Below are 56,651 nucleotides of genomic sequence, written 5' to 3'. Positions count from 1 at the left end.
CGGCCTCGGCGAGAAGAAGCTGAACTACCTCGGCGTCTCCTACGGCACCTACCTGGGCGGGGTCTACGCGACCCTCTTCCCGACCCACGTGCGCCGCATGATCGTCGACAGCGTGGTGGACCCGTCGCAGGACAACATCTGGTACGAGGCCAACCTCGGCCAGGACGTCGCCTTCCAGATGCGCTGGAACGACTGGCAGGACTGGGTCGCCAAGAACGACGCCGTCTTCCACCTCGGCGACACCCGCGCCAAGGTCGAGGCCCGCTACCAGAAGCTGCGCGCCAAGGCCAAGGCCAACCCGCTCGGCGGGATCGTCGGCCCGGCCGAACTCATCGGCTTCTTCCAGGGCGCCCCGTACTACGACTCCTCCTGGGTGCCGGTCGCCCAGACCTGGGCCGCGTACGAGGCGGGTGACGAGCAGGCGCTCGTCGACGCCATCGCCCCGGACATGACGGACACCAAGGGCAACGCGGCGTCGGAGAACGGCAACGCCGTCTACACCGCCGTCGAGTGCGCCGACGCGAAGTGGCCCACCAGCTGGTCCAAGTGGGACCGGGACAACAGCAAGCTGCACGAGAAGTACCCGTTCCTGACCTGGTCCAACGCGTGGATGAACCTCCCCTGCGCGACCTGGAAGGCCAAGCAGAGCACCCCGATCGCGGTCGGCGCCAAGCACGGGCTGCCGCCCGTACTGATCGTCCAGTCCGAGCGCGACGCCGCCACCCCGTACAAGGGCGCGGTCGAGCTGCACCGCCGCCTCGCCGGCTCGCGGCTGATCACCGAGAAGAGCGCGGGCTCGCACGGCGTCACCAGCCTGCTGAACCCCTGCATCAACACCCGGGTGGACAGCTACCTGCTCACCGGCAAGGTCGACGCCAAGGACGTGACGTGCGCCCCGCACGCCACCCCCGTGGCTCCGGCCCCGGCCGCGGCGAAGTCCCTGTCGTCCGACGCCCCGGCCGAGTCCTCGGTCCTCCCGGCGCCGGAGGAGCTCCCCGCCGTCCGTTAAGGACGGGCGGGACCGGCCAGGACGAGCGGGAGAAGGCTCAGCGCGCGGTGCGCCGGGCCTTCTTCCGCTGTTCCTCCTCCTCGGCCTTGACCTCGGCCGCGTACCGGTCGACGTACTCCTGGCCGGACAGTCCGAGGATCGCGTACATGATCTCGTCGGTGACCGCCCGCAGGACCGCCCGCTCGCCCTCCATCCCGGCGTACCGGGAGAACTCCAGCGGCTCGCCGAAGCGGATCGTCACCCGCCGGATCTTCGGGATCTTCTTCCCGGGCGGCTGGATCTCGAAGGTGCCGACCATCGCGCAGGGCACCACGGGCACCCCGGCGCCCAGGGCCATCGCCGCCACACCCACCTTGCCCTTGTAGAGCCGGCCGTCGTGCGAGCGCGTCCCCTCCGGGTAGATGCCCAGCAGCTCGTCCTTGGCCAGGACCGCCAGCCCCTCGCGCAGGGCGGCCTGCCCGGCGTCCTTGCCCGACCGGTCCACGGGGATCTGCCCTGCGCTGCGGAAGAAGGCGGCCGTGAGCCGGCCCTTGACCCCGGGACCGGTGAAGTACTCGGCCTTCGCCAGGAAGGTGATCCGCCGCTTGAGGATGGCGGGCATCAGGAAGTGGTCGGAGAAGGACAGGTGATTGCCCGCGACGATCGCGGCACCCTCCGCGGGGATGTTCTCCAGACCCTCGATCCGAGGTCTGAACAGCAGCCGCAGCAGGGGGCCGAGCAACACGTGCTTGAGCAAGTGGTAGAACACCAGGCCGCTCCTGTCGATATCCCGTTGTCACAGCCATTTTACGGACGGTGAGCCACGGGATGCAGGGGGCGGAGGGGACCTTACTCAGACATTGCGTGTGGCGGCCATCCCGGCGGTCAGCAGCCCCAGCACCACCCAGCCGAACCACAGCCAGCCGTTGCTGCCCAGGGCCACGGAATACGTGGCGACGGCCACCAGAGCGGCGAAGGTCATGACAGCCATCGCCTTAACGGATCCGGTCATGCCCCATGGTCGCGCGCGAAGGCGGTGTCGCGCTACTGGCCACGCGCTTGGAGCGAGGCGAGATACGCGTTGTACGCCGCCAGCTCCTTGTCACCACTGCGGTCCTCGGCCCGGTCGGAACGCCGCGCGGCCCGCTGCTCGGAGTGGTACCACTGGTAGACGAGGGCGATCAGGACCAGCACCGAGGGGATCTCGCTGAAGGCCCAGGCGATGCCGCCGCCCCACTGCTGGTCGAGCAGGGGGTCGATGCCGAGGGACGCCGGCGGGTTCGCGTACGTCTTGATCATCGGCTGGCTCGCCATCATCAGGGCGATGCCGAAGAAGGCGTGGAAGGGCATGCCCGCGAACAGTTCCAGCATCCGCATCACGTAGCCCGGCCGGTGCGGACCCGGGTCGATGCCCATGATCGGCCAGAAGAAGATGAGGCCGACCGCGAGGAAGTGGACCATCATCGCGATGTGCCCGGTCCGGCTCTCCATCAGGAAGTCGAAGAGCGGGGTGAAGTACAGGGCGTAGAGGCTCGCGATGAACATCGGGATCGTGAAGGCCGGGTGGGTGATGACCTTCATGTACCGGCTGTGCAGCAGCATCAGCAGCAGCTCGCGCGGCCCCTTGTGACCGCGGGCGGCGGGCGGCAGCGCACGCAGCGCCAGCGTCACCGGGGCGCCCAGCAGCACCAGGATCGGGGTGACCATGCTGATCACCATGTGCTGGACCATGTGCACGCTGAACATGACCATGCCGTAGTCGTTCAGCTTGGTGCACATCACGAGGATCACGGTCAGCACGCCCACGGTGAAGGCGATGGTCCGGCCCAGCGGCCAGGAGTCCCCGCGCCGGCGCAGCCGCAGCACGCCCCACCCGTACAGGGCGAGCCCGACCAGCGAGCCGATCAGGAAGAAGGCGTCGAAGGAGAACTCCAGTCCGCGCCCGAGAGTGAACGGCGGCAGGTCCATGTCCATGTGCATGTCCATGCCGTGCCCGCTGTGATCCATCTGTTCACTCCCTTGACTGTGGTGCCCCACCACAGTAGTGCCGCCCCCGCACGCTCTTGCGCGCGGGGGCGGCCCAGGATAGAGAGGCGCACAAAAGGGACGTCAGAGAACGGTCTGCGCCTCGTCGTACCGGTCGGCCGGAACCGTCTTGAGGGTCGAGGTCGCCTCGGAGAGCGGCACCATCACGATGTCCGTCCCGCGCAGCGCGGTCAGCATGCCGAACTCGCCCCGGTGCGCCGCCTCCACCGCGTGCCAGCCGAAGCGGGTGGCGAGGACCCGGTCGTACGCGGTCGGCGTGCCGCCGCGCTGGACGTGGCCCAGGATCACCGGCCGGGCCTCCTTGCCCAGGCGGTGCTCCAGCTCCACGGCGAGCCGGTTGCCGATGCCGGCGAACCGCTCGTGCCCGTACATGTCGGTGCCGCCCTCCTCGAAGTCCATCGAGCCCGGCTTCGGCTTGGCACCCTCGGCGACCACGACGATCGCGAACCGCTTGCCCGCGGAGAAGCGCTCGCCGACGATCTCCGTCAGCTGCTCGATGTCGAAGGGGCGCTCCGGCACCACGATCGCGTGCGCGCCGGCCGCCATGCCGGAGTGCAGGGCGATCCAGCCCGTGTGGCGGCCCATGACCTCCACGACCATCACGCGCTGGTGGGACTCGGCGGTGGTCTTCAGCCGGTCCAGCGCCTCCGTGGCCACCCCGACGGCGGTGTCGAAGCCGAAGGTGACGTCCGTCGAGGCGATGTCGTTGTCGATGGTCTTCGGGACACCGACGATGGGCAGACCGGCCTGCGAGAGCAGGTTCGCGGCCTTCAGCGTGCCCTCGCCGCCGATCGGGATGATCGCGTCGATGCCGAGGTCCGCGACGTGGCCGCGGGCGCGCTCCACGCCGTCGCGCAGGTGCGCGGGCTGGACCCGGGAGGAGCCGAGGATGGTGCCGCCGCGGGCGAGGATGCCGCCGACGGCGTCGAGGTCGAGCTTGCGGTAGTCCGCCTCCAGCAGGCCCTTCCAGCCGTCGAGGAAGCCGATCACCTCATCGCCGTGGTCGACCACGGCACGGTGCACGACGGAGCGGATGACGGCGTTGAGACCGGGGCAGTCGCCACCGGAAGTGAGCACACCTATGCGCATGGCAGGAACGGACCTTTGCAACGTGGGCCGACGACCGGACCACGTCGTCCGGTTGGAACTACGGCCACCCTACAAGCGGTGGAGAGGTGGACTGAACCATCCTCCACATGCTGGTCGTACTCGTCGTACGAAACGACGTCGGCCCGGTTCCCCCTAGGGAAAACCGGGCCGAACACATGATGGAGGGGCCGCCCCGATGAGCGGTCCGCAGGGCGCTACGCAGGCTGCGTCGCGGCGGCGATGCGCTCCGCGCGCAGCGCCTCGTACCACCGGTCGTCTATGGCCGGCAGCGCGTTCACATCGAGGGCCAGCTTCAGCAGCAGGTCCGCGATCTGCGGGTTGCGGGCCATCACGGGACCGTGCATGTACGTGCCGAACACCGTGTCGTTGTACGCGCCTTCGGTGCCGTCACCGGTGCCGTTGCCGCGGCCCATGGTCACCCGGGCGAACGCCTTGGCCGTCGGGCCGAGGTGGGTCACGCCCTGGTGGTTCTCGAAGCCCGTCAGCTGCGGCAGGCCCAGGCGCGGGTCGATGTCCGCGAGGACGTCGCCGACGCACCGCTCGCCCTCACCGCGCAGGGTGACGACGTCCAGCAGGCCGAGGCCCTCCTGACGCTGCCCCTGGTCGTTGACGAATTCCTTGCCGAGGATCTGGTACCCGGCGCAGACGGAGAAGACGATCGCCCCGTTCGAGACGGCCCGCTCCAGGCCGCCGTCGCGCAGCAGGCGCTCCGCGGCCAGACGCTGCGGCCGGTCCTCGCCACCGCCGATCAGGTAGATGTCGCCCGAGGTGGGGATCGGCTGGTCGCTGCGCACGTCCACGCGCTGCACGTCCAGGCCGCGCTGGCGCGCCCGGCGCTCCACCACGAGGGCGTTGCCCTGGTCTCCGTACGTGCTCAGCAGGTCCGGGTAGACCCACACCAGACGCAGGCTGTTGTCGCTCATGCTCTTGTCCTTTATGGGTACTAGTTGCCGACGCGGCGGCGCACGTCCTGGAAGGCGGTGTAGTTGGCGATCAGCTCGATCTGTCCGGGCGGCGCGAGCTGCACGGCCTCGTCGAGGGTGTCGCACACCCGGAAGTCCAGGCCCGCGACCTCCAGGCGGACCGCGAGGTCCAGCTTGCGGTCACCGATCACGAAGATCGGGTGACCGGCCAGCCGCGGGTAGTCCACGTCCCACAGCCAGGAGGTGTCGGTGCCGTCGGCACCGCGCGCGTTCACCGAGAGGATCACCGGGGTCGGCGGGGGATCGATCAGGGAAAACGTTTCGAGCCAGCCCGCCGGGTTCTTCGCGAGCAGCAGCCGCAGCTCACGGCCCTGGAAGCTCACCACGTCGTAGCGGCCGGCGACGGCCTGCACCTGGTACATCCGCTCCAGCGCGACCTGCGGCGGGACGCCGAAGACGGCGGCCACGGCCGCCGAGGTGGCGGCGTTGGCCTTGTTGGCGCGGCCGGGCAGCTGGAGGTGGATCGGCCAGGCCGAGCCGTGCGGGTCCAGGACGTGATCGCCGGAGAGCACCCAGGTCGGGATCGGGCGCCGGAATCCGCACTCGCCGCAGAACCAGTCGTCGCCCGGGCGCTGCATGACACCGCCGCAGGAGGGGCACGACCAGGCGTCGTCCTTCCACTCCTGCCCGGCCGCGACCCACACCACGTTCTGGGAGGAGGAGGCGGACCACACGATCAGCGGGTCGTCGCAGTTGGCGACGATGACCGCCTTGGAGCCCTGGAGGCCCTCGCGCCACTTCTCCGCCAGCATGCGGGTCTCGGCGGCGCGGTCCAGCTGGTCGCGGGAGAGGTTGAGCAGGGCGATCACCTTGGGGGTGACGTCCCGGGCCACTCCGGCCAGGTACTTCTCGTCGACCTCGATGACGCCGTACTTGGCGTCCGAGCCGCCTGCCAGCGCGGAGGTGATGCCCGCCGGCATGTTGGCGCCGAGGGCGTTGGACACGACCGGACCGCTGGCCCGCAGGGCCTCCGCGATCAGTCGGGTCGTCGTGGTCTTGCCGTTCGTCGCGGAGACGAGGACGACATCGAGATGTTGCGCCAGCGCGCCGAGAAGATCGGGGTCGAGCCTGAGTGCGACCTTGCCACCGATTACCGATCCGCTTCCGCGTCCCGCGGCCCGCGACACCGCCGCCGCGGCCTTGCCCGCCGTCACGGCCAGCTTGGCCCGCGGCGAAAGCGGCTCCGTGTTGCCTGCCATCGTCCCTTGTCCTCCTTGCGTCGGTCGGCCCCAGCCTATCCAGTACCGGCCGGAGCCTTGACCGCGGCGCCCCCACCCCGCCGCGGATCTCCTCATATAGTCGCCCGTCGTAGGCTTACGGCCATGCGACAGCGCCCCATCCCCGGTACCTCCGGCCTCGTCCGCACCATGAGCCTGCTGGGTGATCCGGTGCTCCACTCCGCGTGCGCGGAAGTCACCGAATTCGGCCCGGAACTCGACCGGCTCATCGAGGACATGTTCGCCACGATGTACGCCGCCGAGGGCGTCGGGCTCGCGGCGAACCAGATCGGCGTCGGACAGCGGGTGTTCGTCTACGACTGCCCCGACGACGAGGACGTCCGCCACGTCGGGCACATCGTCAACCCGCGGCTGGTGACGGCCGACGGGGACGAGTTCCTGGGGCCGGAGGGATGCCTGTCCCTGCCGGGGCTGGAGGCGGGGACGGTCCGCTTCGACCACGCGGTGGTGGAGGGCGTCACGTCGGACGGGGCGGCTGTCCGGATCTCCGGGACGGGGTTCTTCGCGCGGTGCCTGCAGCATGAGTGCGACCACCTCGACGGGACCGTGTACGCGGACCGCGTGACCGGGCTTCGAGGTCGTCGCCTGCGGCGCGCCATCCGCAAGGCCCCCTGGTCCACCGCTTCGCCGCGCGGCTAGCAAGTTCAGCCCTGCCGGACCAACCTCGGCCTTGGCGGGCCCAACCCCACCGCGCCCCTCTTTTTCGGCTTCGCCCGGGCTGTTCCAGCCCCTCCGGCGTTTGAGGAGCGGGGTCTGGGGCGGAGCCTCAGGAAACCCGGCTCCGCCGGGCACCGGGCTCCGCCCGGACCTGCGCCTCAAACGCCGGCGAGGCTGAATCGGGCTAGAAGCCCGGGCCGTCTTTGCGGTTGCCGGCGGTGGCCAGGCGGCCCCAGAGGAGGTCGGTGAGGCCCGCGACCAGGTCCGCGCGCTCGCAGGGCCGTTCGCCCAGCCACCAGTCGCCGGCCGCGTGCATCATGCCCACGATGCCGTGGCCCCAGATCCGGGCGAGGCGTTCGCCCCCCGGGCCGAGGTCCACGCGTTCGCCGATCACCTCGGCCAGCTCCTCGCCGAGCCGGCGCAGCAGCGGGGCCGAGTGCAGGCCGACGTCGAAGCCGCGTTCGGCACTGTGGGAGTCCTCGGCCGGGTGCATGAGGAAGCGGTAGACCTGCGGGCGGGCCTCGATGGCGGCAAGGTAGGTGTCGAGGGTCGCCTCCACCCGGCGGCGCCGCTCGGCGGGGGCGTCGAGCGCGGCCCGCAGCGAGTCGAGCAGGGCGTCGGTGTGCCGGACGGCGAGGGCCTGGTAGAGGCCCGCCTTGTCCCCGAAGTGCCGGTAGAGGATGGGCTTGGTGATGCCGGCCTCCGCCGCGATCGCGTTCATGGAGGCTTTGGGGCCGTCCCTGAGCACGACCCGGTCGGCGGCTTCGAGCAGCTCCCGCCGGCGGCGTTCGGCCGCTCCCGGCTCGCCGGCCTGCTGAGTGGTCTCCATGACGTGTTTCTCTCCCCGCCCTTGCGATGTGCGTGACGCCCACGCAACGTAACACCCCGCACACCCCGTCGATCGAATCGGAGGTCACCCCGTCCGGCGTCGTGGCCGCTGCGGACGGTGCTTGACAGTGCTTACTCGCCGGTAACAGACTGTGGTCTTCGCGTAGGTTACCGCTAGTAACTTCCGCAGGGACGAGTACAGACAGGTGGAGGGGACATGGCGGAGTTCACCATGGAGCTGAACGACGACCAGAAGCAGGTGCGGGACTGGATCCACGGCTTCGCCGCCGATGTGATGCGCCCCGCCGCCGCGGAATGGGACGAGCGCGAAGAGACTCCCTGGCCCGTCATCCAGGAGGCCGCCAAGGTCGGCATCTACTCGCTGGACTTCTACGCCCAGCAGTTCTTCGACCCGACCGGCCTCGGCATTCCGATGGCGATGGAGGAGCTCTTCTGGGGCGACGCCGGCATCGCGCTGTCCATCGTCGGCACCGGACTCGCGGCCATCGGCGTCGTCGCCAACGGCACCGAGGAGCAGATCGGCACCTGGATCCCGCAGATGTACGGGACCCCGGACGACGTGAAGGTCGCCGCCTTCTGCTCCTCCGAGCCGGACGCCGGCTCCGACGTCGGCTCGATGCGCACCCGGGCCGTCTACGACCAGGCCAAGGACGAGTGGGTGCTCAACGGCACCAAGACCTGGGCGACGAACGGCGGTATCGCCAACGTCCACATCGTCGTCGCGGTCGTCGATGCCGCGCTGGGGACCAAGGGGCACGCCTCCTTCATCGTCCCGCCGAACACCCCCGGCCTGTCCCAGGGGCAGAAGTTCAAGAAGCACGGCATCCGCGCCTCGCACACCGCCGAGGTGGTGCTGGAAGACGTACGGATCCCCGGCTCCTGCCTGCTCGGCGGCAAGGAGAAGCTGGACGAGCGCCTCGCGCGGGCCCACGAGCGCGCCCGCAGCGGCGGCGGCGAGCGAGTGAAGAACGCGGCCATGGCCACCTTCGAGGCATCCCGTCCGGCGGTCGGCGCGATGGCCGTCGGCACCGCGCGCGCGGCCTACGAGGTGGCCCTCGACTACGCGAAGACCCGTACCCAGTTCGGCCGCCCGATTATCGACAACCAGGGCGTGGCCTTCCAGCTCGCCGACATGCGGACGCAGATCGACGCGGCCCGGCTGCTGGTGTGGCGCGCGTCCTGGATGGCGGTGGCGGGCCGGCCGTTCGAGTCGGCGGAGGGCTCGATGTCGAAGCTCTTCGCGAGCGAGGTCGCCAAGAAGGTCACCGCCCAGGCGGTCCAGATCCTCGGCGGCAACGGCTTCACCCGTGAGTACCCGGTGGAGCGCATGCACCGGGACAGCGCCATCTACACGATCTTCGAGGGCACCAGCGAGATCCAGCGCCTGGTGATCGCCCGCACGATCTCCGGCATGCCGATCCGCTGACGCGTGGCCGCGGACGAGAGCTCCCGGACGCCTCACGGTGTCCGGGAGCTCTCGCTTCACCTGGGCAGGGGAGTGAGGCAGGTGAGCGTGGAGCCGTCCGGGCCGTACTCGGGGCCGGCGACCCGGTCGAGCGGGGCGCACTGGTCACCGGACGTCTCCAGTCGCTTGCTGACGCGGTACTCGGCGCGCGGCGAACCGCAGTCCCGCACGTGCAGCCTCAGCCTGTCCCCGTCCCACTCGTTGCCGACGCACTGGCCCACCGACAGGGTCGGCGTGCTGTCACCGACGAGCAGGGCGACCCCGATCAGCGCGGGGATCCCCAGCAGGACGAGCAGCACCGGTGCGAGGAACAGCAGGACCGGGCCCCGGCGCCACATCGGCTTGCCCGGGTCGAGCGCGGGCCGGTGGCCGCCCGCCGGGGGAGCGAGCTTGCGGAAGGCCGACCGCGGGCCGAGGTTCATCAGCAGGGTCACGGGCGTGACGAAGGCGGACAGCGGCCCCCACCAGCCCTGCCACAGGGTGTCCGAGGACATCCGGCGGTAGGTGGCGAGCCCGCAGTCGCGGCAGAACGGTCCCCGCAGGCTCAGGAACCGCATCAGCACGATCAGGCCCTGGTGGCCGCGTACGGTCGCGTGCGCGGCGGGCCAGGCCCCGCACAGCCGGCAGCCGTACCGGCCCGGCTCCGGGTGCGCGCCGTACGCGCCGTACGCACCGTAGGGCTGCGGTCCCGCGTACCCGGGGCCGGCCGGGCCGCCCTGCTGCGGGACGGGCGCGGCGTAGGGGTTGTACGGGCCGGCGCCCTGCTGCTGTGGCTGTGGCTGTGGCGGAGTGGCCACGGAGATCTCCTCGGTCGCTTCGTGATCACCGGCGCGGTGATCACGAAACCCTAAGGCCGAAGCAGCCGTGCGAGGGCCCGGCCGAAGAGGAGACGGCCCGCCGCCGCGACCACGGGGTCCAGGGCGCGGGGGAGGCCGCGCAGGCGCAGCTCCTCCCGCCAGTGGACCTCCGCGCCGCCCGTGACGAGGGGGCGGATCTCGATCTCCGCCCAGCCCGACACCGACCGGCCGCGCTTCTCCAGCCGGACCAATCCCGGTAAACCCTCCGCAGGGGGTCGCCACACGACGACCTCCATGCGATCGTCGAATGTGATCCTGCTCACGCCGGTCCGAGCCGTGAAGATCGTTCCGACGTGGGTCGGGGGAGCCGTCTCGATGATCGTCCGGGTGAGCGGGACCTGCTCGCCGTGGCGCTCCCAGTCCGTGAGCATCGGCCACGCCTCGACCGGCGGCAAAGACGTGCGGTGAACGATCCGGATAGCGGGCATGAGCGCATGGTAATCGGGCATACACACCGTGAACTGGACGGCGGATATGGGTTCCGTCCGGGGGTGGCGATCAGTAATACTCACCGCCACCGTGGATCGCGGATTCGACCGGGTGACCACCGGCGCTCCCGCCCCACTTCGCGAGGAGGTGCGCCATGTGCTCCCACCAGCCACCCTGCCCTACTGCCGACAGCGCCGATCACGACGCCGCCCGCATTGTGGCCTCCCATCCTGAACAGGGCTGGAGCCTGCTGTGCAACGGAGTCGTGGTGTTCGACGACACCGGTGAACTGCTCCCCGACAGCCGCACGGTGGAACCCCGCCGCCCGGCCCTGGTCTGAGCGAGGAGGCAGCATGCGCCAGCAGCTGATCCGTAAGCCCGTCCCGAAGCCCGCCCCCCGAGACCTGGACCTGCGCACACCGTCGGGCAGACCCCTCCCGTACTGACGGGAGCCCAGGATTTAGGCCGTACTCCAGACCCACCGGCCGAGACTCAGCCGGTGGGCGCCGCCGCGCCGCCCAGGAACGCCGCCTCGTAGGCGGCGTCCCCGATCGCCGCGCGGGCCTGCCGCTCGCCCTGGTCCCGCAGGGCCGTCAGCGAGGGTGAGCCCATCTGCGGCCGGCCCACCGTGCGCCACCAGGCGTGCCCGGTGCCGAGCAGCCGCGCCGCGAGTTCCCCGTCGCCCAGCCCGGCCACCGCCGCGGCCAGCAGGTCCAGGCCGAGCGCGATGCCGAAGCGGTCGCCGAGCAGCCGTTTCCCCGAGAGCATCGCCCGTACGTGCCGGGCGGCCTCCCCGTGGTCGCCCAGGCCCAGGGCCGCCACCGCCAGGATGTAGTCCGCGTACGCCCGCAGCCAGCGCTCGCCGAGCTCGGCGCAGGCCTCCCGCAGGGACCGCGCCTCCTCGGTGGCCTCCTCGAAGCGCCGCAGGTCGCACAGGGCGTAGCCGGTGGCCAGCTTGCACAGGAGCCAGCCCGTGCCGCTGGTGCGCCCGCCGTGGCCCGCCCGGGCCCGGGGGCCGGCCAGCCGCAGGGCCCGTACGGGGTCGCCGGGCATGAGGACCGACACCGCGTGCAGATATCCCGCGCGCAGCTCCCGCTCGGGGTCCGCCAGCCGGGCCGCGTCGCGCGTGCACTCGTCGCCGAGCTGCCGCGCCGCGTCCATGTCGCCTTGGAGCAGCGCGGTGAGTCCGAGGGCCCACACGGCCTGGTTGTACGCGGCCCCCGTGCGCGGAGCGGCCTGCAGGGCCCGTTCCAGGAAGCCGCGGCCCTCGTGCACGTGCCCGCACGCGAACCAGTAGAACCACAGGGCCCCGGCCATCTCCAGCGCCGCCGTCGGGTCGGCGGCGATCAGGTGCTCCAGAGCGGTACGCAGCTGCGCGTGCTCGGCGGTGATCCTGCGGTACCAGTCCACCTGCCCCGGGCCCATCCACCCCCGGTCGGCCGCCTGGGAGAGCGCCGCGTACCAGTGGGCGTGCCGGTCGGTGACGATCTCCACCTCGCCGAGCTCGCCCAGCCAGTCCTGTCCGTACTCGCGGATCGTGTCCAGCATCCGGTAGCGGGCCCCGGTCCCGCGCTCCTCGATGCGCAGGACCACGGACTTGGCGGCGAGGCCCGCCAGTACGCGCTCCACCCGGGCGGCGGGCAGCGGCCCTCCCGAGCACACCGCGCGCGCCGCGGCGATGTCGAAGTCACCGGTGAAGACCGAGAGCCGGGCCCACAGCAGCCGTTCCAGCGGCTCGCACAGTTCGTGGCTCCAGCCGATCGTGGTCCGCATGGTCTGGTGCCGGCGCGGCAGCGCGGCCCGGGCGTCGGACAGCACCTCGAAGCGTTCGCCGATCCGCTCGGCCATGTGCTCCAGCGTCCACAACCGCAGCCGGGCGCCCGCGAGTTCCAGCGCGAGCGGGATGCCGTCCAGGCGCCGGCACACCTCGGCGGCCACCGCGGTCCGCGCCGGGTCGGCGAAGACGGCGGCCGCCCGCGGGGTCGCGGCCAGGGCGCGGGCCCGGAAGAGCGTGAGGGCGTCGCTGTCGGGCCCCTCGCAGGGCAGCGGCCGGACCTCGACGACCTCCTCGGTCGGCATGCCGAGCGGCTCGCGGGAGGTGACCAGGACCGTCAACCCGGGTGCGGACTGAAGGAGTTCGCCGACCAGATGGCGGCAGTCGGCCACCAGGTGCTCGCAGGTGTCCAGCACCAGGAGCAGCTCCTTGTCGGCCATCCACGCGCACAGCTCCTCGTCGGGCGGGCGTGGGGAGTGGTCGGCGAGGCCGACGGTGTGGGCGACGGTGGCGGTGATCAGGCTCGGATCGCGCAGGGGCGACAGCTGCACCCACCAGACCCCGTCGGGGCGCGCCTGGCGGGCGGCGGCGACGGCGCGCAGGGCGAGCCGTGACTTGCCGACACCGCCCACCCCTGTGAGGGTGACCAGTCTTCGCTCGTTCAACAGGCGGTCGAGCAGCCGGAGTTCATCCTCCCGGCCGACGAAGCTCGCTGGTTCCGGGGGCAGGTTGCCGGGCACCGGGCAGGGACCCGGTCCGGGATCGCCGTTTGTGGAGTCTGCCTGATTGTCATTGAACGAGTACTCACCGAACACGGATGTATTGTGCGCGATCTTCCCGTGCGGCCGTGCCGTTCAGGCCGGATCGGTGTCTTCTTTCACGCGACGAGTGTGATCCGCCGCTCCGCGGAGAAGGGTCCCCAGTTGCCGTCGGGGAGTCTGGCCCGCAGTTTCACGGCCCAGACCGTGCCGGTCGGCTCGGCCACCGTGAGCCGGTGCTCCGCCCGGCCGCTGGGCACCGCACCCGCTCCGAACTGGATGACGGTCGTGGGCAGTCCGTTGACGTACAGCTCGTACTCGGTGGTCTCGCCACCGGTGTCCGGGGCGGTCCAGGTCAGTGTGACGGTGCCCGGGGAGGCGGTCGCGGCGAATTCGGCGGGGGCCGTGCCGGGGCCGGCGCCGGAGGCGGGAGGGGTCGTCACGTCCACCGCCGGACCGTCGGGGGAGGAGTTGTCCGCCCCGTCGCGGGCCCGGACGGTGAAGGTGTAGACGGTGTCCGGCCGCAGGTTGTTCAGGGCCGTGGCGCTCTCGCCGGGGCCGGCGGTGTGGATCCGGACGCCGCCCTGGTAGACGTCGTAGGCCGTGACGCCCGTGTCGTCGGTCGCCGCCGTCCAGGACACCTCGGCGGACCGGGGCCCGGTCGTCCGGGCGGTGGTGGCGGCCGGGGCGGTGGGGGCCGTGCGGTCCTCGGCCTTGGCGGCCGGGGTGGTCACCCGGGTGGCCGGGCCGGGTCCGGAGAGGTTCCCGGCGGCGTCCTTGGCCCGGACCGTGAAGGCGTAACCGGTCTGCGGGGCGAGGCCGGTGATGTCCACCATGGTCTTCTCGGCGGGGAGTTCGCGGACCAGGCGGTCGGCTTCGAAGACCTGGTAGCCGGTCACCCCGTCCCGGTCGGCCGCCGCGTCCCACATGACGTGCACGCTGGTGGCGCTGCCGGCCTGGGCGGTCAGTCCGGCGGGGGCGGGCGGGGGTTCGGTGTCGGGCGCGGTGCAGGCCGTGATGCCGGTGATGCCTGCGACGGCCAGGCAGAGGGCGAGCGTGGGGGCGCTGCGTCGCACGGGGTGCCTTCCTCGGCTTCCTTAATGGTCTAGACATATATGGCACGGCGGGTGCGAGCCCGACAAGACCCCTGCGCCCGGCGGCCCGCGGAGTGCCCGGGTTCGTGCCCTTCTGCTCCCGCCGGGCACCGAGGCGAGTCTCGGCCCGCTCCGGGGCGCGCCGAGACCGCCGCCGACCGGCGCGCCGCGCACGAGCGCACCCTGCCCGAGGCCGTACGGGACCGGCGCGCGGCCGCAGTTGACTCGGAGGTCGGGCCGCATCAGCGAGCTGCCCGAGGTCGGCGACGGCCGGCCGTGTCGCGCCCGCCCGGCCCGGGAGCCGGTGCTGTACCCGCGCCGGCCGGTCCGCGACGCGTTCGTCAAGGACCGACCGGCCGTCACGGACGGTCAACACCCGTACGGCGGACACGTCTTTCGCCCGAAGGCACCCCCTCCTGCGCCACCATGGCGGCGAGTAAGGAGGTTTCGATGGTGATTTCCCTCTCGGCGGTCGTCCTGCTCCTCATCCTGGCCTGGATCTTCCTGCGCAGCGGCGGTCTCAAGTTCTCGCACGCCGTCGTCTGTGCGCTGCTCGGCTTCTACCTCGCGAGCAGCAGCATGGCCACGACCATCCACGACGGCCTGACGGCCACCGCGAACGTCGTGTCCAGCCTCAATCCTTGATCGACTGTTGCGCCTTCGTGAATCATCCGGTCCATCCATGGACTCCTCGAGCGGTGCGATCTAGCGTCTGGCGGCGGCGCGACATCAGACGCAATGTCAACAACGCTGAGAGACATGGAGGAAGCCCGGATGTTCCGAAGATCGCTGAACTGCGCCGTGCTGCCCGTCGTCGCCGCACTCACGGTGATGTACGGCGGCTCGCCGGCCCAGGCCGAGGAGATACCCAAGGCCCCCGGCCACCGCCTCGTCACCCACTACGACGGCGCCCCCGCGGCCGCCGCCCCCCTGCCCGGCGAAGCGCCGCCGCAGCACCCGTTCCTCGCGCCCAACGGCCGCAGCGGCATGCACTCCGACGCGGCGGGCAGCGCCACTTCCCCCTGGTCGGGGCCGCTCGGCAAGAACCCGAAGGTGACCAGCGAGAAGATCGCCGCACTCGGCGGCGAGTGCGCGACCGCGACCTTCGACTCGGCCGGCCGGCTCGTCACGGTGTGCGGCACCTTCTCCGGCTTCAAGGTCAAGCTCCTGGAGCCCCGTACGCTCGCCACGCTCGCGGAATACCAGCTCCCGCAGCGCTCCTCGACGGTCGAGGCGATCACCTCGCTCGACTTCGCGAAGATCTTCAAGGACACCTCGGGCGGCGCCTACTTCTACCTGGACAACCAGGACCGCGCCGTGCTGGCCGACTCCCGCCAGCACATCCTGCGTCTGGCCCACTCCCAGAACCCCGACGGAAGCTGGAAATTCACGGTCGACAACGACTGGGACCTCACCGGGCAGGTCCCGCACGACTGCGTGACCTGGACCAACCTGTGGCCCAGCGGCACCTGCGACCCCGTCACCTCCGTGATGCCCGACTGGAACGGCCGCATCTGGTGGGTCACCCGCCAGGGCCGGGTCGGCACGGTGGATCCGGCGACCTCGCAGATCCGCTCCGTCCAGCTGCGGGGCGAGGAGATCCAGAACTCCTTCTCGGTCGCCGAGGACGGTGTCTCCATCGTCTCCGACCACGCGCTCTACAGCTTCCGTGCCGGTACCGACGGCACCCCCGAGATCCAGTGGCGCCAGACGTACGACCGGGGCACGGCGTCCAAGCCCGGCTCGGTCAACCAGGGTTCGGGCACCACCCCGGACCTCTTCGGCCAGGGCTACGTCGCCATCACCGACAACGCCGACGAGCGGATGAACGTCCTGGTCTACAAGCGGGGCGTGGACGTTCCCGCCGACCGGCGGCTGGTCTGCAAGGTGCCGGTGTTCGGCTCCGGCGCCTCGACCACCGACAACTCCCTCGTCACCTGGGGCAACAGCATCGTCGTCGAGAACAATTACGGCTACGAGAACCCCACCACCCTGCTGCTGGGCAAGTCCGTCGTGGGCGGAGCGGCCCGCATCGACGTCCGCGCCGACGGCAGCAGCTGCGACACGGTCTGGGAGAGCGCGATCCGTGCTCCCTCCGTGGTCCCGAAACTCTCCACCGCGAACGGGCTGCTCTACTTCTACGAAAAGGAGCCGAACGCCTGGGGCATCGACGCCTGGTACCTCACGGCCGTGGACTTCCGCACGGGTGAGCGCCGCTGGCGGCAGCTGACCGGCACCGGCCCGCTCTACGACAACAACTGGGCCCCGATCACCCTCGGCCCCGACGGCACCGCGTACGTGGGTGTCTTCAACGGCATCGTCGCGGTCCGCGACAGCTGACGGGGCGAGCCGCCCGCCGCCGGGTCCCTCCGGCAGCGGGCGGCTCGCGCGTGTCCGGACCCGGACCGCTCCGTCAACCGGAGCTGAAGGCCGCCTGCCGGGGGGCGCGTGCGCGTCGATACCATCGTCTCGCCGCGGACGGAAAGTGAGTCGACGCCAGCATGACTGTCGAAGTGATGGGGGAGTCCGTCGGCGGACTTCCCGGCCGGGCGCGCGAAGTCGCGATCCTGCGCGCGGTGCTGGCGGGCGAAGGCGGCACCTGGTGCGTCGCGGTCACCGGCGAACCGGGGATCGGCAAGAGCCGGCTGCTGACGGAGCTGGGGAAGCTCGCGGACACAGCGGGATGGACGGTCCGCAGCGCACGCGCGGCGGAGTTCGAGTCCCACATCCCGTTCGGTGTGTTCGTCAACGCGCTCGACGACCGGCTCGCCGAGCTGGGCCCGGAGCGTCTCGCCGCCCTCGGGCAACAGCAGCTCGCACTTCTCGCGACCGTGTTCCCGGCGATTCCCGCCACCGGCCCCGCCGACCTGGTCGACGCGGAGCGGTACCGGCTGCACCGGGCGGTTCGGACGTTGCTGGAGCTGGTCGCCGGGCCCTCCGGGCTGGTGCTCGTCTTCGACGACCTGCACTGGGCGGACGAAGGTTCGGTCGAGCTGCTCGACCACCTGTTGCGCCACCCGCCCCAGGCGCGGCTGGTCCTGGCCATGGCGGGCAGGCCCCGGCAGACGTCGCTGCGGCTGTGGCACGCGCTGTCCCGCGCCGCGACCGACGGAGGCGCCGAGCTGCTGGAACTCGCGCCGCTGAGCCAAGCCGACGCCGGCCACGTCATGCCCGAAGGTCTGGGCCGTTCTCGGCGGGAAGAGCTTTACCAGGCCAGTGGCGGAAACCCGTTCTACCTGGAAGCCCTGGTGCGGGCCGGTGAGCGGGGTGTCGCCGTCGGCGATACGGCGCTCCACCCCGACGGGGCGATCCCGGTGGCGGTCCACGCGGTGCTCGCCGCCGAGTTGGCCGCGCTGACCCCGCACGAGCGGGTCGTCGCGCATGCCGCCGCGGTCGTGGGTGACGACTTCGAGGCTGATTCGCTCGCCCGAACGGCGGCGATGGACGCCGGGTCCGTCCTCGCCGCGCTCGACCGGCTCGCCGAGCGTGACCTGGTGCGGCTGGACGGCGCGACCGGCCGGTTCCGGTACCGGCATCCGCTGGTGCGCAGCGTCGCCTACCAGGACGCCGGTCCTGGCTGGCGGCTTCAGGCACACGGCCGGGCCGCGTCGGCACTCCGGAGCCGGGGCGCACCGCCGGCCGAGTTCGCCCGGCACGTGGAGCGATCCGCCGTCCGAGGTGACCTTGAGGCGGTCGCGACGCTCACCGAGGCGGCCGAGGCGACGATGCACACCACGCCGGCGACCGCCGGGCACTTCCTGCGGGCGGCCATCCGCTTGCTCCCCGACTCGGAGTCGGCCACGCCGCAGCGCCTCGTCCTGCTCGGCCGGCTGGCACACGTGCTCGGCGCCACGGGCGACCTGCGGCAGGCCAGGGAAACCATGCACGAGGTGCTGCGACTCCTGCCTGCCGAACTCACCCAGATCCGGGCACAGACAGTGCGGGCCTGTGCGACGGTGGAGCAGATTCTCGGGCGCTACACCGAGGCCAGGGCGATGCTGCACAGCGAGTGGAAACGCGTCGAAGGTGTTGACGCCCACTCGGCGGCCGTCCTGCTCGTCGCCCTCGTCGCCGGTGAGAGCGTCGAGCGCGAGCACGGACAGGACCGGGTGGCCGAGGCGATCGCCGCCGCGCGGAAGGCCGGGGATCCGATGCTGCTGGCGACGGCGTTGTCGGCCGCTACGCTCATCGACCGGCGGGCGGACCGGCTGGACGAGGCGGCCACACTCCTGGACGCACTGCCCGACAGCGACCTGGTCCGCGACATCGATGCGGCGTTCTGGCTGAGCTGGTCGGAAATCTCCGCCGATCGGCTCATGGCGGCGAGCCGGCACATGAGCCGTGGCCTGCGACTGGCCCGCGCGAGCGGGCAGTCCCACAAGATCGCGCTGCTGACCGCGATCCGCGGCATGGTGCATGCCTACCTCGGCGAACTGGAGGCGGCGGCGACCTGCTTCGACGACAGCCTGGAGTCGGCGCAACTGACCGGCAGCGAGGAGCTGCGCGTCATGGCGCTGACCTTCGGGTGCTGGATCAACACCTGGCGCGGCGACCTGGCCGAGGCCATCCGCCTGGGTAAGGAGGCCATCGTCGTCGACGACCAGGCGACGGCCGTGAGTTCCTGGCGCAGTGGCCAGGCCGAGGCGATGCTGGCGCAGGCGATGTTGCACTCGGGTGATCCGCACGCGTGCATCGAGCTGCTGCTCACCAGTGGCGGTGGGACCGAGCTCCCGGCGGTGGGCCTCCGCACCAGGCCATTGGTGTACCTCATGCTCACGGAGGCGGAGGTCGCGGCGGGCCGGGTTGCCGCGGCCGCGGCATGGGCCGACCGGGCGGAGGACGCGGCCGGCCGGCTCGACCTTCCGCTGCGCACCGCCATGGCACAGCAGGCCCGCGCGATCGCCACGCTGCCGACGGATCCGGCGGCAGCCGCACCGCTCGCTGTCGCCGCTGCCGGCACGTTCGGCCGGATCGGGGTGGCCGTGGAGGCCGGGCGGGCGCACCTGCTCGCCGCGACGGCGTTCGGCGGCAGCGGGGCGATCGACCAGGCCCGTGCGCACCTCGTGTCCGCCCGCGCGTTGTTCACCCGGTGTGACGCGCACCTGTTCCTGCCTCAGGTCGCGCGCGAGGAGCGGCGCCTGAATGCACGCGGCCCCCGGCCCGAAAGCGGCGCCGAGCGGTTCGACCTGACCGCCCGGGAGGTCGAGATCGTCAACCTCGTCTCGGACGGACTGACCAACCGGGACATCGGCCTCCGGCTGCATCTGAGTCCCAAGACCATCGAAGTCCACCTGGGCCGGGCCTACGCGAAGGTCGGCGTCTCCGGTCGGACTGCTCTGGCCGGCGTGTGGGCCGCCGCGGCGCGTGATTGAGGACGCCGCGGCAGCCGCCACATCAGTTGCCGAGGCTCCGCACGTACAGATTGAACTTCCGGCTGGTGCCGTCACCGCCCAGGTTCGTCGCGCTGGTCGTGAAGGCGACGTGGTGGCCGTCGGCCGAAATCGAGGGGCTGTAGCTGTACCCATCGCTCTGCGAGCCGTCATCGGCGACGCTGACCCTGGTCGTGGTGGCGGTCACCCGGTCCCGCACGTACACGTCCCAGCTTGAGTTGGTGTCGCCGGTCACCAGCTTGTCCTCGCCGGACACGAACGCGATGTAGCGGCCGTCGGCGGAGAGCGTCGTCCGCTCCTGGCCGGGGGTCCGGCTGTCGCTCAGGCCATTGGGGCCAAGGTTCACCTGCGTCGTCGTCCGCGTAACCCGGTCGTACAGGAAGATGTCGGTGTCCATCGGACCGCCGGTGTCGCCCGCCACCAGATTCGACGCCGTGGATTCGAACGCGACGTAGCGGCCGTCGGCCGAGATGGACGCCGTGCGACTGGCGGAATTACCCTCGCCGCCGTCGGGACCGACGCTGATCCGGTCGGTGTACCCGGTCAGCCGATCGTGCACGAACACGTCGTCCGCGCGGTTGGTGTCGGGGAACAGGGACAGTGTCTTCGCCCCGGAGGAGAAGGCGACGTAGCGGCCGTCCGCCGAAATCGACGGCAGTTGGCTGATGCCGTCGCCCTGGCGACCGTTCGAATCGACGCTGGCCCTGGTGGTCTCACCGGTCTGCCGGTCGCGCACGAAGACGTCGTGGATGTCGTTGGTGTCGCCGGACACGAGGTTCGACGCGGGGGAGTCGAACGCGACGAACCGGCCGTCGGCGGAGATCGACGGATGGGAACTCTCACTGTCGCTCTGTTCGCCGTGGCTTGCGACGCTGACCGTGGTCGTCTCACCGGTCTGCAGGTCGTGCACGAAAATATCGCGGTAGCGGTTGGTGTCACCGGCCACCAGGTTCGTCGCGAAGGACTCGAACGCGACGTAGCGGCCGTCGGCGGAGATCGACGGATTCCGGCTCACATTGTCGGCCTGGTTGCCCGCGGAGTCGACGCTGACCCTGGTGATGACGCCGGTCTGCCGGTCGCGCACGAACACGTCGTCCGCTCGGTTGGTGTCGCCGGCCACGAGATCCCTCGCCGGCGAAGCGAAGGCCACGTAGCGGCCGTCGGCGGAGATCGACGGCCCGCCGGCGGAATTGCCGATCGGTGTCGTGCCGGCCGGCTTCGGTTCGGCATCCGTGGCATGCGCGACGCCGCCCGCCAACAGCGCCGCGACGATTCCCGGCGCGAGCACTGCGCGCCCTGCGTTGCGGATTACGGTGATGCGTCTCATGGGTGTCCTTCTGTTCGGTTCGCCGCCACGGCAGCCAATTGCCCTGATCAGCGTTCCGTGTCGGACCGGCCGAAGCATGAGGGAACCCCCTACACCCGGGCCCCGGGCGTCCGCCGACGCGCCTCCTCGTCAGTGCGCCCGGCGGTGCCACTCCTCGGCGAGCAGCCGGTAGGAGTTCACCCGGTCCGCGTGCCCGTGCGTGATCGTGGTGATCAGCAGCTCGTCCGCGCCGGTCGCCGCCTGGAGCCGCTCCAGGTGGTCGGCGACGGTCCGGGCGGAGCCGACGAACCGGGTCTCCAGCCGGTCGGCCACCAGCCGCCGGTCCGCGTCGGTCCACGGCAGGGCCCGTGCCTCGGCCGGGGTGGGGTAGGGGATGGCTCCCTCGGCCGTCCGGATGCTGCGGACCCAGGCCCCGTAGCCGGTGGCCAGTTCGCGCGCCGTCTCCTCGTCCCCGGCCACCACCACATCGGCGGACACCGACAGATACGGCCGCTCCAGCTCGGCCGACGGCTTGAAAGCGGCCCGGTACCCCGCGGCCGCCTCCAGTACCGCCGCCGGGCTGACGTGGTAATTGGCCGCGAACCGCAGCCCGTTGCGACCCGCCGTCTCCGCACTCACCCCGCCGCTGCTGCCCAGGATCCACACCTCTACGTCGGCCCCCTCGCCGGGGACGGCATGCGCCTCCACCCCCTCCGGCGAGCGGTACTCTCCCCGCAGCAGCGCGAGCACGTCGTCGACCTGCTCGCCGTACTCCTGCGGCTGGGCCCCCGGCAGGTTCAGCAGCTTCTGCTGGAGGGCCACCCGTGGATGGCCCAGCAGATGGGCGAAGGAGAACGGGTCGGGGATCCGCAGCCCGTTCGGGGTGTACCCGTCCACGACCGGGGTGACCGGCGGCTGCGGGCCCGTACCGTCGGACGGCCGGGGCCGGCCCGCCGAGCGGCCCAGCCCCAGGTCGATGCGCCCGGGATGCAGCGCGTCGATCAGGCCGAACTCCTCGACGGTCGACAGCGCGGTGCGGTGCCCGAGCTGCACCGCGCCGGAGCCGAGCCGGATGGCCGAGGTCGCGGCGGCGGTCAGCGCGAGCACCACCGCCGGGGAGGTCCCGGCCACCCCGGGATTGAGGTGGTGCTCGGCGAACCAGTAGCGGGCGTAGCCGAACTCCTCGGCCCGCCGGGCGAGATCGATGCTGTGCCGCAGGGCCTCGGCGGCGGTGGAACCGGACGGGACGGGGACGAGGTCGAGGACCCCGAGAGGGATGCCGGGCATGTCCGGGCTCCTTAAAGGTCGGGGAAGCAGGGGTCGGGTATCGCACGGCGCAGGACCGGCGCGATGTCCGACTGGAAGAGTTCGAGCGAGGCGCGGTGGTCCGCCTCGGCGAGCCCGCCCGCCTCGGCCTGCAGGTGCAGTGCCGTGTGGCCGAAGGCCTCGTGGTAGCGGTGCACCTTCTCGATCACCTGCTGGGGGCTGCCGATCAGTGCCGAGCTCCGCTCGACGAAGTCCTCCAGGGTCGGGAAGACGGGGGCCGAGCCCAGCTGCTGGTGGAAGGCGAGGTAGCGCGCGAACGCCGGCCGGTACGCCGCGACCGCCTGCTGCGAGGTGCGGGCCGCGTGGTAGCCGGCCGTGCCCGCGCCGACCACCGCCCGGGCCGGATCGTGCCCGTAGTGCTCCCAGCGCTGCCGGTAGTGGCGGATCAGCTCCGCGTACGGGCCGATCGGGTGGGTGACGTTCGCCGAGAACAGCGGGTCGCCGTAACGCGCCGCGAGGTCGACCGACTCCCGGCTCGTGGCACTGCCGTGCCAGATCCGCACGGCCCGCTGGAACGGCCTCGGCAGCACCTCCGCACCGCTCAGCGCGGGCCGGAAGCGCGGTTCGGCGCTCACCTTGTCCTCCCGCCAGATCCGGCGGAACAGCTCGTAGCCCTCGGCGTTGCGTTCCCACTGGTCCTCGGGGGACACCTGGAACAGCTCACGCTGCGCCGTGCCGTTGCCCTTGCCGATCATCAGCTCCAGGCGCCCGTCGCTGAGGTGGTCGAGCGTCGCGTAGTCCTCGTACGCCCGCACCGGGTCGAGCAGGCTCAGCGTGGTGACGGCGGTGAACAGCCGGATCCGGCGGGTGAGCGCGGCGATGTGGCTGAGCACCACGGGCGGCGAGGAGGACAGGAAGGGCCGCTCGTGGCGCTCGCCCACGCCGAAGCCGTCGAAGCCGAGCTCCTCCGCCAGCAGCGCGGCGGCGACCACCTCACGGAACCGCTCCCGGGTGGGTTTGAGGCCACCCGTCGCCGGGTCGGGGGAGTCCGTGATCAGGGTGATGGCGAGGAATTTCACGAGGCCGGGGCCGGAGCCGGGGCCGGATCCGGGGCCGAAGCCTGCGCCGGAACCGCGAGGCCGAGGTGGTCGCGCAGGGTGGTGCCCTCGTACTCGGTGCGGAAGACCCCCCGCTCCTGGAGCAGCGGTACGACGGAGTCCGCGAAGCCGTCCAGACCGCCCGGGGTGATGTGGGGGACGAGGATGAAACCGTCGGCGGCGTCCGCCTGCACCAGCGTGTTGATGGACTCGGCGATCGTGGCGGCCGATCCGACGAAGGTCTGGTCGGCGGTGGTCGCGATGACCAGCTCGCGGATCGACAGGTTCTTGGCCCGGGCCAGCTCTCGCCACTGCCGGGCGGTGGCGAGCGGATCGCGGAACTGCCGTACGCTCGCCCGCCCGAGGGCGATGGTGTTCTCCCCGACAAGGGGGTCGATCCCCGGCAGCGGACCGTCCGGGTCGTAGGCGGACAGGTCCCGGTTCCAGACGTGCTCCAGGTACTTGATCGCGGTCTGTCCGCTGACCTGGAGGCGGCGCACCTCGTGCGCGATCTCCCGCGCCTGCGCGTCGGTGTCCCCGAGGACGAAGGTGGCCGCGGGCAGGATCTTCAACTGGTCGTGCGTACGGCCGTGCCCGGCGAGCCGGCCCTTGACGTCCGCGTAGAACTCCCGCCCCGCGTCGAGGGTTCCGTACCGGCCGAAGATCGCGTCGGCGCGGGCGGCGGCGAACTCCCGGCCCTCCTCGGAGTCGCCCGCCTGGAAGATCACCGGACGGCCCTGCGGGCTGCGCGGCACGTTGAAGCGGCCCTCGATGTCGAAGTGCCGACCCCGGTGGGCGAAGGCCCCGGCCCGTGCGTCGCGGAGGAAGGCGCCGGACCCCGCGTCGGCGGCGATCTCCGAGCCGTCCCAGGAGTCGAACAGCTCGGTGGCGGTGGCCAGGAACTCCTGGGCGCGGGAGTAGCGGTCCTCACGCGGCAGGAATCCGCCGCGCCGGAAGTTCTCGCCGGTGAAGGCGTCCCAGGAGGTGACCACGTTCCAGGCGGCCCGGCCCTCCGAGAGGTGGTCGAGCGTGGCGAACTGGCGGGCCACCTCATAGGGCTCGTTGAAGGTGGAGTTGATGGTGCCGGTCAGACCCAGGCGCTCGGTCACCGCGGCCAGGGCGGCGAGCACCGTGAAGGTGTCGGGCCGGCCGACCACGTCCAAGTCGTATATCTCGCCGCCCTGTTCGCGCAGCCGCAGCCCCTCCGCGAGGAAGAGGAAGTCGAACCTGGCGCGCTCGGCCGTCTGCGCGAAGTGGATGAACGAGTCGAAGTCGATATGGCTGCCGGCGGCCGGGTCGCTCCACACGGTGGTGTTGTTGACGCCCGGGAAGTGGGCCGCGAGATGGATCTGCTTGAGCGGCTTGCTGCTCATGGTTCGTCCTTCCGGAGGGTCCGGGTCGGGCGGCGGGCCGGGCCGCGATCAGGCCGCGGGCCGCGCGTAACGGTTGGCCGGGCGGTCCAGCCCGAGCAGGCCGCGCAGGGTGTCCGCCTCGTACTCCTGGCGGAACGCCCCGCGCCGCTGCAGCTCCGGCACCAGCCCCCGGGTGATGGCGGGCAGGTCGTGGGCGATCACGCCCGGCCGCAGCAGGAAGCCCGACAGGCCTGCCGAACGCCGTTCCAGGAGCAGGTCCGCCAACTGCCCGGGGCTCCCGGCGAAGAGCGCGCCGTCATCGGCGTACGGGGCACCCGCGAGCGCGTCGAGGCGCTCCAGGCGTGCGGCGGCCGCCGGAGCGTCCGCGTCGAGGAACACGGTGAGGTCCCCGAAGAGGTGCAGCGGGTCCGCCGCGGGCCCGGTCGCCTCCCGGGCCCGCCGGATCGCCGCCACGGCGGCGCGCGTACCGCCGTCGTCGCGCGCGGCCAGGTATCCGATCTCGGCGGACCGGGCGACGAGCGCGTACGAGGCCTCGCCGTCGCCGGACGCGCTGACGAGGGGCTGTCCCTGCGGCGGGCGCGGGGTGATCGACGGCCCCCTGACGCTGAAGTGGCGGCCCTCGAAGTCGATGTGGTGCAGCTTCTCGCGGTCGATGAACCGGCCCGTGGCCACGTCCCGGATCTCCGCGTCGTCCTCCCAGCTGTCCCACAGCCGCCGGATCACCTCGACGTGGTCGGCGGCCTCCGCGTACAGCTCCCCGTCCGCGAACGGAGCGGTCCGCCGCCCGAAGTGCCGTGCCTCGTGGGCGAGCCCGGACACCTGGATGCGCAGGCCGGCCCGTCCCCGGCTCACGTGGTCGAGCGTGGCGATCGCCTTGGAGATGTGGAAGGGCTCGGTGTGGGTGGCCGTCACGGCCGGGACCAGCCCGATGTGCCGGGTCAAGGGTGCGACCCGGGCAGCGGTGAGCACCGCGTCCAGCCGCCCGCGGACCCGGTCCGTGCGCGCGTCGGGTCCGGTGGGCGAGGAGGACTGGAGGGCGAGGCCGTCCTCGAAGGTGATGAAGTCGAGCAGCCCGGTCTCGGCCTCGACGGCGAGACCGGCCCAGTAGCGGGCGGTGAAGAGCTCGGCGGGCCGGGCACCGGGCTCGCGCCAGGCGGCCGGGTGCCGGCCCGCGCCGTCGAGGGCGACGGCGAGGTGCAGGGGCGCCGGGGACGATGAGGAAACGGACACGGGGAATTGCGCCTTCCTGCTCGGCGTACGAAAAAGGGAAGCCGATGCGGGATCACGTAATTCGGCCCGTCATCAATTTCTTTCGAAAACGCTACGCCCGATAGCGGTGCCATACAATGACCGGAATATTAAGAGAAGTTGGCAGTGGTGTTGCCCGGGGCCCGGACGGCCAGGAAGAAGGGCCGGCGGCGCAGGGTGAAGCCGATCGACTCGTAGAGCCGGATCGCCCGCGTGTTGCTCGCCGCGGTGTGCAGGAACGGGACCTCGCCGCGCTCCCGGATGCCGGCGGCGACGGCCCGCACCAGCCTCGTCGCCAGGCCCTGGCCCCGGTGGTCGGGATGGGTGCACACCGCGCTGATCTCGGTCCAGCCGGGCGGACGCAGCCGCTCCCCGGCCATCGCGACCAGCCGGCCCTGCCGGCGGATGCCGAGGTAGGTGCCCAGTTCGACGGTGCGGGGCAGGAAGGGCCCGGGCTCGGTCAGCCGGATCAGCGCGAGGACTTCCGGCACGTCGGCGGCGCCCAGCCGGACCGCCTCCGGGGCCGGCTCGGCGCGCAGCGAGGTGTCGACGAGCTGGACGCCCTGGATCCGCCCGACGGTCTCCCAGCCGTCGGGCGGGGTCAGCACCCCGGCGAGCGAGGCGACCTCGCCGTCGCCGATCAGCGCGCGCAGGTCGGCCCAGGAACGCGGGTCGCCCGGGGCAGCCCTTAGGGCGGCGAAGGGCGAGACGTCCGGGGAGTAGCGGGCGGCGCGGGCCGCGGGGGCCGCGGGGGCGCCGTCGGCGCCGCCGCCCGCCGGGTACTCGGCGAAGGCGGTGTGCGCGCCGGTCAGGGAGGCCCAGGCCGGGTTGTCCAGGACGTGAGGGGACAGCGAGGTGTGCGCGGGGGTGCTCACGAGTTGCTCAGGGGCAGGCCGGGCGGGTTGACCTCCGAGGTCTTGACGGCCTCGTTGGACAGGTTCCAGGCCGCCAGCAGCTTCTCGTACTGGCCGTTCTCGATCAGGTGGTCGATGGCCGCCGCCACCGGCTCGGCCAGCCCGCTGTCCTTCTTGGCGGTCGCCGCGATCAGGCCCTGCAAGGACTCGCCGGCGCCGGAGAAGGCCCCCGCGTTGCGCGTGGGGGTGCTGCCGTTCGCCGTCTGGGTGACGTGGTAGGCGATGGAGGGGTTCGGGGCGAAGTTGATGTCGATCTTCTTGCCGCTCAGGGCGAGGAAGGTGCTGTTGGTGTCGGGGAAGTGCTTGACGGTGAGGTCCTTGCCCTCGGTCTGCAGCTTCTTCTGCCACTCCAGGAGGATCTTCTCCTGGTTGGTTCCCGAGCTGACGGCGACCGTCCTGCCCGCGAGGTTGCGGTAGTCGCCGTCGAAGTTCCAGGGGCTGTCCTTCAGTACCTCGAAGGCCAGGTTGTCCTGCCGGTACGAGGCGAACTCGTACTTCTTCTTGCGTTCCTCGGTGACCGTGACGTTGGTGAACGCCACGTCGACCTTGCCGCTGTCGATGCCGACGAAGAGGTTCTCCCAGGTGGAGTTCTTCACGACCGGCCTGAGCCCGAGGGCGGCGGCCACCAGCCGGCCCAGGTCCGGCTCCGCCCCGGTGAGCGTCTTCTGGTCGGTGCCGAGGTAGGCCAGCGGCGGGAAGCCGGCGGGGAGCGCGCCGACGCCGACGACCAGCTCGCCCCGTTCGCGGACGGCCTCGGGCAGCCGTGCGCGCAGCGACTCGACGACGGGGACGGACAGTTCGGTCTGCCGGGCGGCGCCGTTGGACTCCGCGCCGACGGTGACCTTGCCGGAGGAGGCCGTCGCCGTCCCGGTGGCCTCGGCGTCACCGCACGCGGTGAGTCCGCCGGCGAGGGTCACGGCGGCCGTCGCGGCGCCGAGGCCGCGCAGGAGTCTGACGCGCAGGGTGGGCTCGTGGTGCATGGCGTTCCTTTGCGGGAGTGGGAGGGGGCGGGGGAGTGGGAGGGGCGGAGGCGGAAGGGAGGAGGGGCGGACGGCGGAGCCGGAGCGGGGTCACAGGACCTTGCTCAGGAACTCCCGGGTGCGCGGGTGGGCGGGCCGGTCCAGGACCAGCGCGGGCGGACCCTGTTCGACGACGCGCCCGTCGTGGAGGAAGACCACCTCGTCGGCCACCTCGCGGGCGAAGCCGATCTCGTGCGTGACGATCACCAGCGTGGTGCCCCCGGTGGCCAGCTCCTTGATCACGGACAGCACCTCGCCCACGAGCTCCGGATCGAGCGCGGACGTGGGCTCGTCGAAGAGGATGACCCCCGGCCGCAGCGCGAGGGCACGGGCGATGGCCACCCGCTGTTGCTGCCCGCCGGACAGCTGCCGCGGATAGGCGCCGGTCCGGTCCCCGAGCCCGACGCGGTCCAGCAGTTCCCGCGCCAGGGCCTCGGCCTCGGCGCGGGGGAGTCGCCCGGTGGCGATCGGAGCCGCCGCGACGTTGTCCAGCACGGTGAGGTGCGGGAAGAGGTTGAAGTTCTGGAAGACGAAGCCGATCCGGCTGCGCTGGGCGAGGATCGCCCGCTCGCTCAGCTCCTTCAGCCGCCCTCCGTGCCGCCGGACGCCGATCGGCTCGCCGCCCACGCTGACGTACCCAGCCTCGGGCCTCTCCAGATGGTTGATGACCCGCAACAGGGTGGACTTCCCCGAGCCGGAGCGCCCCAGGACGACCGTGACCGTGCCCGGCGCGACCGTCAGGTTCACCCCGTCCAGGACCGGCCGGCCCGCGAACCACTTGTGCACGTCGTGGACCTCGATCGCGGCGGGCGGCGCAGCGAGAGCATCGGTCGTGGTCGTGGTCGTGGTCGCGGTCATCGGGCCGTCTCCTTCCGGAAGCGGACCCGCAGCTCGCGCAGGGCCGCCCGGACCCGCTGCGCCGGGGTGGGCGGCAGCGTGCGCAGCGCACCGCGCGCGTAGTACCGCTCGACGTAGAACTGGACGACGGAGATCAGGCTGGTGAGGATCACGTACCAGGCGGTCGCCACCAGCAACAGCGGCACCACGTCGCCCGAGTAGGTGCCGGCCAGGTTCTGCACCGAGCCGAACAGGTCGAGCAGGGACACGTAGAAGACCAGCGAGGTGGCTTTGACCAGCCCGATCAGCAGGTTCACGTAGGAGGGGACGATCGCGCGCAGCGCCTGCGGCAGAACGATCCGGGTGAACCGGTAGCGCCCGGGCAGCCCCAGCGCGGCCGCCGCCTCGTGCTGGCCCTGGTCCACGGAGAGCAGACCCGCCCGTACCACCTCGGCCGCGTACGCCGCTTCGGCCAGGCTCAGGCCCACGACCGCGATGACCATGTCGGGGGCCGGCCGGGATTCGTCGAAGGTGAGGAGGGCCGGTCCGAACGGCACCCCGATGCTGAGGGTGGGGTACAGCGCCCCGAGGTTGTAGAGGAAGAGCAGGACGACGATCAGCGGCACGGATCGCAGCAGCCAGACGTACGTCCAGCTCACCGACCGCAGCACCGGGTTGGCGGAGAGCCTGGCGAGGGCGAGCAGAACACCGCCGGCCAGGCCCAGCACCGCGCTGTACGCGGCCACCTGGAGGGTGATGAGCAGCCCGTCGAGGATGACGGGCCGCAGGAACCAGTAGGCGAAGCGGTCCCATTGGTAGAAGGGGTTGGTGAGCAGCCCGTGCACGGCCTGGGAGGCGAGCACCAGCACGACGCCGGTGGCGAGCCACCGCCCGGGCCGGCGGAGCGGGCGGACCCGTTCGGCCGGCGCGGGCGGGCCGGAAGGGCCGGTGGGCGCGGCGAGGACAAGGGATTCGGTCACGGACACTCCAGCAGCTTCGACAAATCGAAGAATCGAAAAAGCAGCCGTCATGCCGGAAAGAAGAGGCCGCCGATGTCGTTGTCTGCGGCGTAAACTAGGCAGCCCGGAGAAGGGCTGTCAACGTTCCTGATCGGTATCCGGATAAGCGTGCGGCAATTTAATCGGCCGTACATGAAACGCCTTCCGGCGAAATAATTCGGGGTGCATGGAGTGCGTGGGGTGCGCGGGGTGTGTGGGCAGAGGCAGCTGGCCGCGATGGCGCACAGCGGAGAGGTCCTCGCCCAGCGTCAGGTCGCCGACAAGAGCAACGAAATCCCTTCCTTCGCCCCGCTGTTGAACGGTGTCGACCTCACGCATACCGTGATCACGGCGGACGCCCTGCACACCCAGCACGGCCACGGCGCCTACCTGCGTTCGCGAGGAGCCCACTACATCGCCGTCGTGAAGAGGAACCACCCCGGCCTGTTCGACCGGGTCCGAACCCTGCCCTGGCGTGAGATCACGCTCGACCACTACGAACGCACCCGTGCCCACCACCGCATGGAGATCCGCCGGCTGAAGACCGCCGCGTTCGCCCGCTTCGACTACCCCGACGCACGCCAGGCCCTCCACGTTGTGCGCTGGAGACGAGACCTCGGAACGGGCAATCTGACCATCGAACGCGTCTACCTCATCACCAGCCTGCCACCCGGCGCGGCCACCGGTGCCCAGATCGCTTCCTGGATCAAAGGCCGCTGGGGTATCGAGAACCTCCTCCACCACGTCCGTGACCGGACCTTCCGCGAGGACGACTCCAAAATCCGTACCGCTCAGCTGCCCCGCACGATGGCCAGTCTCCGGAACCTGGCCATCGGCCTCCACAGGCAAGACGGCCAGAAGAACATCGCAGCCGCCCTCCGCCACGCGGCCCGCGACTACCGTCGGCCCCTGACCCTCCTCGGCCTCACCGGATGAGGCCAGACAAGATCACTTCACGTAAAGGCCCTGACTCCACCGCCCGACCTCACTGCTCCGGCCGCACCGCCGGCCAGGGCGGTCGGGCCCGTACCTGCGACGTCCGTCCGCTCCTCAGCGGGGCGCCGGCGGATCGGGGAGCGCGGCGATCTTCTCGCTGTTGTCTGCGGCCAGGCGTACCAGGCGCTGGTACTCCTCCTCGGTGAGGGCTCGGTCGGAGGTGTGGATCTCGCCGTGGTACTGCCCCCGGGTCGCCTCTCCGACGGACGGGCCGGTCGCGGTGCACGACAGGTCCTTCGACTCGCCCGGCTTGATCGTGAGGGCGCCCGAGCACTCCGGGTCCAGCTTCACCGGCGTCCCATCCCGGTCGACGGCCCACGAGTAGGTCACCGGGACGGCCTTGGAGGCGTCCGGTTCCGAGGTGGACCCCAGGTAGGTGACGGTCACCCGGGCGGTGAAGACGCAAGCCGTGGGGGTGCACTCACCCTTGTAGTCGCGCAGGATCTGGGTGGCCACGTCGATCCGGGGATCCACCGCGTCGCGGATCTTGGGCAGTTTCGCGCGGAAGTCGGCGGAGAACCGCTCCACCTCAGGCCGGGACGGCACCTCGACGTCGAGCACGACCGTGTCCCCGAAACTGATCCGGTCGACGAACCGGACGCCGTTCGCCTGCTGGTCGCTCAAGCAGACGGTGGTGTCGCCGACGTGGAACGGGGTGCAAGTGTGGTCGCCCACGGTGACGGGCTTGCCGACGGTGATCTTCTCGTCCGGGACGTCCTCTGCCCGTACGGTCTTCGCCAGCGCCGGGGGCGCCAGGGTGGTGGCGAGGTCCTGGGAGAAGAACATCCCCGGCTGTACCATCGAAGGCTGCTCGGCGAGCACCTCCGACTTCTCGGCCATGCCGAGCCCCCGCCATGCCTCGGTCTCCCCGCGCAGGAACGACCTGCCGCCGATGCCCGCGTAGTCGAGTGCCGGAGTGCCGGGCATCGCCAACGTGCCGAGCGCGTCGGCGGGCTTGCTGACGATCAGGTCCACCTGTGCGTCCTCGCCGCCCGCAGCTCCTTTGATGCCCATGGTGCCCGTGTAGTGCAGCGCCGGTAGGTCACTCAGGAGGCCGGCGGCGCGCCTCAGCTCGGCGCGTGGTGACGAGCCGCGGGCGTCGTTCGCCCCGTCGTCGCCGTCCGGCCCTATGAAGATCCACAGGAGCAGGCAGGTGACGGCGAGGAGGAGGAGAAGCAGTGCGAGCAGCAAGGTCCGCCAGCGCGAGCGGCGGCGCGCGTCCGGATTCGGCGCCGGACCAGGCGTGGGGGAGGAGACGGTCTCGGTCACTGTCCGTCACCTTCCTTGCCCTTGAGCGGAGTGAGACAGGTGACCGGGATGATGGTGGGCCAGGTGTACGACTGCTCCACGACGATCTTGCCGTCGACGGTGATGCGGCAGGTGGTCGTGCCGGTTCCTTCGAAGCTCTCACGGTTCGGGATGGCCCCGGTCTCGCAGGAGTCGCCGCCGGTCGCGCGGCCGAGACATCCGGTTCCGTTGGCCATCAGGCTGACCCACAGGTCCTTGCCGTCCACCGTGAGCGTGGTCTTCCACGGCGACCGGGCCGACAGTTTCCCGTCCTTCTCCCCTAGCACCTGCATGCCGTCGGGGCCGGTGATGTGCCCGAAGTAGTTGATCGCGACCGGCCGCCCGTAGTCGGAGGTGACCTCCAGGACGACGGTGTGGCGTTCGCCCGGCTTCTTGTCCGGGGCGGTGGTGCCCTTGTCCGCGCCGTCGTCGCCGCCTCCGCCGCACGCGGTCAGTGCGAGTGCGCCGCTCAGGAGCAGGACCGCGATGCGCCGCCGCCGCGACGTGGTGGGGGTGATCGTCATGTGCCCTCCGGTGGGGTCGGTGAGGTTGGGTGGGTCGGTGGGCCGAGGTGTCGGGTCGGCAGGGTCAACTCCTGCCTTTGCGGAGTCACTTCGGGCGGATCGCCCCCTTTTCAGCAAGCCAGTAGGACATCGCGTCGACCGAGTCGATCGCGTTCCGGCGGGCGGTGTCCGCCGCCTCGGCCATCGTGAGGTCCGGCCGCGTGGCCAGGGCCCGACAGGCATCGGTCATCTCCCGGTGCCGGGTCAGCACACGCGTCCACATCCGCTGTCCCGTCGTGGAGGGCACGCCGAGGTAGGCACCCGCCCGCCAGGTCGCCCGGTCCATCGCTCCACAGGCGTTCGTGACCCGGTCCATCGCCTGGAGGAAACCGGCGTCGTCGGTGGCCTCGCCCACGGCCGTGAAAGCAGCGCTGTACCGGAGCTCCGCGGCCCGCAGCGCCTCAATGCGTTCCAGGCCGCCCGCCGTCGCCCACGCCTGGTGCTGGAGTCGGGATACCGCGGCCGAGGGCTCGGGCGCCGCCCGGTCCGGCACCAGGGCCGGCCTGGAGGCCCGTCCGGGCGCCGCGGACACGTCCACGGCGAGTGCTGTCGCTCCGACCCAGACCACGACGGCTCCGACCGCCGCCACGCGGACAGCACGCCGCCACTCCGGACGGAGCGGCCGCTCCGCGACCGGCGCAGGCCGCACGTCCGGGTGCGGCCCAGCCCTGCGCCCGGTGGTCACACGACGCACGAGCAGCGCGGCGCCCCGGCCCGCGAGCCCGGCGCCGCGACCCACGAAGGCGGCCAGGCCTGCCACCGGCGTGCCCAGGGCCACGGAGTAAGGGACGTGGACCTCCCGCGAGAGCGACCAGGCCACCGCCGACGGCCCGCTGCCCGCGTCCGCCCGGACCAGGGCGTGCGCGGCCGCGACGCCCAGCAACGCGGTGATCCCCGCCGCCACCAGTCCGGCTGTCAGCCACCCCGAGTCGGTGAGCGCGGCGACGACGGCGGCGGTCAGGGCCATCGCGGCGCAGATGGCCAGAACGGGCACCATCATCTGCGCCAGGCGGAGCGGCCCGGCCGCCCCCGAGGCTCCGAGCTCCGTGTCCCGCAGCCGGGCCAGCGCCACGGCCAGCCCGGCCGAGCAGACGATTCCGCCTGTCAGCCCGCCCGCCAGCCAGGCGACGGGCGACCGTCCCCGTCCGCCGACCCCTCCACCGCCCAGGCGGGAGGCGATGACCAGCGCGAGCACGGGCAGCGCCCAGAGCAGCACCTGCGCCCACCACAGACTCCCGGCACCCGTGAGCGTGCCGGGCAGCACGCCCAGCACCGCGACGATGTGCCACAGCGGCCCGAGGTCCGAGGGCGGGGGCGGTAGTCCGGGCAGTCCGTACGAGGCCAGCACCCCGGCCGTCGTGAACGGCCAACCGTCCGTGAGGACCTCGCCCACGGACCACCACCAGAACAGGACCGAGGCGTACGCGAGCGCGGGCACCGCCAGGCCCGCGAGCATGGCTGGCCACGGCGGACGTTCCTGCCGGGGCCGCAGCCACCACTCGGCGTTCTGCGCGGTCCACGTCATCAGCAGGACCAGCGCGGCCACCAGAATCAGCAGCGCCTCAGGGTGGGCGGGCAGCCACTGGTTCATCGCGGCGCGCGGCCCGGTCAGTTCTCCCACCACCACGCCGAGCCCGAGCCACAGGCCGGCGGACCACCCCGAGGGAACCGTTCGCCCCGCCCGGAGCGCGTACAGCACAGCACGCCACAGCGCGACGCCGCCGATGCCGACAACCAGGCCCGCGACGAGCACGGCACCGAGCCACAGGAACTCGTACGGCAGCGCGCCCAAGTGCCAGACCAGGATGTCGGCCGCCAGCCCCGTGAGAAGAAGAGGCAGCGCCCTCAGAGCGAACAGCGCCCTCGGGTCGGCCAGGGAGGCGCGGCGCAGGGCCGGCGACGGGTGCGTGTGCCAGAGCGCGGCGAACCGGACGAACGGTTTCCGCCACCCTTCCCCGGCGTGCCGGCGGACGGCGCCGTCCTCCCACGGCTGCGCGCTCGCACCCCAGCGGGCCGCCATGAGGTCGGCGTAGATCTCACGGTGGCGCAGGATCTCCAGTCGGGAGAGGCAGACCGCCAGGACCAGCAGGCCGCCGAGCACCTGGGCGTGCGTGTTGAACGGGGCGTACATGCCCCGGACCTCCGCCGAGCCGCGCAGGAGGAGGACGTCCAGGCCGACGGCCGTCCACGGCAGCAGCACCAACACGAGGAACACCCGCCACAGGGCTACGGCGGCGTAGGTGATGCCGATGTCCTTGTGGTGCAGGTGCGCCAGCTCGTGCAGCACCACAGCACGGAACCGCTCCTGTTCGCTGTCGGCGGTGACCACCAGGCCGCCGTCCAGGCGGATCACGGGCCGGCGCGGGCGGCCGAACGCGACGGCGCCGGTCGCCCGCGAAGCCGGATCGACAACGAAGCTGGGCTTGCGGTTGAGTCCGGCAACGGTCACCAGCTCGTCCAGCAGCGGCCGGAGGCGGCCGTGCACGTCCACGACGTCCAGGGGAACTACCCTGGTGCGCCGGGTCCGCCACAGCGGCAGCAGCCGGTAGACGGCGAATGCCGCGGCGAGCGCCACGAGCCCGACGCCGACCGACACGGTGGTGAAGTCCTGCGTGAACCGCGCCGTGCACTCCTCCAGCGCGGCGGGCTGACGCTGGGACTGGACGAAGCTCGCGTTCGCCGACACGCTCGGGTCGATCCCCGCCGCCAGGAAACAGGCCGCCTCCAGATTGGCCTTCTCCGGTGAGGCGAGGAGGTGCCAGACGGTCCGGGGGATCATGCTCGCGCCAGCCGCGGCCAGTAGGGCCAGGAGCAGTGCGAAACGTAAGGTGGTGCCGGCCACGAGGACCCGCTCGTCGGGCGGGGCCGCGTCGGCGGGCTGCTCGGCGGCCCCTGCGCCGGAGGCGGCGTCGGGGGCGCCAGCGGATAAGACGACCATCAGGCCCCGACCGGCTCGGTGCGTTCGTCCGGCCGTTCCGGCCCCTCCGGTCCGCCGTCCCGCCCTGCGGATTCGTTCGGTTGTACCGGTGTGTCCGGCAGGGCGGGCCCGTTCGGGCGGACCGGTGTGTGCGGGGCAGGCAGTTCGGGTGGGCCGTCGGGCTCGGCCTCCGCAGCGGCCAGCGCCCCGGGCTCGGCCAGTACCAGCCGGGTCACCACCGCGTCGGCGATGACCGCCGCGCGCTCCGGCTCCAGCCCGCGCTGCGCAGCCATCGTCAGCACCGACCGTCGTACGAGCGCGAGCTGCTCACGCGTCAGCGGCAGGATCACGACCGGCTCGGGGGTCGACCTGCGGAAGATCCTGCGCAAGGCGGTGCCGGTCCTGGCGACCCGGTTCTCCACCCAGGTCCCCACGATCTGCTGCGTAGCCTGATCCACCGCCAGCCACACCACTGGGGTCACCAGCGCGGCGACCTCACCAAGCCCGAAGCCCAGAGGCTCCCGCCGCCGGACCTCGCCGCCCAGCCGCTGCACGGCCGTGGCGTCGTCGAACCTGGCGAGACCCGCCAGCAGCGGCAGTTCCTCCGGGGCAACCTCGGTCACCACGTCCCGAACTAAATCGCGTACACGAAGCACTTCGACGTCCATGACACCTCCACCCAGCCGGCAGCCGACGACGTGAAACCAGAGACTAACGCTCCGGCGCCGCGCGGGGCTCGGAACGTCATTTTCCGGAACACGGCCGCGAGCCCGATGGCGCTCAGCCCGCGGCGGCGCAGGTACCGAAGATCTCGACGGCGTGGTCGACGTCGACGAAGCCGTGCTCCGCGGCGATCGCGTCGGCCCACCGCTCGACGGCCGGGCCGCCGACATCCACCGCCTTGCCGCAGCCACGGCACACCAGGTGGTGGTGCTCCTTGCTCACGCAGCGCCGGTAGACCGACTCGCCGTCGGACGTGCGCACCACGTCCACCTCGCCGACGTCGGCGAGGGACTGGAGCAAGGGACGCAACTTTGTGCGGGTGGTACTGGAAGCCGTGGGCGTACAGCGTCATCCGGGCGTCCACCGGCACGCTCCAGCGCGGCGGGCATGGGAGATGATGCAGGGGCAGGCACGGTCTCGTTCGTTTCTCATGGGTCTCGACAACCACATGATCACCGACGCCGTGCCTGCACTGCTTCCCGACCCCAGAACAAGACATGACATGACGTCACGGATAGGGCACGCGAACCGGACGAATCCGCTTCATGCAATGCCCCTGGGTGTGTGGGGCTGACGGGGTGTGAGGGTGTGTCTCACAGCCAGGGGATCTGCTCCGCAGCGTACCGGTAGGCGCGGAAGACCGAGTTCTGTGCGCCGGCCGAGGACTCCAGGCCCACGCCCTCCCCGAAGGACCGGAACTGCGGGACCACGAACTCCCACACGACCTCCCCGCCGGGGGTCACCTCGAAGAGCCGTCCGAAGGAGCCTTCGGCGATGAAGGTGTTGCCGTTCGGCAGGCGCTGGGCGCTGGACATGTACGGGCTGAAGAAGTTCTGCGGCGGGTTGTCCTCGTACGCCCACACCTCCTTGCCGGTGGACGGGTCGAGCTCCAGCACCCGCGAGTACGGCACCGAAGTGGTGTCGCGGTAGGTGCCGTTGTCGAAGACCAGCAGGGTACCGCCGGGCAGTTCGTGCGGATGGTGCTGCTGGGCCAGCACGTCCGGGCCGATGCGCCACCGCACGGATCCGTCGGCGCGGTCCACCGACACGGTGGTGGACGCGCTGCGGAAGCCCACCACAATCGATCCGTCCGCGCTCTCGTTGACGGTGTTGGCCATCGGCCAGTGGTTGCGGGCGAAGTGCGGGTTCAGCGGCACCTCCTCCGGGTCCAGGTGCTCGATGGCGGCCCAGCGCCACACGATCTCCCCGTCCCAGGTCAGTTCGTACACCACGTCCCCGTAGATCACCCCGCCGGGCGCCTCGGATCCGGGGATGCCGCCCCGGATCCGGGCCGCGTCGGCCGGGGCCAGCGGCTCGACGGCCCCGATGATCAGGTTGCCGTTGCGCAGGAGCGAGGCGTCGTGGTGGTGGAAGGGGTGCCGGACCTCGCGGATCACCGTCGAGTCCGGGGCCAGCTCCTGGAAGATGCCGCCGTGGTAGACGTCCCAGATGGGGAAGAGGGTCGGGCCGCCGGTGTCCTTGGCCGCGTAGAAGAGGTTCCCGTTCGGCAGGATCTGCGCCTGGCGGCCGGGCGGGTGCGGGGAGTTCCAGGTGTGGACCGGCCGGCCCTCGATGTCGACGAGGTGGATCTCGCCGGCGCTGGTGATCGGTGTGTAGAGGGTGAGGCCGCCGTAGCTGCGCTCGGGGTCGTGGGCGATCAGGCCGACGCCGCGGCGGCGCAGGGTGTTCTGGTCGACGGTCATGGGATCTCTCCTGGGTGCGTGTGCGTGTGGGTGCGCTTGCGCGTGCGTGGTTCAGCGGACGGTGACGGCGGCCGGGTCGACGGCCGTCAGGGGGCCGGCGTTCAGGTACCGCAGCAGTGCGGCGCGGTCGGCGGCGCCGGGCAGGTGCTGGGCGGCCTTGGCCCAGGCGGCCTCCTCCTCCAACTGCGTGAGCAACTCGGGGGAGAGGGTGGCGCCGTACGTGTAGCGCGGCTGGTAGGTGTCGACGTAGGCGGCCTGGAGGACGCCCTTGGACTGGGCGAGTACGGCCTTGCGCGCCCCGGCCGGGTCGGCGCCGAGCTCCCGCTGGGCGCGCAGCAGCGTGCGCAGGACCGCGGTGGTGCTCTCCTCGTTCGCCGAGGGTCCGGCGACGAGGAGGGTCCTGGCCGTGTACCCCGCGAAGGGGAGCTCGGCGTAGGAGCCGCCCAGGGCGGTGCGCGCGGCGTCGTAGAAGCTGGGGAAGGTGACCCCGGCGTCGACGTCACCGCGGGCCAGGGCCGAAGTGACCTGGTTCGGGGCGAGGTTGACCACGGTGACGTCCGCCGCGGTCAGCTGCGCCGAGGCGAGCATCCGCGACAGCGCGTACTCGACGTTCGTGCCCTGCGGAACTCCGACCTTGCGGCCCTTCAGTGCGGCGAAGCCGGTGATCTGCCGGTCGGTCCGGGTGAGTAGGCGCCAGTCGGAGAACCGGGACAGGTCGGCGACGACCCGCAGCTCGCGCCCGCCCAGCGCAGCCGTCACGGCGGGCAGATCGCCGACGACGCCGAGCTGGGCCTGGCCGCCGAGTACGGCGTTCAGCGCGTCCCGGCCGGTCGGCTGGGTGGTGACGGTGGCCTCGATGCCCTCGGCCGACCAGAGGTCGCGCTCCTCGGCCACGTAGACGGGGGCGCCGCCGAGATGGTCGCTCGCGGCGAGGGTGACGGCCGGACGGCCGCCGTCCGCCAAGCCCGGCGGGGAACCGGCGCAGGCCGTGGCGAGCGGGGAGAGCAGGGCGGCCAGCAGTACGGCGGCCACCGCGCGGGGTCTGGGCATGGTGAACAGTCCTTCCGTGGACACGAGCGGGATCATTCGGAACCGAGGTGGCGGGCGATCAGGGAGCGCAGGTCGGGATCGGGCGGCCCGGCCGGCACGGCGTGGTCGGCGAGCACCCGCCCGGGACTCCCGCCGAGGACGATCACGCGCCCGGCGAGCGCCAGCGCCTCGTCGATGTCGTGCGTGACGAACAGGACGGTGGTGCCGCGGCGCTGCCACAGCTCCCGCAGCAGGGTCTGCATCCGGGTCCGGGTCAGCGCGTCCAGCGCTCCGAACGGCTCGTCCATCAACAGCACTTCGGGTTCGGCGGCCAGCGCCCGGGCCAGCGCCACCCGTTGCTGCATCCCGCCCGACAGCTGGGCCGGGTACTTCTCCGCGCCCTCCGCGAGCCCCACTTCGGCCAGCGCCGCCAGGGCGCGCCGGCGGCGCTCCGCACGGGGCAGCCCGAGGCGCTTGAGGGCGAACTCGACGTTGCCGCGGGCCGTGCGCCACGGGAACAGCGCGTAGTGCTGGAACACCACACCCCGCTCCGGGCCAGGCCCGCGCACCGGCTCCGCGCCCGCCGTCACCTGCCCGGCGATGGGCCGTACGAAGCCGGCCACCGTGTTGAGGACCGTGGACTTGCCGCATCCGCTGGGCCCGAGCAGCGCCGTGAACGAGCCCGCCGCGAACTCCAGGCCGGTGTGCTCCAGCACCGGCGCGCCGGCCCCGTAGCCCGCCGAGAGCCCCTCCAGCCGTACCGCGAGGCTCATGACGCGCTCCAGTGCACGAACCGGCGCCCCACGGCGGCCAGGACGAGGTCGACGGCCACCCCGAGCAGCCCGAGTACGAGCAGCCCCGCGAACATCCGGTCCACCCGCAGGAACTGGCCGTCCACCTGGAGCCGGTAGGCCAGTCCGCTGTCCGCACCGCCCAGTTCGGCCGCCACCAGCGCGAGCAGGGCCACCGAGGCCCCGTAGCGCAGCGCCGCGAGCAGGGCGGGTGCGGCAGCGGGCAGCAGCACCTCGGTGAACCGCCGGTGCAGCGGGGCCCCCAGCGACCGGGCCGCCCGCAGATGGGAGACCGGTACCCGGGACACCCCGTCGTGGACGTACAGCCAGACGGCGAGGAGGACGGCGTACGCGATGAGCAGGCGCTTGGCGCTCTCGCCGATGCCGAACCAGGCGGTCGCGAGCGGCACCAGCGCGATGGCCGGGATCGGCCGCAGGAAGGAGATCACCGGGGTGACGGCGGCAGACACCTTCGGCAGGTAGCCGGTGGTGAAGCCGAGCGCGCTGCCGATGACGGCGCCCAGGGCGAAGCCCTGTCCGGCCCGGGCCAGGCTGGCGCCGAGGTCGGCGGCCAGGGTGCCGCTGCGGGCGCTGTCCGCCAGGGCGGCCGCGGTCTCGCCGGGTGTGGGCAGCAGTCCCGGGGCGACCCCGCCGGAGTGGGCGAGGAGGTACCAGAGGGCGAGTACGACGCCGGCCGCGCCCAGGGCCGGGCCGAGTCCGGCGAGGCCCCGGCCGGGGGGTGAGGGGGTGGCGTGCACGGGGCGGCTCCTCGTTCGTTCCGGCGCGTTCGTTCCGACGCGTTGATAAGTGAGGTCAATAATTGACCACGCTTATGTCGGGAGTGTTGCGGCAGTGCGAAACCTCCCGCGGCCCCCCGGCACGCCGGACCCGATGAGGTACGTTCACCTGCGTGTCTCGCCCAGAACCCACCCCCGAAGCGATCGAGGTCGGACGGGTGATCCGCGGCTGCCGCAAGCAGCGCGGCGTCTCCATGGCCGTACTCGCCACCCGCTCAGGCCTCTCCCAGCCCTTCCTCAGCCAGCTGGAACGCGGACTCGCCACGCCCAGCCTCAGCTCGATCTACCGGATCGCCGAGGCCCTGGACGTCACCCCGGGCACCTTCCTGCGGCCGCCCGACCGGCCCGGCGCCGTCAGCCACGAGAGCGACCCCCAGGTGATCCGCGTGAACGAGGCCGCGGGACAGATCGCCCAGGTGCTCATCCCCGGCGGGCGCAGCACTGTGATGGAGGCCTACGAGCACCACTTCGAGCCCGGCCGGGGCGAGCGCGGCTGGTTCGAACACCCCGGCGAGGACTTCCTCTACGTCCTGGAGGGCGAAATCGTCCTGGAGGTCGAGGGCGAGGACCCGCTGACCCTGCGCGCGGGCCAGAGCGCCCACCACCGGGGCGAACTCCCGCACCGCTGCCGCCTGTCGGGCCCGGCCGCGGCACGCACCCTGCTCGTCATCGCGAACGCCTGAGCCAGACCGGCACGGCGCCCCCGAGGGCCGGACCCCCGTCCCGCCCCGCGGACCCGGCCGTACGCAGCCTGTCGACCGCCGCCAGCCGCGCCCCGACGTCCAGGTCCCACAGCCGAACGGTGCCGTCCGTACTGCTGCTGGCCACCGTCCGCCCGTCGGGGGCGAAGACGACGCCCCACACCGCGTTCGCGTGGCCGGACAGCGTGGCCACCGTCCGGCGCCCGGCCACGTCCCACAGCCGGACCGTGCGGTCGTTGCCGCTGCTCGCGAGCGTGCGGCCGTCGGGGGAGAAGGCGAGGCCCCGCGCCGAGCCGGTGTGCCCGGCCAGCGCCGCCTGGAAGCGGTGGCGCCGCGCGTCCCACAGCCGTACGGTCCCGTCGTTGCCGCTGCTCGCCAGCGTCCGCCCGTCCGGGCTGAAGGCCACACCGCGCACCGCGCCCCGGTGGCCGGTGAGGACGGCGAGCGGGCGGCGCCCCGCCACGTCCCACAGACGAACCGTCAGATCGTCCCCGGCGCTCGCCAGGGTGCGCCCGTCGGGGCTGAACACCACATCGTTGGCGAAGTCCGTGTGCCCGGTCAGGACGGCGAGCTGGCGGCGCCCGGCCGCGTCCCACAGCCGTACGGTGCCGTCGGAACCGGCCGACGCCAGCGTCCGCCCGTCCGGGGAGAAGGCCACCGCGAACACGGTCCCGCCCGGGCCGTCGAGCACGGCGGACCGGCCGCGCGCCGCGGTGTCCCAGAGCCGGATCGTGCCGTCGGAGCCGGCCGAGGCCAGGGTCCGCCCGTCGGGCGCGAAGGCCACCGAGAACACCGTCTCGCCGTGCCCCGCGAACGTGGCCAGGACCCGGCGCTCCGCGACGTCCCACAGCCGTACCGCGTGATCGGCCTCCGCGGTGGCCAGCCACTTCCCGTCCGGGCTGTACGCGGCGTGCCAGACCTCCGTGAACGGCCGCGAGGCCAGTACCGCGCCCCGCAGGTCCCACAGCACCACCGACTGGTCGAAGCCGGCGGTGGCCAGCATCGCGCCACCGCTGTCCACGGCCACCCCGAGTACGTAGTCGGTGTGTCCGGCGAGCGTGGCCGTGGCCCGGCCCCCGGCCACGTCCCACAGCCGGGTCGTACCGTCGCCGCCCGCGCTGACGACCGTCGTCCCGTCCGGCGTGTAGGCGACCGCGTTGACGTCGTCGCTGTGCCCGGTCAGCGTGGCCGTCGTCCGGCGCCCGGCCACGTCCCACAGCCGCACCGTGCGGTCGACGCCCCCCGTGGCGACCGTACGGCCGTCCGGGGCGAAGGCCACGCCCAGCACCTCGTCGGTGTGCCCGGTGAGGACGGCTGAGGGACCTGCCTCCACCGGGTCCCACAGCCGTACGGTCCGGTCGGCGCCGGCCGACACCAGCGTCCGGCCGTCGGCGGCGTACGCCAGGGCGTTCACCCGCCCGGTGTGGCCGGTGAGGGACGCGAGGGCGCGGTGGTCCCCGGCGGCGTCCCACAGCCCGATCGTCCCGTCGGCACCGGCGACGGCCAGGCTCCGCCCGTCGGGCGAGAAGGTGACGGCCCGGGCGCCCGCCGTACTCGCCGGCAGCTGCGCCCCCGCGCCACGGCCGGCGGTGTCCCACAGCCGCGCCGGCCCGTCCGTCGACGTGGCCGCGAGCATCGAGCCGTCGGGACTGAAGGCCACCGCGCGCACCCGCCCGGGCATGGTGAAGGCCGAGATCGTCCGGCGGTCGGCCACCCGTCTCAGGAGCACCGTCCCGTCGGAACCGGCCGTCGCCAGCAGGCCGTTGCCCGGGCCGAAGGCCACCGCGTTGACCGGCCCGCCGTGCCCGCCCAGACGGGCGACGAACGGCTGGGACTGGGTGCTCAGCAGCGCCCCGCGGGCCTCGCTCGTCGCCGAGGTCCGGTACGCCTCCCCGGCGAGCAGCATCGAGGCCTCGGGCCGGCCAGCGGCCAGCGCCGCGGACTGCAGGGCGAGCGCCCGCGAACGGGCGGCGCGCTCCTGGCCCAGCGCGCCCGAGCGCTGCTGGTACGCGAGCCCGCCCGCACCCACCGCGAGGACCAGCAGGACCACGAGCGTGGCCAGCGTCCACTGCCGCAGCCGCACCTGACGCCCGGCCTGCTGCTCACGGCTGTCCTGCGCGTCCTGGCTCGCCCGCAGGAAGGCGGCCTCCGGCGGGCCGAGCCGGCTCCTGCCGTCGTGCTCGTCGGCCCAGGCCCGGGCGGTCTCCAGCCGGGTCCCGCGGTGCAGCGCCGACGGGTCGCGGCCCTCGCGCTCCCATTCGGAGGCGGCGTGGGTCAGTTGCTGGTGGACCAGCAGCCCGGCCCGGTCGGCGCGGATCCAGCCGCGCAGCCGCGGCCAGGCGTGCAGCAGGGCCTCGTGGGTGATCTCGACGGTGTCGCTGTCCATGGTGATCAGGCGGGCCCGGACGAAGGTGTCGAGCGCGGCCGCGGCGGGACCCGCGTCGGCCAGCTGTTCCATCAGGGCGGTCCGGCTCATCCGGCGGCGCGTGGCGCCCGTACCGTCGGCGACGTGCACCAGCCGCACCAGGACGCGGCGGAGCGTGTTCTGCTCGGCCGGGTACAGGCTGGTGAACACCTCCTCGGCGGTGCGGGCGATCGCCCCCTGGATGCCGCCGGTGCGCTCGTACCCGTCGACGGTCAAGGTGGCGCCCTCGCGCTGGCGCCAGGTGGCCAGCAGGGCGTGCGAGACCAGGGGGAGCACCCCGGAGGGAGTCCGGTCGGGCTGATCGTCGCGCAGTCCGGCATCGCTCATCAGCAGCGGGAACAGGCCCGGTTCGAGGGTGAGACCGGCGAGGTCCGCCGGGCGGGTGATCGATTCCCGCAGCTCCGCCAGGGACATCGGGGGCAGGACGAACAGCCCCCGGGTGAAGACCGGGGCCAGCTCCGGCAGGTCCAGGCAGTTCCCGGAGAAGTCGGCCCGTACGCCGAGCACCACGACGGCGGGGTCGAGCCCCTCTGCTCCGAACCCCTCTGCTCCGAGGCCGTCCGGTTCGAGGCCGTCCGGCTCGGGACGCGCGGCCGCCAGAGCGCACAGCACCCGGACGAACGCGCGCCGCTCGTCCTCGTCGGAGCACAGCGTGAACAGCTCCTCGAACTGGTCGACGAGCAGCACCGGACGCGGGGGCGGCGGCGTCCGGTCCGGGCCGTCCGCCGGGGGAGGCCCCGAGCGCCGCCGGACGGCTTCGAGCAGCGCGTGCGGCCGGTCCCGGACCTCGCCCACGGTGACGCCGGGATCGCCGCCCAGGGCTTTCGCGGCGCAGTCCAGCAGTTCCTCCAGCGGGTGCGCGGTGGGCGTGAACCGCAGCACCGGCCAGGTGTCGGAGCCCGCCATCGGGAAGCCGCCCCCGCGCAGCGCCGGCACGAGACCGGCGTTCAGCAGGGAGGACTTGCCCGCGCCCGACGGGGCGAGCAGCATCAGCGGCCCGTCGCCGATCCGTTCGAAGACCCGCTCGATCAGTTGCGCCGTCGCCCGCTCCCGGCCGAAGAACCAGCGGGCCTCCCGCGCGGTGAAGGCCGGCAGGCCCCGGTAGGGGCACTCGCCGTCGGCCTGCGGACCGGCGTCGCCGCCGCCACTGCCGTCGGCCCCGCCGTCGCCGCGCGGCCCCGTTTCCCGGACCATCCGCACCAGTTCACCCCCGGCCCGCAGTACGTCGTCGCAGCGTCGCGCGACGTCGACGGTGACGCGCTTCGATCCGGTCTCGATCTTGCTCAGATAGCCCTTGCTGTAATGGGTCTGCCGGGCGAGGTCCGCGAGGGACAGGCCACGTTGCACCCGCAGACGTCTCAGCTGTGCGGGAAAGGGCATCGCGGCCTCGTCGGACCCGTGCGGGCGGTCGGTCTCTGGCCGGCGGTCCGGATCCCCCAAGACATCCCCCATGGCAGTGCGCGCCCAGGCAGCGGTACGGGAGCGCCCAGGCTACAGCGGGGGTGGGGCGGACGGCCGCCTTTTCGAACCGGTATGACCGGAACACGAGCGTGCGGAGCCGCCTGGCGTGCGGCTCCGCACGCCGCCCCGGAGGGGGCGTCGCTACGGGTTGAGCCGGACCGAGTTGACGGGCGTGAGGTCGGCGTAGACACCGGTCTTGGCGGCGATGGGGCTGCCGCAGCCCGAGCCTCCGGAGCCCGTGCACAGATTTGCGGTCGCACCGCCGTACTGGTTGTTGAGCACCCAGTGGTTCCCGAACTGATTGCTCAGATTGTGCGCCCCGTAGGCGTAGAAGACGTGCGTCGGCTTGACGGCGGGGTCCTGGTTCTGAGGGTAGATGCAGACCGCCCCGTCCGGGCATCCGGCCCACGCGTCGGCCGGCTTGGCCTCGACCGTACCGCTGAGCGCGATCACGGCGACGACGGAGGTGGCGAGCGCGGCGGCGCCGCGGAACATCTTGCGCATGATTTCCCCTTGTGGTGCTGGCCTCGTGCTGACGGCTTCAGCCTTGCCCCCGGCCCGCACCGGGGTCGACGGGTTGCCCGTCGCCCAACGCGGCAGTGCCCGGGAAACCCCCTGCCACCGGCCCGGCCGCAGAGCGGCGGGCAACGGCCGGGCGGGCGGCGTAAGACTTTCGTCATCGGTGCGGGCATGGCGCACGGCGGCCCGGCCGCGTTGAATCCGTAGGCAGTGACCGGCAAAGGCGGAGAAGAGGGAACGGCAGTGACACGGACCAGGCGCGGACGGCTGTGGGGCGGGGCATCGATCGCGGCGGCGGTGGCGCTGGCGGTGGCGCTGTACTGGCTGCAGCCGTGGAAGCTGTGGCAGGACGAGACCGTCCGCGAGGCGCTCCCGGCCGCCGCCTTGCCGTCGGGGCCGGGCGCGCCCGCGGCGGTACCGGGTGCCCCGGCCTCCCCGGTGACCGTGGCCCGCGGGACGCTCATCAGCCACGAGCACAGCACCACCGGCGCGGTGGAGCTCATCCGGCTCCCCGACGGGTCCCACACGCTGCGGCTGGCGAACCTGGACACCAGCAACGGCCCGGACCTGCGGGTGTGGCTGACCGACGCCCCGGTGAAGGAGGGCGTGGCGGGCTGGCGCGTCTTCGACGACGGCAAGCACGTGAGCCTCGGCAAGCTCAAGGGCAACAAGGGGGACCAGAACTACCCGGTGCCCGCCGACGTGAACGTCGCCGAGTTCACCAGCGTCACCATCTGGTGCGACCGCTTCGACGTCTCCTTCGGAGCGGCGAGTCTCGCCGCCGTGTGACGCGCCTCCGGGGCCGTCCCGGGCCGGGCGACACGCCGTAGGGCCGTAGCTGATCGGGCGTCACCCCGTTCGGCCGTCTCCCGGAGTACGACTATCCACTCCTCCGGACGGCAAAATGCGGCCGTTTGCCCACAGGATGTATCCATCCGCCCATGCGGTGTGGCAATAGGTCGTAATCGCCCATAACTTCAGAATCGTGACGAACCGACAAATCAAGTCCCTCACGTGCATCGCAGTCGTCATGGCAGCAGGTCTCGGCGTGCTCGCGCCGACCGCCGCCGCCGAAGCCGGACGCAGAGTGCAACCGGGCGACTCGATCCAGGACGCGGTGAACTACGCCAGGCCGGGCGACACCATCACCGTGATGCCCGGCACCTACTACGAGAACGTGCTGATCACCAAGCGGCTGACCCTGCGCGGCTTCGGTGCCCGCACGGTGATCAAGCCGCCGGTCACGGCTGCCACGCCGGTCACGCCGGTCGCCCCCGTGGCGCCGCCGGCCTCCGGCGCGTCGGGGGTGCCGGTGGCACCCGGAGCGGCCACGGCGCCGACCGCGGTGACGGCGCCGGCCGGCCGGGCGCTCGCCTGCTCGCAGGCCGACACCGGAATCTGCGTCATGGGGACGGCGGAGCAGCCCGTCGTCGACGTGGACATCCGGTCGCTCACCGTCTCGGGCTTCAAGCGCAACGGCATCTGGGCCTCCTACACCGACCGGCTGAGCGTCCAGCGGGTGATCGCCGAGAAGAACGGCACCTGGGGCATCGCCCAGGAGCGTTCCACCCGCGGGCTCTTCCGCGACAACACCGCCCGCGACAACGTCGAGTCGGGCCTCTTCATCGCCAACACCGTCGACCGGGAGGGCGGCGCCACCGACACCCTGGGCGCCGTGGTCCGCAGGAACACGCTGACCGGCAACCGGATCGGCGTCACCGTCCGGCGCGTCCGGAACCTCTCCGTCTACGGCAACACCCTCACCGGCAACTGCGGCGGCATCTTCGTCGTCGGCGACGAGGGCGAGCCCGGCGCCGGGGACATGACCATCCGCAACAACCGGATCCACGAGAACAACAAGTTCTGCAAGGGCAACACCCGCCTCCCCGACATCCAGGGCGTCGGCATCGTCCTCACCGGGGCCGAGGAAACGGTCGTGCGTTCGAACGACATCCGCGGCAACGTCGGAGCCTCCCCGCTGTCGGGCGGAATCCTGCTGTTCAAGAGCTTCGTGGGCGCGACGAACACCGACAACGTCATCCGGGACAACGTGGTGCGTGACAACAAGCCGGCGGACCTGGCCAACCAGGGGACCGGCACGGGCAACCAGTTCGTCAACAACCGGTGCGCATCCTCCGTACCGGCCGGGATGTGCTGACGCGTGACCCCCCTGATCAGCAGAATCGAGGCCTCATGACCACGGTAAGTCCCACCCCGACCCCGATCCCGTCCCCCCAGCACACCCCCCAGCCGGCCATGCGCCTGCGGGAGCTCGCCTTCGGCGCGGCCTGCGCCGCCGCCGTACGGGCCGCGGCCCGCCTCGCGGTGGCCGACGCCCTCGGGGAGTCGCCCGCCACCGCCGCCGAACTCGCGGTGGCGGTCGACTCCGAGCCGCTGCCCCTGCAACGGCTGCTCCGCGCCCTGGCCTGCTACGGGATCTTCGCGGAGACGGAGGACGGGAAGTTCGTCCACACGGAGATGTCGCGGCTGCTGCGCGAGGACGACCCGCACAGCCTGCGCTACATCGCCCTGTGGTGCACGGAGCCCTGGACCTGGCAGGCCTGGCCGCGGCTCGACGACGCCGTCCGGTCCGGCGGCAGCGTCTTCCACGAGCTGTACGGCAAGGGGTTCTTCGACTACCTGCACCAGGACGCGCACGAGTCGGCCCACGTGTTCAACCGGGCCATGACCACCTCCAGCATGCAGTCGGCGCTGGACGTCGCGGGGCTCCTCGACCTCACCGGGATCTCGGTCGTCGCGGACATCGGCGGCGGCCAGGGACACGTACTGGCGAGCCTGCTGGAGAAACACCCGGCCGTACGAGGCGTCCTGCTCGACCTGCCGGGGGTGGCGGCGAAGGCGGATCCGCGGCTGCGGGATGACGGTCCGCTCGCCGCACGGGCCGACATCGTCCCCGGGGACTGCCGTGAGACCATCCCCGTCGACGCCGACATGTACATCATCAAGAACATCCTGGAGTGGGACGACGACAGCACCCGCAGGACCCTGCGCAACGTCGTCGAGGCGGCCCGCCCCGGATCCAGGGTCGTCATCATCGAGAACCTGGTCGACGACACCCCGTCGATGAAGTTCACCACGGCCATGGACCTGCTGCTGCTGCTCAACGTCGGCGGCGCGAAGCACACCAAGGCCAGCCTCTGCGCCCGAATGGAGGACGCCGGACTGGTGATCGGCGAGATCCGGCCGGTCAACGCGTACCTGCACGCGTTCGAGTGCACCGTGCCCGGGTGACGCCGGCCGGCATAGGACCGCACGCCTCGAGACCGGCACGAAGCCGGTCTCGAGGGCGTTCCCGGTGTCCCGGGCGTCGGCGTCAGGCCGCCAGGGCGTTGTTGACGAGGTCGAGGAACTCGCGCGGCGACTTGCACCGGTCCGCGTCGGCGGGCAGCGGCTTGCTGTGCCGGTTCTCCAGCTCACCGACGATGCCGAGGAGTCCCAGGGAGTCGAGCCCCCACTCGTCGAAGCCCGAGTCGGGGCGGCTCGCCATGGCCGCGGGGTCGACGGTGACGCCGGCCCCCTTCTTCATCAGGGCGGCCAGTTCTTCCATGGTCAGTCGAGCGGTCATGACGGACAACTCCTCAGGCTTGGACCGGCGCACGCCGGTCGGTGATCAGGCGCATTTCAGAGCGCGCGAGGAAGCGTGAGATCTCCTGGTCGGTGGTGGGGACGCCGTCCTTGGCGCTGTCGAGCAGCCGGGCGAGCACGGCCGCCTTGTGGCCGCCCTCGACGCCGAGGGCCAGTGCGGGGCGCGCGTCGAGCGGGCCGCGCAGGTCGAGGAGGCGCACGACGATGTCGTCGCGCTGGAAGACGGTGCTGCCCTCGATGGGGCTCGTCGGGTCGTCCACGGCCGCCTCGTCCTGCCCGGCGAGCAGCCGGGCGAGCGCCATGCCGCACCCGTCCTTCGCGGGGTAGAAGAGGGCGTGCCGCCTGACGTCCGCGGGCTCGCGGCCGCCGGCCGCCACATGGTGCACCGCAGGGAGCGCCGCACGGGTGAAGAACATCCGGGCCGATCCGGGGTCGCTGAGATCCCGGTCCTGCTCCAGGTACGGGTTGATGGCCTCCTCCAGCGCCCGTACCTCGGGCTGCTGGGACACGTGGCGCAGGGCCGCGAGGAGGTCGCCCTCGACCTCGACCGCCCGCACGACACGGTTGCCGTGCATGAACAGCGAGGTGCGGCGCAGCCGGGTGCTCTCGTCGACCTGGGCCTGCGGGGAGGTGTACCCGGCCAGGAGCTCCGCCACCACCGGCTCGCTGCCGGGCTTCACGGTGAAGGTGAGCGCGTGGCGGACCACGCCGTCACCGCGCCGCGGAGCGACCTGGAGGCTGCCCCGGGCCGGGTCCGCGGCCTCCGGTGAAGAGGCGGCGGAGGGCGGGCCGGTGGGGGAGAGGGAGCGGGGGCCCGACCCCTTGCCGGTCACGTGCAGCACGCTGAAACGCAGCGAGCGGGTGTCCCGTACGCAGCCGTGGAGCGGCTGCACCGACGCGACGTGTTCCTCGCTGTTGACCCAGGCCAAGAACCGCGGTGCGCTCTCCCATTCGCTGGTGATGAGCCACTGCGACGGATTCTCGATCGACTGGCACAACTCGTCGCTGATGTGTCCGGGGACGGAGGACACCTGCTTGCGGAGGCGTTCGTACACCTCCAGGAACTGATTCTGCGCACCGTCGTACAGATCCAGCAGCAGCACGACCCGAAGCCTCGAGCCGTCGAAGGCGGACTGGGATATCCGTTCCGACAAGGTTGTCATCGTTCACACTCCTTCGAGACCACACGGTCGCCACGGGGCGGCGCCACCCGAACCGATCGTTGTCCCGTAATCCCTGCGGCGCGAGAGGAGAGAACCAAGCGGGTGAACGAGCGAGGGAACCGGGCTCGTACAGGGCATGGAAGACCCATGAAGGAAAACGTCGACCACCACGTCCCGGTCCTCATCGTGGGCGGCTCGCTGGTGGGTCTGTGCACCTCGCTCTTCCTCGGCCGGCATGGCATCAGACACATGGTGGTCGAGAAGCATGCGGGTACCTCGATGCACCCACGCGGACGCGGTATCAACGTGCGGACGATGGAACTGTTCCGGGTCGCCCGTGTCGAGGACCAGATCCGCGAGGCCGCCTCGGTCCTGGCGGACAACCACGGCATCATGCAGGGCGGCTCGCTGACCGGTGACGACCAGGAGTGGCTCTTCCAGGAAATCGACCCGGGCGGCGCGCTCGCGCGCTTCAGTCCGGCGGCATGGTGCCTGTGCAGCCAGAACGACATCGAGCCGGTCCTGATGTCCGTGACCCCCTCACTCGGAGCCGACCTGCGGTTCTCCACCGAACTCCTCTCCTTCGACCAGGACCCGGGCGGGGTCACCGCGATCGTGAAGAACCGGGAGACCGGGGAGCACAGCACGGTGCGCGCGGACTACCTCGTCGCCGCCGACGGGCCGCGCAGCCCCGTGCGGGAGGCGCTCCGGATCGGCCAGAGCGGCTCCGGGGACCTGTTCCACAACGTGAGCATCACCTTCCGGTCCCAGATGCTGCCCCACGTGGTCGGCGACCGGCGATTCATCGTGTGCTACCTGACCAAGCCCGATGCCGACGGGGCCCTGCTGCCGGTCGACAACGGCGAGCGGTGGGTCTTCCACGCGCCCTGGCACCCGGACCGGGGGGAGACGCTGGAGGACTTCACCGACGAGCGCTGCGTGGAGCACATCCGCCGGGCCGTCGGCGCCCCCGACCTGGACGTCGAGGTCACCGGGAAGGCCCCGTGGCACGCCGCCGAGCGGGTCGCCGAGCGGTACGCGGTCGGCCGGGTCTTCCTGGCCGGTGACTCCGCCCACGAGATGTCCCCCACCGGGGCGTTCGGCTCGAACACCGGCATCCAGGACGCCCACAACATCGCCTGGAAGCTCGCCGCGGTGCTGGACGGTTCGGCCGGGCCGGGGCTGCTGCAGACCTACGAGGCCGAGCGGTTGCCGGTGGCCCGGGCGACGAGCGAGCGCGCCTCGGCGCGTTCGGCGGAGCACAGCCACCCGGGGTACGAGCCCGACCCCGAGCCCGGGTCCGCCTCCGAGCCCGCGTCCACCTCCGGGGCCGCGTCCGCGGCCGGGCCGGACTCCGCGCCGGGCGGTGGCGGCGGCCGGCAGGGCGGGGTCCTCTCCGTGGCCATGGGCTACCGCTACAACCGGGGCGCGGTGCTGGGAGCCGACCCGGACCGGCCCGTCGTACCCGACCGGATGCGGCTCTGCGGCGATCCGGGCAGCCGCGCACCGCACATGTGGCTGTGCGGTCCGGGGGATCCGGAGCCGAAGTCCACCGTGGACCTCTACGAGCGTTCCTTCGTCCTGCTGTGCTCCGAGGGCACGACGTGGCGTGCCGCGGGGCGGTCCGTCGCCGAAGAGCTCGGCCTGCCCCTGGACGTGTACGCGATCGGTACCGGCCCGGAGGCCGACCTGATCCCGGCGAACGGCGGCGACTGGACCGAGGTGCACGGCACGACCGAGGAGGGTGCGATCCTCGTCCGCCCGGACGGTTTCGTGGCCTGGCGCTCGGCGCAGGCGGTGGCGGATCCGGCAGCGGTCCTCCACGAGGTCCTGACCACGCTGCTGGACCGGTCCTGATCCGACCGCATCCGTTCCCGGAGAGACGAGGGCGCCGTCCGGCGGAGTGATCCGCGGGACGGCGCCTTTCACCTGGCGACGAGGCGGCCGGACCGGGTCATCGCGTCGTCTTCGAGCCGAGGCCCCCGGGTGTCCTGGGAACCCAGTCGGGGACCGCCGAGGCCTGCTTCGGATCCGGCTCCCGCATGGACACGCGCCAGCCGTTCTCTCCGGTGCTGCCGGTGAGGCGCACCACGAACGACTTGGTCTGGCCCGTGTCGTGGAAGTACACGACGACGAGCTGCCGCACGGACCCCTCGTCGTAGAACTCCGCGGTCACCTTCCCTTTGGCCCCCTCGTGGAAGGCCCGGATCCAGTTCCGGGCGGTCCGCTCGACGTCCCCCTTCGCGTCATCGGGCTCGGCGGCGAGCGCCTCCACCTCCTCGGCCTTGCCGTCGGCGAGCCGCCAGATCAGCTTCTGGGTGATCCGGAGGGACTCGGAGGTGGGGTACCCGACCACGCCCAGCGGTTCGTGGCCCGCGTAATCGGTCGCGTACTGCAGCTTCTCCTCGTCGGCGGCACACGCGGTGAGGCCGCCCCAGGCCAGCACGGACACCAGGGCGGCGCGTACGACGAGGGCAGCCCTGGGCCGGGCGCTCATCGGGGAACCCATACTTCCTCGGTCTTCCGGTGGTCATCGAGCGATCTCGATGCAGAGAGCTGCAACGTACTGCGCTGACCGGGCAGTTCGATCCGGTAAACGGACAAGAGGGACACAACTCGCGCCTCAGTGATGCAATTCACTCAATGGCTGGATTTTGACCCTCATGGGTCTCACCCCGCCATCCGGATGCCGGACAACTCCGCGCGCCGGCGGGGAACGCCGACTACTCTGGCCGGGCAGCTGGTTCGCCCCGTCCGCCAGGCGGGATGCGTCGTAAGAGGGAACCCGGTGGGAATCCGGGACTGCCCCGCAGCGGTGAGCGGGAACGACCGCCGTCATACGCACTGGGCCCGGACGGGCCTGGGAAGCGACGGCCAGTAGGAGTCTCGTACGGCATCCGTACGACGAGACGTGCCCGCGAGTCCGAAGACCTGCCCGTTGCCCGTACGCGACCGATCGCGCACGGAAATCCCGGTGACCTCGTGGGCGGGTCGGCGACATGTCAGGCGGACGACCGCGGACGCGTGCAGCTGCACGTACCCGTACCCGGTCGGGATCCGCCCGGTTCGTCATCCCTTCGCGCCCTCGGCCCCTCACCGGGTCCACAGGAGAACGCTCGCGAAGGAGAGTTCCGTGACCCGCACGACCCCCGCCGCCGCAGGACGGCCCACCGTGGCCACCGTGTACGGCTACCCCCGCCAGGGCCAGAACCGCGAACTGAAGAAGTCCGTCGAGGGCTACTGGAAGGGCCGCGTCACCGCCGACGCCCTCCGGGAGACCGCCCGCGACCTGCGCCGCACCAACTGGCAGCAGCTGGCCGACGCCGGCATCACCGAGGTGCCGACCGGTGACTTCTCGTACTACGACCACGTGCTGGACACCAGCGTGATGGTCGGTGCCGTCCCCGAACGGCACCGCGCCGCCGTCGCGGCCGACCCGCTCGACGGGTACTTCGCGATGGCGCGCGGTACGCAGGACGTGGCGCCGCTGGAGATGACCAAGTGGTTCGACACCAACTACCACTACCTGGTGCCGGAACTCGGCTCCGACACCGTCTTCACCGCCGACTCCACCCAGCAGGTCGCCCAGCTGGGGGAAGCGCTCCGGCTGGGCCACACCGCCCGCCCGGTCCTGGTCGGCCCCGTCACCTACCTGCTGCTGGCCAAGCCCGCCCCCGGCGTCGCCGCCGGCTTCGATCCGCTGGCCCTGCTCGACCGGCTCCTGCCCGTCTACGCCCAGGTCCTGGCCGACCTGCGCGCCGCCGGAGCCGAGTGGGTGCAACTGGACGAGCCCGCCCTGGTGCAGGACCGCACCCCGGCCGAGCTGAACGCCACCGCCCGCGCGTACCGGGAACTCGGCGGCCTGACCGACCGGCCCAAGCTGCTCGTCGCCTCCTACTTCGACCGGCTCGGCGAAGCCCTGCCCGTGCTGGCCAAGGCACCCGTCGAAGGGCTCGCCCTGGACTTCACCGAGGCCGCGGCCGCGAACCTCGACGACCTCGCCGCCGTCGGGGGCCTGCCCGGCAAGCGCCTCGTCGCCGGTGTCGTGAGCGGCCGCAACATCTGGATCAACGACTACGAGAAGTCCCTCGCCACCCTCGGAACCCTCCTGGGGCTCGCCGGCCGGGTGGACGTGGCCACCTCCTGCTCCCTGCTCCACGTGCCGCTGGACGCCACCGCCGAACGGGACATCGACCCGCAGGTCCGGCGCTGGCTCGCCTTCGCCCGCCAGAAGACCGCGGAGGTCGCCACCCTCGCCCGGGGCCTGGCGCGCGGCACGGACGCCATCGCCGCCGAACTCGTCGCCAACCGGGCCTACCTGGCCTCCCGCGCCGGCTCCGCCCTCACCCACGATCCGGCGGTCCGGGCCCGCACCGCCGCCGTCACCGACGCGGACGGGCGGCGCGGCCGGCCGTACGCGGAGCGGGCCGCCGCCCAGCGGGCGCACCTGGGTCTCCCGCTGCTTCCGACGACCACGATCGGATCGTTCCCGCAGACCACCGAACTGCGCACGGCCCGCGCCGACCTGCGGGCCGGGCGCATCGACACCGCCGGCTACGAGGACCGCATCCGGACCGAGATCCGGGAGGTCCTGGCCTTCCAGGAGAAGGCCGGCATCGACGTCCTCGTGCACGGCGAGCCCGAACGCAACGACATGGTCCAGTACTTCGCCGAGCAGCTCACCGGGTACCTGGCCACCCAGCACGGCTGGGTCCAGTCCTACGGCACCCGCTACGTCCGCCCGCCCGTCCTGGCCGGTGACATCTCCCGCCCCGACCCGATGACCGTGCGCTGGACCACGTACGCCCAGTCGCAGACGTCCAAGCCGGTCAAGGGCATGCTGACCGGCCCCGTCACCATGCTCGCCTGGTCCTTCGTCCGCGACGACCAGCCCCTCGGCGACACCGCCCGCCAGGTGGCGCTCGCCCTGCGCGACGAGGTGGGCGACCTGGAGGCGGCCGGCACCCCGGTCATCCAGGTCGACGAGCCCGCCCTGCGCGAGACCCTCCCGCTGCGGGCCGCCGACCACGCCGCCTACCTCGCCTGGGCCACGGAGTCCTTCCGGCTCACCACCGGCGGAGTCCGCCCGGACACCCAGATCCACACGCACATGTGCTACGCCGAGTTCGGCGACATCGTGGAGGCCATCGAGGATCTCGACGCCGACGTCATCAGCCTGGAGGCGGCCCGTTCCCACATGCAGGTCGCCGGTGAACTGGCGGGCGCCGGCTACCCGCGCGAGGTCGGCCCCGGGGTCTGGGACATCCACTCGCCGCGGATCCCCTCCGTGGCCGAGGCGACGGCTCTGCTGCGCAAGGGACTGGGGGCCATCCCGGCGGAGCGGCTGTGGGTCAATCCCGACTGCGGCCTGAAGACCCGGGGCTGGCCGGAGACCCGGGCCTCCCTGGAGAACCTGGTCGAAGCGGCCCGGCACGTACGCGCCGAGCTCTAGATCGCCGTCTCCTTCGGACCGTCGTCGCCGACGAGGCCCGCGACGTGGTCGGTGATCATGTCGAGGATGTCCGCCGAGATCCTGTCGTCGCCCAGAGCGAGATGGTTCAGCGTCAGCCCGTCGGTCATGGCGGCCAGATAGCGGGCCAGCACGCTCACGGGCACGCGGAGTTCGAAGGCCATGTGGTGCCGGAGCTGCTCGATCAGTTCGGTGTAGGTGGCGCAGTACCGCTCGTACTGCCGCCGCGCCAGGTGTTCGAAGTCCGGCCGGCGCAGGGCGTACTGGGTGAGTTCGTAGGTGAGCATGTGTTCGCCCGGGTGGGCGGACACATGGTCCCAGTACGCCTGGAAGCCCGCCCGGACGGTCTCCCGAAGGGTGGCCTTCGGCTGGATCGCCTCCCTCACCAGGGTGACGCTGTGGTCGGTGATCGCCGCGATGACGGATTCGAGCAGGGCCTGCTTGGATTCGAAGCAGTAGTGGAAGACGCTCAGGGACACGCCCGCCTCGGCGGCGATCGACCTGGTCGTCGTCGCGGCGACGCCGTCGCGGGTCATCGCGCGGATGGCGGCCTCGGTCAGCTGCCGGCGCCGCTCGGCCGAGGGCATCCGTGCCATGGGCGTTCCTTTCGGTTCGTGCTGCGGTGCGTGGTGCCTGGTGCGTGCCGTGCGATGCCATGGCGGCCGGGGGGGGGGGGGGGGGGGGGGGGGGGGGGGGGGGGGAAGACGGGGGGGGGGGGGGGGGGGGGGGGGGGGGGGGGGGTTTTTTTTGGTCCATTCGCCTGGCCACGCTCTACCCCACAAGACGCCCCCTGGGCGAACGCGC

General features: G+C 72.1%; 48 protein-coding genes, 1 pseudogene and 1 riboswitch (1 of these 50 only partly in view). Of the genes and pseudogenes, 14 read left to right on the top strand and 35 right to left on the bottom strand.

Annotated elements, in window-relative coordinates; all coding sequences use genetic code 11:
* Window positions 1-1,009, top strand: the 3' portion of a protein-coding gene (locus tag ACZ4YL_RS27330) for an alpha/beta hydrolase (protein WP_468120142.1). The gene continues 665 nt to the left of window position 1, outside the view; 1,009 of the gene's 1,674 nt are visible here — the last part of the coding sequence; its start codon lies beyond the left edge, outside the window; the stop codon is at window positions 1,007-1,009.
* Between the two features lie 37 nt (window positions 1,010-1,046).
* Here the strand turns inward: ACZ4YL_RS27330 and ACZ4YL_RS27325 are convergent, their stop codons facing one another.
* The 6 genes from ACZ4YL_RS27325 to ACZ4YL_RS27300 all read right to left on the bottom strand — a co-directional run bounded on the left by ACZ4YL_RS27325 (window position 1,047) and on the right by ACZ4YL_RS27300 (window position 6,326).
* The gene (locus tag ACZ4YL_RS27325) at window positions 1,047-1,757 is read right to left on the bottom strand and encodes a lysophospholipid acyltransferase family protein (RefSeq protein ID WP_301372646.1); all 711 of its coding nucleotides are present in this window, start codon (window positions 1,755-1,757) and stop codon (window positions 1,047-1,049) included.
* Window positions 1,758-1,841: 84 nt separating this feature from the next.
* Window positions 1,842-2,000 (bottom strand): hypothetical protein, encoded by a 159-nt coding sequence (locus tag ACZ4YL_RS27320; protein ID WP_030010293.1) that lies wholly within the window; start codon window positions 1,998-2,000, stop codon window positions 1,842-1,844.
* A 32-nt stretch (window positions 2,001-2,032) separates the two neighbouring features.
* Window positions 2,033-2,995, bottom strand: a complete 963-nt coding sequence (locus tag ACZ4YL_RS27315) for a cytochrome c oxidase assembly protein (RefSeq protein WP_373039141.1) — start codon at window positions 2,993-2,995, stop codon at window positions 2,033-2,035.
* Window positions 2,996-3,097: 102 nt separating this feature from the next.
* Window positions 3,098-4,123: a 6-phosphofructokinase gene (locus ACZ4YL_RS27310; protein ID WP_468120141.1), complete on the bottom strand. Its 1,026-nt coding sequence runs from the start codon at window positions 4,121-4,123 to the stop codon at window positions 3,098-3,100.
* 215 nt (window positions 4,124-4,338) lie between these two features.
* A complete protein-coding gene (locus ACZ4YL_RS27305) occupies window positions 4,339-5,067 on the bottom strand; it encodes a type 1 glutamine amidotransferase (protein WP_150256333.1) in 729 nt (242 codons plus the stop codon).
* Window positions 5,068-5,087: 20 nt separating this feature from the next.
* Window positions 5,088-6,326, bottom strand: a complete 1,239-nt coding sequence (locus tag ACZ4YL_RS27300; protein WP_389121651.1) for a MurT ligase domain-containing protein — start codon at window positions 6,324-6,326, stop codon at window positions 5,088-5,090.
* Window positions 6,327-6,449: 123 nt separating this feature from the next.
* On the opposite strand from ACZ4YL_RS27300, the gene def reads away from it, so the two are divergent.
* On the top strand, window positions 6,450-7,004 hold the full coding sequence (def, locus tag ACZ4YL_RS27295) for a peptide deformylase (protein ID WP_468120138.1): 555 nt from the start codon (window positions 6,450-6,452) through the stop codon (window positions 7,002-7,004).
* Between the two features lie 202 nt (window positions 7,005-7,206).
* Here the strand turns inward: def and ACZ4YL_RS27290 are convergent, their stop codons facing one another.
* Window positions 7,207-7,851, bottom strand: coding sequence for a TetR/AcrR family transcriptional regulator (locus ACZ4YL_RS27290; RefSeq protein WP_030011804.1), 645 nt, complete (start codon window positions 7,849-7,851; stop codon window positions 7,207-7,209).
* Window positions 7,852-8,067: 216 nt separating this feature from the next.
* Here ACZ4YL_RS27290 and ACZ4YL_RS27285 point away from each other — a divergent pair, with 216 nt between their 5' ends.
* Window positions 8,068-9,297 carry an acyl-CoA dehydrogenase family protein gene (locus ACZ4YL_RS27285; RefSeq protein ID WP_468120136.1) on the top strand — a complete coding sequence of 410 codons (1,230 nt, stop codon included), beginning with the start codon at window positions 8,068-8,070 and terminating at the stop codon, window positions 9,295-9,297.
* A gap of 56 nt (window positions 9,298-9,353) precedes the next feature.
* Here the strand turns inward: ACZ4YL_RS27285 and ACZ4YL_RS27280 are convergent, their stop codons facing one another.
* Both ACZ4YL_RS27280 and ACZ4YL_RS27275 read right to left on the bottom strand, forming a co-directional pair.
* Entirely contained in the window at window positions 9,354-10,133 is a 780-nt protein-coding gene (locus tag ACZ4YL_RS27280; protein ID WP_468120135.1) for an LppU/SCO3897 family protein, read from the bottom strand.
* 50 nt (window positions 10,134-10,183) lie between these two features.
* Window positions 10,184-10,621: an SRPBCC family protein gene (locus ACZ4YL_RS27275; protein ID WP_468120133.1), complete on the bottom strand. Its 438-nt coding sequence runs from the start codon at window positions 10,619-10,621 to the stop codon at window positions 10,184-10,186.
* Between the two features lie 155 nt (window positions 10,622-10,776).
* On the opposite strand from ACZ4YL_RS27275, the gene ACZ4YL_RS27270 reads away from it, so the two are divergent.
* Window positions 10,777-10,962, top strand: coding sequence for a DUF5999 family protein (locus tag ACZ4YL_RS27270; protein WP_030011808.1), 186 nt, complete (start codon window positions 10,777-10,779; stop codon window positions 10,960-10,962).
* A gap of 152 nt (window positions 10,963-11,114) precedes the next feature.
* Here the strand turns inward: ACZ4YL_RS27270 and ACZ4YL_RS27265 are convergent, their stop codons facing one another.
* A complete protein-coding gene (locus tag ACZ4YL_RS27265) occupies window positions 11,115-13,136 on the bottom strand; it encodes an ATP-binding protein (protein WP_468120132.1) in 2,022 nt (673 codons plus the stop codon).
* Between the two features lie 137 nt (window positions 13,137-13,273).
* Entirely contained in the window at window positions 13,274-14,230 is a 957-nt protein-coding gene (locus ACZ4YL_RS27260) for a fibronectin type III domain-containing protein (protein WP_468120130.1), read from the bottom strand.
* A 468-nt stretch (window positions 14,231-14,698) separates the two neighbouring features.
* On the opposite strand from ACZ4YL_RS27260, the gene ACZ4YL_RS27255 reads away from it, so the two are divergent.
* The 3 genes from ACZ4YL_RS27255 (at window position 14,699) to ACZ4YL_RS27245 (ending at window position 19,620) form a co-directional block, all read left to right on the top strand.
* Window positions 14,699-14,893, top strand: coding sequence for a hypothetical protein (locus tag ACZ4YL_RS27255; RefSeq protein ID WP_468120129.1), 195 nt, complete (start codon window positions 14,699-14,701; stop codon window positions 14,891-14,893).
* 129 nt (window positions 14,894-15,022) lie between these two features.
* Window positions 15,023-16,588, top strand: coding sequence for a hypothetical protein (locus ACZ4YL_RS27250; RefSeq protein WP_468120127.1), 1,566 nt, complete (start codon window positions 15,023-15,025; stop codon window positions 16,586-16,588).
* Window positions 16,589-16,749: 161 nt separating this feature from the next.
* Entirely contained in the window at window positions 16,750-19,620 is a 2,871-nt protein-coding gene (locus ACZ4YL_RS27245; RefSeq protein ID WP_468120125.1) for a helix-turn-helix transcriptional regulator, read from the top strand.
* Window positions 19,621-19,642: 22 nt separating this feature from the next.
* Here ACZ4YL_RS27245 and ACZ4YL_RS27240 read toward each other — a convergent pair whose 3' ends face one another.
* The 9 genes from ACZ4YL_RS27240 to ACZ4YL_RS27200 all read right to left on the bottom strand — a co-directional run bounded on the left by ACZ4YL_RS27240 (window position 19,643) and on the right by ACZ4YL_RS27200 (window position 29,729).
* Window positions 19,643-20,965, bottom strand: a complete 1,323-nt coding sequence (locus ACZ4YL_RS27240; protein WP_468120123.1) for a TolB family protein — start codon at window positions 20,963-20,965, stop codon at window positions 19,643-19,645.
* Window positions 20,966-21,094: 129 nt separating this feature from the next.
* Window positions 21,095-22,231, bottom strand: a complete 1,137-nt coding sequence (locus tag ACZ4YL_RS27235) for an LLM class flavin-dependent oxidoreductase (RefSeq protein ID WP_468120122.1) — start codon at window positions 22,229-22,231, stop codon at window positions 21,095-21,097.
* Window positions 22,232-22,242: 11 nt separating this feature from the next.
* A complete protein-coding gene (locus ACZ4YL_RS27230; protein ID WP_468120121.1) occupies window positions 22,243-23,289 on the bottom strand; it encodes an LLM class flavin-dependent oxidoreductase in 1,047 nt (348 codons plus the stop codon).
* Window positions 23,286-24,680 (bottom strand): NtaA/DmoA family FMN-dependent monooxygenase, encoded by a 1,395-nt coding sequence (locus ACZ4YL_RS27225; protein WP_468120120.1) that lies wholly within the window; start codon window positions 24,678-24,680, stop codon window positions 23,286-23,288. Before ACZ4YL_RS27225 ends, ACZ4YL_RS27230 begins: the two co-directional genes overlap by 4 nt.
* Before the next feature lie 48 nt (window positions 24,681-24,728).
* Window positions 24,729-25,910: an LLM class flavin-dependent oxidoreductase gene (locus tag ACZ4YL_RS27220; RefSeq protein ID WP_468120119.1), complete on the bottom strand. Its 1,182-nt coding sequence runs from the start codon at window positions 25,908-25,910 to the stop codon at window positions 24,729-24,731.
* A 128-nt stretch (window positions 25,911-26,038) separates the two neighbouring features.
* Entirely contained in the window at window positions 26,039-26,803 is a 765-nt protein-coding gene (locus ACZ4YL_RS27215) for a GNAT family N-acetyltransferase (RefSeq protein WP_468120118.1), read from the bottom strand.
* Complete coding sequence (locus tag ACZ4YL_RS27210) at window positions 26,800-27,822, bottom strand: transporter substrate-binding domain-containing protein (RefSeq protein WP_468120117.1); 1,023 nt, start codon at window positions 27,820-27,822, stop codon at window positions 26,800-26,802. Before ACZ4YL_RS27210 ends, ACZ4YL_RS27215 begins: the two co-directional genes overlap by 4 nt.
* A gap of 90 nt (window positions 27,823-27,912) precedes the next feature.
* Window positions 27,913-28,719: an amino acid ABC transporter ATP-binding protein gene (locus ACZ4YL_RS27205; RefSeq protein ID WP_468120116.1), complete on the bottom strand. Its 807-nt coding sequence runs from the start codon at window positions 28,717-28,719 to the stop codon at window positions 27,913-27,915.
* The gene (locus ACZ4YL_RS27200; RefSeq protein ID WP_468120114.1) at window positions 28,716-29,729 is read right to left on the bottom strand and encodes an amino acid ABC transporter permease; all 1,014 of its coding nucleotides are present in this window, start codon (window positions 29,727-29,729) and stop codon (window positions 28,716-28,718) included. The genes ACZ4YL_RS27205 and ACZ4YL_RS27200 overlap by 4 nt, the downstream gene beginning before the upstream one ends.
* A 177-nt stretch (window positions 29,730-29,906) precedes the next feature.
* On the opposite strand from ACZ4YL_RS27200, the gene ACZ4YL_RS27195 reads away from it, so the two are divergent.
* Window positions 29,907-30,632, top strand: a complete 726-nt coding sequence (locus ACZ4YL_RS27195; RefSeq protein ID WP_468120113.1) for an ISAs1 family transposase — start codon at window positions 29,907-29,909, stop codon at window positions 30,630-30,632.
* A gap of 114 nt (window positions 30,633-30,746) precedes the next feature.
* Here the strand turns inward: ACZ4YL_RS27195 and ACZ4YL_RS27190 are convergent, their stop codons facing one another.
* The 9 genes and pseudogenes from ACZ4YL_RS27190 to ACZ4YL_RS27150 all read right to left on the bottom strand — a co-directional run bounded on the left by ACZ4YL_RS27190 (window position 30,747) and on the right by ACZ4YL_RS27150 (window position 40,463).
* Window positions 30,747-31,961: a hypothetical protein gene (locus ACZ4YL_RS27190; RefSeq protein WP_468120112.1), complete on the bottom strand. Its 1,215-nt coding sequence runs from the start codon at window positions 31,959-31,961 to the stop codon at window positions 30,747-30,749.
* Window positions 31,958-32,503 carry a hypothetical protein gene (locus ACZ4YL_RS27185; RefSeq protein WP_468120111.1) on the bottom strand — a complete coding sequence of 182 codons (546 nt, stop codon included), beginning with the start codon at window positions 32,501-32,503 and terminating at the stop codon, window positions 31,958-31,960. The genes ACZ4YL_RS27190 and ACZ4YL_RS27185 overlap by 4 nt, the downstream gene beginning before the upstream one ends.
* An 85-nt stretch (window positions 32,504-32,588) precedes the next feature.
* Window positions 32,589-35,480, bottom strand: coding sequence for a M48 family metalloprotease (locus ACZ4YL_RS27180; protein WP_468120110.1), 2,892 nt, complete (start codon window positions 35,478-35,480; stop codon window positions 32,589-32,591).
* A complete protein-coding gene (locus ACZ4YL_RS27175; protein WP_468120108.1) occupies window positions 35,480-36,085 on the bottom strand; it encodes a hypothetical protein in 606 nt (201 codons plus the stop codon). The genes ACZ4YL_RS27180 and ACZ4YL_RS27175 overlap by 1 nt, the downstream gene beginning before the upstream one ends.
* Before the next feature lie 154 nt (window positions 36,086-36,239).
* A pseudogene (locus tag ACZ4YL_RS27170) lies at window positions 36,240-36,479 on the bottom strand (Fur family transcriptional regulator); the annotation flags it as partial.
* Between the two features lie 296 nt (window positions 36,480-36,775).
* Window positions 36,776-37,885, bottom strand: a complete 1,110-nt coding sequence (locus ACZ4YL_RS27165) for an aryl-sulfate sulfotransferase (RefSeq protein ID WP_468120107.1) — start codon at window positions 37,883-37,885, stop codon at window positions 36,776-36,778.
* A gap of 51 nt (window positions 37,886-37,936) precedes the next feature.
* The gene (locus ACZ4YL_RS27160) at window positions 37,937-38,935 is read right to left on the bottom strand and encodes an ABC transporter substrate-binding protein (RefSeq protein WP_468120105.1); all 999 of its coding nucleotides are present in this window, start codon (window positions 38,933-38,935) and stop codon (window positions 37,937-37,939) included.
* Between the two features lie 32 nt (window positions 38,936-38,967).
* Window positions 38,968-39,687: an ABC transporter ATP-binding protein gene (locus tag ACZ4YL_RS27155; RefSeq protein ID WP_468120103.1), complete on the bottom strand. Its 720-nt coding sequence runs from the start codon at window positions 39,685-39,687 to the stop codon at window positions 38,968-38,970.
* Window positions 39,684-40,463, bottom strand: coding sequence for an ABC transporter permease (locus tag ACZ4YL_RS27150; RefSeq protein ID WP_390173007.1), 780 nt, complete (start codon window positions 40,461-40,463; stop codon window positions 39,684-39,686). The genes ACZ4YL_RS27155 and ACZ4YL_RS27150 overlap by 4 nt, the downstream gene beginning before the upstream one ends.
* 152 nt (window positions 40,464-40,615) lie before the next feature.
* Between ACZ4YL_RS27150 and ACZ4YL_RS27145 the strand changes: the two genes are divergently transcribed.
* A complete protein-coding gene (locus ACZ4YL_RS27145) occupies window positions 40,616-41,185 on the top strand; it encodes a helix-turn-helix domain-containing protein (protein ID WP_351161803.1) in 570 nt (189 codons plus the stop codon).
* Here the strand turns inward: ACZ4YL_RS27145 and ACZ4YL_RS27140 are convergent.
* Both ACZ4YL_RS27140 and ACZ4YL_RS27135 read right to left on the bottom strand, forming a co-directional pair.
* Window positions 41,169-45,080: an nSTAND1 domain-containing NTPase gene (locus ACZ4YL_RS27140; protein WP_468120101.1), complete on the bottom strand. Its 3,912-nt coding sequence runs from the start codon at window positions 45,078-45,080 to the stop codon at window positions 41,169-41,171. The two genes, ACZ4YL_RS27145 and ACZ4YL_RS27140, sit on opposite strands and share 17 nt — an antisense overlap.
* A gap of 150 nt (window positions 45,081-45,230) precedes the next feature.
* Entirely contained in the window at window positions 45,231-45,593 is a 363-nt protein-coding gene (locus tag ACZ4YL_RS27135; protein WP_468120099.1) for a hypothetical protein, read from the bottom strand.
* A gap of 258 nt (window positions 45,594-45,851) precedes the next feature.
* Here ACZ4YL_RS27135 and ACZ4YL_RS27130 point away from each other — a divergent pair, with 258 nt between their 5' ends.
* From ACZ4YL_RS27130 to ACZ4YL_RS27120, 3 genes are all read left to right on the top strand, one after another.
* The gene (locus ACZ4YL_RS27130; RefSeq protein WP_468120097.1) at window positions 45,852-46,397 is read left to right on the top strand and encodes a DM13 domain-containing protein; all 546 of its coding nucleotides are present in this window, start codon (window positions 45,852-45,854) and stop codon (window positions 46,395-46,397) included.
* A 241-nt stretch (window positions 46,398-46,638) separates the two neighbouring features.
* Window positions 46,639-47,766 (top strand): right-handed parallel beta-helix repeat-containing protein, encoded by a 1,128-nt coding sequence (locus tag ACZ4YL_RS27125; RefSeq protein WP_468120296.1) that lies wholly within the window; start codon window positions 46,639-46,641, stop codon window positions 47,764-47,766.
* Window positions 47,767-47,801: 35 nt separating this feature from the next.
* Window positions 47,802-48,860: a methyltransferase gene (locus ACZ4YL_RS27120; RefSeq protein WP_468120095.1), complete on the top strand. Its 1,059-nt coding sequence runs from the start codon at window positions 47,802-47,804 to the stop codon at window positions 48,858-48,860.
* 82 nt (window positions 48,861-48,942) lie between these two features.
* Here ACZ4YL_RS27120 and ACZ4YL_RS27115 read toward each other — a convergent pair whose 3' ends face one another.
* Both ACZ4YL_RS27115 and ACZ4YL_RS27110 read right to left on the bottom strand, forming a co-directional pair.
* A complete protein-coding gene (locus tag ACZ4YL_RS27115; RefSeq protein ID WP_314251526.1) occupies window positions 48,943-49,194 on the bottom strand; it encodes an acyl carrier protein in 252 nt (83 codons plus the stop codon).
* 13 nt (window positions 49,195-49,207) lie between these two features.
* Window positions 49,208-50,377 carry a SchA/CurD-like domain-containing protein gene (locus tag ACZ4YL_RS27110; RefSeq protein WP_468120093.1) on the bottom strand — a complete coding sequence of 390 codons (1,170 nt, stop codon included), beginning with the start codon at window positions 50,375-50,377 and terminating at the stop codon, window positions 49,208-49,210.
* A gap of 102 nt (window positions 50,378-50,479) precedes the next feature.
* On the opposite strand from ACZ4YL_RS27110, the gene ACZ4YL_RS27105 reads away from it, so the two are divergent.
* Window positions 50,480-52,234: an FAD-dependent oxidoreductase gene (locus ACZ4YL_RS27105; RefSeq protein WP_468120091.1), complete on the top strand. Its 1,755-nt coding sequence runs from the start codon at window positions 50,480-50,482 to the stop codon at window positions 52,232-52,234.
* Between the two features lie 97 nt (window positions 52,235-52,331).
* Here ACZ4YL_RS27105 and ACZ4YL_RS27100 read toward each other — a convergent pair whose 3' ends face one another.
* On the bottom strand, window positions 52,332-52,886 hold the full coding sequence (locus ACZ4YL_RS27100) for a hypothetical protein (RefSeq protein ID WP_468120089.1): 555 nt from the start codon (window positions 52,884-52,886) through the stop codon (window positions 52,332-52,334).
* A gap of 215 nt (window positions 52,887-53,101) precedes the next feature.
* Window positions 53,102-53,330, top strand: a riboswitch (cobalamin riboswitch).
* Window positions 53,331-53,510: 180 nt separating this feature from the next.
* Between ACZ4YL_RS27100 and metE the strand changes: the two genes are divergently transcribed.
* Window positions 53,511-55,829: a 5-methyltetrahydropteroyltriglutamate--homocysteine S-methyltransferase gene (gene metE, locus ACZ4YL_RS27095; RefSeq protein ID WP_468120087.1), complete on the top strand. Its 2,319-nt coding sequence runs from the start codon at window positions 53,511-53,513 to the stop codon at window positions 55,827-55,829.
* Here the strand turns inward: metE and ACZ4YL_RS27090 are convergent.
* The gene (locus ACZ4YL_RS27090) at window positions 55,826-56,443 is read right to left on the bottom strand and encodes a TetR/AcrR family transcriptional regulator (protein ID WP_468120085.1); all 618 of its coding nucleotides are present in this window, start codon (window positions 56,441-56,443) and stop codon (window positions 55,826-55,828) included. The genes metE and ACZ4YL_RS27090 overlap by 4 nt on opposite strands.
* Window positions 56,444-56,651: the final 208 nt, after the last annotated feature.

Source organism: Streptomyces sp. NPDC030021 (assembly GCF_055574035.1).
The sequence above is the reverse complement of the archived record's forward strand: the minus strand, read 5'-3'. Positions and strand labels throughout refer to the sequence as shown.

Excerpts from the sequence above, each read along its gene's own strand:
- ACZ4YL_RS27320 (WP_030010293.1), bottom strand. The coding sequence starts at position 2,000 with ATGACCGGATCCGTTAAGGCGATGGCTGTCATGACCTTCGCCGCTCTG.
- ACZ4YL_RS27315 (WP_373039141.1), bottom strand. The coding sequence starts at position 2,995 with ATGGATCACAGCGGGCACGGCATGGACATGCACATGGACATGGACCTG.
- ACZ4YL_RS27310 (WP_468120141.1), bottom strand. The coding sequence starts at position 4,123 with ATGCGCATAGGTGTGCTCACTTCCGGTGGCGACTGCCCCGGTCTCAAC.
- ACZ4YL_RS27305 (WP_150256333.1), bottom strand. The coding sequence starts at position 5,067 with ATGAGCGACAACAGCCTGCGTCTGGTGTGGGTCTACCCGGACCTGCTG.
- ACZ4YL_RS27300 (WP_389121651.1), bottom strand. The coding sequence starts at position 6,326 with ATGGCAGGCAACACGGAGCCGCTTTCGCCGCGGGCCAAGCTGGCCGTG.
- def (WP_468120138.1), top strand. The coding sequence starts at position 6,450 with ATGCGACAGCGCCCCATCCCCGGTACCTCCGGCCTCGTCCGCACCATG.
- ACZ4YL_RS27290 (WP_030011804.1), bottom strand. The coding sequence starts at position 7,851 with ATGGAGACCACTCAGCAGGCCGGCGAGCCGGGAGCGGCCGAACGCCGC.
- ACZ4YL_RS27285 (WP_468120136.1), top strand. The coding sequence starts at position 8,068 with ATGGCGGAGTTCACCATGGAGCTGAACGACGACCAGAAGCAGGTGCGG.
- ACZ4YL_RS27275 (WP_468120133.1), bottom strand. The coding sequence starts at position 10,621 with ATGCCCGCTATCCGGATCGTTCACCGCACGTCTTTGCCGCCGGTCGAG.
- ACZ4YL_RS27270 (WP_030011808.1), top strand. The coding sequence starts at position 10,777 with ATGTGCTCCCACCAGCCACCCTGCCCTACTGCCGACAGCGCCGATCAC.
- ACZ4YL_RS27255 (WP_468120129.1), top strand. The coding sequence starts at position 14,699 with ATGGTGATTTCCCTCTCGGCGGTCGTCCTGCTCCTCATCCTGGCCTGG.
- ACZ4YL_RS27250 (WP_468120127.1), top strand. The coding sequence starts at position 15,023 with ATGTTCCGAAGATCGCTGAACTGCGCCGTGCTGCCCGTCGTCGCCGCA.
- ACZ4YL_RS27245 (WP_468120125.1), top strand. The coding sequence starts at position 16,750 with ATGACTGTCGAAGTGATGGGGGAGTCCGTCGGCGGACTTCCCGGCCGG.
- ACZ4YL_RS27240 (WP_468120123.1), bottom strand. The coding sequence starts at position 20,965 with ATGAGACGCATCACCGTAATCCGCAACGCAGGGCGCGCAGTGCTCGCG.
- ACZ4YL_RS27235 (WP_468120122.1), bottom strand. The coding sequence starts at position 22,231 with ATGCCCGGCATCCCTCTCGGGGTCCTCGACCTCGTCCCCGTCCCGTCC.
- ACZ4YL_RS27225 (WP_468120120.1), bottom strand. The coding sequence starts at position 24,680 with ATGAGCAGCAAGCCGCTCAAGCAGATCCATCTCGCGGCCCACTTCCCG.
- ACZ4YL_RS27210 (WP_468120117.1), bottom strand. The coding sequence starts at position 27,822 with ATGCACCACGAGCCCACCCTGCGCGTCAGACTCCTGCGCGGCCTCGGC.
- ACZ4YL_RS27205 (WP_468120116.1), bottom strand. The coding sequence starts at position 28,719 with ATGACCGCGACCACGACCACGACCACGACCGATGCTCTCGCTGCGCCG.
- ACZ4YL_RS27200 (WP_468120114.1), bottom strand. The coding sequence starts at position 29,729 with ATGACGGCTGCTTTTTCGATTCTTCGATTTGTCGAAGCTGCTGGAGTG.
- ACZ4YL_RS27185 (WP_468120111.1), bottom strand. The coding sequence starts at position 32,503 with ATGACGATCACCCCCACCACGTCGCGGCGGCGGCGCATCGCGGTCCTG.
- ACZ4YL_RS27180 (WP_468120110.1), bottom strand. The coding sequence starts at position 35,480 with ATGGTCGTCTTATCCGCTGGCGCCCCCGACGCCGCCTCCGGCGCAGGG.
- ACZ4YL_RS27165 (WP_468120107.1), bottom strand. The coding sequence starts at position 37,885 with ATGACCGTCGACCAGAACACCCTGCGCCGCCGCGGCGTCGGCCTGATC.
- ACZ4YL_RS27160 (WP_468120105.1), bottom strand. The coding sequence starts at position 38,935 with ATGCCCAGACCCCGCGCGGTGGCCGCCGTACTGCTGGCCGCCCTGCTC.
- ACZ4YL_RS27155 (WP_468120103.1), bottom strand. The coding sequence starts at position 39,687 with ATGAGCCTCGCGGTACGGCTGGAGGGGCTCTCGGCGGGCTACGGGGCC.
- ACZ4YL_RS27140 (WP_468120101.1), bottom strand. The coding sequence starts at position 45,080 with ATGGGGGATGTCTTGGGGGATCCGGACCGCCGGCCAGAGACCGACCGC.
- ACZ4YL_RS27135 (WP_468120099.1), bottom strand. The coding sequence starts at position 45,593 with ATGCGCAAGATGTTCCGCGGCGCCGCCGCGCTCGCCACCTCCGTCGTC.
- ACZ4YL_RS27125 (WP_468120296.1), top strand. The coding sequence starts at position 46,639 with ATGGCAGCAGGTCTCGGCGTGCTCGCGCCGACCGCCGCCGCCGAAGCC.
- ACZ4YL_RS27120 (WP_468120095.1), top strand. The coding sequence starts at position 47,802 with ATGACCACGGTAAGTCCCACCCCGACCCCGATCCCGTCCCCCCAGCAC.
- ACZ4YL_RS27115 (WP_314251526.1), bottom strand. The coding sequence starts at position 49,194 with ATGACCGCTCGACTGACCATGGAAGAACTGGCCGCCCTGATGAAGAAG.
- ACZ4YL_RS27110 (WP_468120093.1), bottom strand. The coding sequence starts at position 50,377 with ATGACAACCTTGTCGGAACGGATATCCCAGTCCGCCTTCGACGGCTCG.
- ACZ4YL_RS27100 (WP_468120089.1), bottom strand. The coding sequence starts at position 52,886 with ATGGGTTCCCCGATGAGCGCCCGGCCCAGGGCTGCCCTCGTCGTACGC.
- ACZ4YL_RS27090 (WP_468120085.1), bottom strand. The coding sequence starts at position 56,443 with ATGGCACGGATGCCCTCGGCCGAGCGGCGCCGGCAGCTGACCGAGGCC.